This window comes from Arthrobacter monumenti, from assembly GCF_054511255.1.
The window spans coordinates 285,663-343,068 of sequence record NZ_JBTNCY010000001.1 but is presented as its reverse complement, the minus strand read 5'-3'; the positions used below and the strand labels follow the sequence as shown (position 1 = coordinate 343,068).

General features: G+C 57.5%; 54 protein-coding genes and 1 pseudogene (2 of these 55 only partly in view). 31 read left to right on the top strand and 24 right to left on the bottom strand.

Features of this window, described 5'->3' with window-relative positions; all coding sequences use genetic code 11:
- Positions 1-3,967, top strand: partial view of a peroxidase family protein gene (locus tag ACX80B_RS01635; protein WP_459292355.1) — the 3' portion only. Its footprint begins 1,238 nt before the window's first position; 3,967 of the gene's 5,205 nt are visible here — the last part of the coding sequence; the start codon falls outside the window, past its left edge; its stop codon occupies positions 3,965-3,967.
- A gap of 312 nt (positions 3,968-4,279) precedes the next feature.
- On the opposite strand, the gene ACX80B_RS01630 is transcribed toward ACX80B_RS01635, so the two are convergent.
- Positions 4,280-5,020 (bottom strand): hypothetical protein, encoded by a 741-nt coding sequence (locus ACX80B_RS01630; protein ID WP_459292353.1) that lies wholly within the window; start codon positions 5,018-5,020, stop codon positions 4,280-4,282.
- A 276-nt stretch (positions 5,021-5,296) separates the two neighbouring features.
- Here ACX80B_RS01630 and ACX80B_RS01625 point away from each other — a divergent pair, with 276 nt between their 5' ends.
- The 3 genes from ACX80B_RS01625 to ACX80B_RS01615 all read left to right on the top strand — a co-directional run bounded on the left by ACX80B_RS01625 (position 5,297) and on the right by ACX80B_RS01615 (position 7,693).
- A complete protein-coding gene (locus ACX80B_RS01625) occupies positions 5,297-5,845 on the top strand; it encodes a hypothetical protein (protein ID WP_459292351.1) in 549 nt (182 codons plus the stop codon).
- 50 nt (positions 5,846-5,895) lie between these two features.
- On the top strand, positions 5,896-6,876 hold the full coding sequence (locus ACX80B_RS01620; RefSeq protein ID WP_459292349.1) for a GlxA family transcriptional regulator: 981 nt from the start codon (positions 5,896-5,898) through the stop codon (positions 6,874-6,876).
- Between the two features lie 178 nt (positions 6,877-7,054).
- Positions 7,055-7,693 (top strand): HD domain-containing protein, encoded by a 639-nt coding sequence (locus ACX80B_RS01615; RefSeq protein ID WP_459292347.1) that lies wholly within the window; start codon positions 7,055-7,057, stop codon positions 7,691-7,693.
- A gap of 79 nt (positions 7,694-7,772) precedes the next feature.
- On the opposite strand, the gene ACX80B_RS01610 is transcribed toward ACX80B_RS01615, so the two are convergent.
- The 4 genes from ACX80B_RS01610 to ACX80B_RS01595 all read right to left on the bottom strand — a co-directional run bounded on the left by ACX80B_RS01610 (position 7,773) and on the right by ACX80B_RS01595 (position 11,015).
- Complete coding sequence (locus ACX80B_RS01610; RefSeq protein WP_459292345.1) at positions 7,773-8,486, bottom strand: HNH endonuclease signature motif containing protein; 714 nt, start codon at positions 8,484-8,486, stop codon at positions 7,773-7,775.
- On the bottom strand, positions 8,455-9,363 hold the full coding sequence (locus tag ACX80B_RS01605) for a DUF222 domain-containing protein (protein ID WP_459292343.1): 909 nt from the start codon (positions 9,361-9,363) through the stop codon (positions 8,455-8,457). The genes ACX80B_RS01610 and ACX80B_RS01605 overlap by 32 nt, the downstream gene beginning before the upstream one ends.
- Before the next feature lie 139 nt (positions 9,364-9,502).
- Positions 9,503-10,810, bottom strand: a complete 1,308-nt coding sequence (locus tag ACX80B_RS01600) for a HipA domain-containing protein (RefSeq protein WP_459292341.1) — start codon at positions 10,808-10,810, stop codon at positions 9,503-9,505.
- On the bottom strand, positions 10,803-11,015 hold the full coding sequence (locus tag ACX80B_RS01595) for a helix-turn-helix domain-containing protein (RefSeq protein ID WP_459292339.1): 213 nt from the start codon (positions 11,013-11,015) through the stop codon (positions 10,803-10,805). The genes ACX80B_RS01600 and ACX80B_RS01595 overlap by 8 nt, the downstream gene beginning before the upstream one ends.
- A gap of 268 nt (positions 11,016-11,283) precedes the next feature.
- Here ACX80B_RS01595 and ACX80B_RS01590 point away from each other — a divergent pair, with 268 nt between their 5' ends.
- The 3 genes from ACX80B_RS01590 to ACX80B_RS01580 all read left to right on the top strand — a co-directional run bounded on the left by ACX80B_RS01590 (position 11,284) and on the right by ACX80B_RS01580 (position 14,131).
- Positions 11,284-12,345, top strand: coding sequence for a lipid II:glycine glycyltransferase FemX (locus tag ACX80B_RS01590; RefSeq protein ID WP_459292337.1), 1,062 nt, complete (start codon positions 11,284-11,286; stop codon positions 12,343-12,345).
- A gap of 205 nt (positions 12,346-12,550) precedes the next feature.
- Positions 12,551-12,973: a hypothetical protein gene (locus ACX80B_RS01585; protein ID WP_459292335.1), complete on the top strand. Its 423-nt coding sequence runs from the start codon at positions 12,551-12,553 to the stop codon at positions 12,971-12,973.
- A gap of 12 nt (positions 12,974-12,985) precedes the next feature.
- The gene (locus ACX80B_RS01580) at positions 12,986-14,131 is read left to right on the top strand and encodes an SRPBCC family protein (RefSeq protein ID WP_459292333.1); all 1,146 of its coding nucleotides are present in this window, start codon (positions 12,986-12,988) and stop codon (positions 14,129-14,131) included.
- Positions 14,132-14,135: 4 nt separating this feature from the next.
- Here the strand turns inward: ACX80B_RS01580 and ACX80B_RS01575 are convergent, their stop codons facing one another.
- Positions 14,136-14,762 carry a cyclodeaminase/cyclohydrolase family protein gene (locus ACX80B_RS01575; RefSeq protein ID WP_459292331.1) on the bottom strand — a complete coding sequence of 209 codons (627 nt, stop codon included), beginning with the start codon at positions 14,760-14,762 and terminating at the stop codon, positions 14,136-14,138.
- 149 nt (positions 14,763-14,911) lie between these two features.
- Between ACX80B_RS01575 and ACX80B_RS01570 the strand changes: the two genes are divergently transcribed.
- The 6 genes from ACX80B_RS01570 to ACX80B_RS01545 all read left to right on the top strand — a co-directional run bounded on the left by ACX80B_RS01570 (position 14,912) and on the right by ACX80B_RS01545 (position 20,031).
- A complete protein-coding gene (locus tag ACX80B_RS01570; RefSeq protein ID WP_459292329.1) occupies positions 14,912-15,490 on the top strand; it encodes a hypothetical protein in 579 nt (192 codons plus the stop codon).
- Positions 15,491-15,568: 78 nt separating this feature from the next.
- A complete protein-coding gene (locus ACX80B_RS01565; protein WP_459292327.1) occupies positions 15,569-16,231 on the top strand; it encodes an Lsr2 family DNA-binding protein in 663 nt (220 codons plus the stop codon).
- 136 nt (positions 16,232-16,367) lie between these two features.
- Positions 16,368-17,012, top strand: coding sequence for an ABC transporter permease (locus ACX80B_RS01560; protein ID WP_459292325.1), 645 nt, complete (start codon positions 16,368-16,370; stop codon positions 17,010-17,012).
- On the top strand, positions 17,009-18,223 hold the full coding sequence (locus ACX80B_RS01555; protein WP_459292323.1) for a betaine/proline/choline family ABC transporter ATP-binding protein: 1,215 nt from the start codon (positions 17,009-17,011) through the stop codon (positions 18,221-18,223). Before ACX80B_RS01560 ends, ACX80B_RS01555 begins: the two co-directional genes overlap by 4 nt.
- 10 nt (positions 18,224-18,233) lie before the next feature.
- Positions 18,234-19,028 (top strand): ABC transporter permease, encoded by a 795-nt coding sequence (locus tag ACX80B_RS01550; protein ID WP_459292321.1) that lies wholly within the window; start codon positions 18,234-18,236, stop codon positions 19,026-19,028.
- Positions 19,029-19,083: 55 nt separating this feature from the next.
- A complete protein-coding gene (locus ACX80B_RS01545) occupies positions 19,084-20,031 on the top strand; it encodes a glycine betaine ABC transporter substrate-binding protein (RefSeq protein WP_459292319.1) in 948 nt (315 codons plus the stop codon).
- A gap of 59 nt (positions 20,032-20,090) precedes the next feature.
- Here the strand turns inward: ACX80B_RS01545 and ACX80B_RS01540 are convergent, their stop codons facing one another.
- The 7 genes from ACX80B_RS01540 to ACX80B_RS01510 all read right to left on the bottom strand — a co-directional run bounded on the left by ACX80B_RS01540 (position 20,091) and on the right by ACX80B_RS01510 (position 24,829).
- The gene (locus ACX80B_RS01540) at positions 20,091-20,495 is read right to left on the bottom strand and encodes a type II toxin-antitoxin system VapC family toxin (RefSeq protein ID WP_459292317.1); all 405 of its coding nucleotides are present in this window, start codon (positions 20,493-20,495) and stop codon (positions 20,091-20,093) included.
- Complete coding sequence (locus tag ACX80B_RS01535) at positions 20,492-20,770, bottom strand: FitA-like ribbon-helix-helix domain-containing protein (protein ID WP_459292315.1); 279 nt, start codon at positions 20,768-20,770, stop codon at positions 20,492-20,494. The genes ACX80B_RS01540 and ACX80B_RS01535 overlap by 4 nt, the downstream gene beginning before the upstream one ends.
- A gap of 77 nt (positions 20,771-20,847) precedes the next feature.
- Positions 20,848-21,333, bottom strand: coding sequence for a DUF3618 domain-containing protein (locus tag ACX80B_RS01530; RefSeq protein WP_459292313.1), 486 nt, complete (start codon positions 21,331-21,333; stop codon positions 20,848-20,850).
- Complete coding sequence (locus ACX80B_RS01525) at positions 21,330-21,752, bottom strand: phage holin family protein (RefSeq protein ID WP_459292311.1); 423 nt, start codon at positions 21,750-21,752, stop codon at positions 21,330-21,332. Before ACX80B_RS01525 ends, ACX80B_RS01530 begins: the two co-directional genes overlap by 4 nt.
- A 17-nt stretch (positions 21,753-21,769) precedes the next feature.
- Complete coding sequence (locus ACX80B_RS01520; protein ID WP_459292309.1) at positions 21,770-22,846, bottom strand: YihY/virulence factor BrkB family protein; 1,077 nt, start codon at positions 22,844-22,846, stop codon at positions 21,770-21,772.
- Positions 22,847-22,871: 25 nt separating this feature from the next.
- Positions 22,872-23,171 carry a YtxH domain-containing protein gene (locus ACX80B_RS01515; protein WP_459292307.1) on the bottom strand — a complete coding sequence of 100 codons (300 nt, stop codon included), beginning with the start codon at positions 23,169-23,171 and terminating at the stop codon, positions 22,872-22,874.
- Between the two features lie 137 nt (positions 23,172-23,308).
- The gene (locus tag ACX80B_RS01510) at positions 23,309-24,829 is read right to left on the bottom strand and encodes an asparagine synthase-related protein (RefSeq protein WP_459292305.1); all 1,521 of its coding nucleotides are present in this window, start codon (positions 24,827-24,829) and stop codon (positions 23,309-23,311) included.
- Between the two features lie 160 nt (positions 24,830-24,989).
- Between ACX80B_RS01510 and ACX80B_RS01505 the strand changes: the two genes are divergently transcribed.
- Complete coding sequence (locus ACX80B_RS01505) at positions 24,990-25,538, top strand: glycosyltransferase family 2 protein (RefSeq protein WP_459292303.1); 549 nt, start codon at positions 24,990-24,992, stop codon at positions 25,536-25,538.
- On the opposite strand, the gene ACX80B_RS01500 is transcribed toward ACX80B_RS01505, so the two are convergent.
- Genes ACX80B_RS01500 through ACX80B_RS01490 form a run of 3 tightly spaced genes read right to left on the bottom strand, consistent with a single transcriptional unit; the run spans position 25,535 to position 27,035 of the window.
- Entirely contained in the window at positions 25,535-26,296 is a 762-nt protein-coding gene (locus tag ACX80B_RS01500; protein WP_459292301.1) for an SGNH/GDSL hydrolase family protein, read from the bottom strand. The two genes, ACX80B_RS01505 and ACX80B_RS01500, sit on opposite strands and share 4 nt — an antisense overlap.
- 2 nt (positions 26,297-26,298) lie before the next feature.
- Positions 26,299-26,787: a DUF3515 domain-containing protein gene (locus ACX80B_RS01495; RefSeq protein WP_459292300.1), complete on the bottom strand. Its 489-nt coding sequence runs from the start codon at positions 26,785-26,787 to the stop codon at positions 26,299-26,301.
- Between the two features lie 38 nt (positions 26,788-26,825).
- Positions 26,826-27,035, bottom strand: coding sequence for a helix-turn-helix domain-containing protein (locus ACX80B_RS01490; RefSeq protein WP_459292298.1), 210 nt, complete (start codon positions 27,033-27,035; stop codon positions 26,826-26,828).
- Between the two features lie 967 nt (positions 27,036-28,002).
- On the opposite strand from ACX80B_RS01490, the gene ACX80B_RS01485 reads away from it, so the two are divergent.
- Entirely contained in the window at positions 28,003-28,179 is a 177-nt protein-coding gene (locus ACX80B_RS01485; protein WP_459292296.1) for a hypothetical protein, read from the top strand.
- Positions 28,180-28,297: 118 nt separating this feature from the next.
- Here the strand turns inward: ACX80B_RS01485 and ACX80B_RS01480 are convergent, their stop codons facing one another.
- Entirely contained in the window at positions 28,298-28,573 is a 276-nt protein-coding gene (locus ACX80B_RS01480; RefSeq protein ID WP_459292851.1) for a DDE-type integrase/transposase/recombinase, read from the bottom strand.
- 187 nt (positions 28,574-28,760) lie between these two features.
- Positions 28,761-28,934 carry a DapH/DapD/GlmU-related protein gene (locus ACX80B_RS01475; RefSeq protein ID WP_459292849.1) on the bottom strand — a complete coding sequence of 58 codons (174 nt, stop codon included), beginning with the start codon at positions 28,932-28,934 and terminating at the stop codon, positions 28,761-28,763.
- A gap of 54 nt (positions 28,935-28,988) precedes the next feature.
- On the opposite strand from ACX80B_RS01475, the gene ACX80B_RS01470 reads away from it, so the two are divergent.
- Positions 28,989-29,300 (top strand): hypothetical protein, encoded by a 312-nt coding sequence (locus tag ACX80B_RS01470; RefSeq protein ID WP_459292873.1) that lies wholly within the window; start codon positions 28,989-28,991, stop codon positions 29,298-29,300.
- Between the two features lie 66 nt (positions 29,301-29,366).
- Here the strand turns inward: ACX80B_RS01470 and ACX80B_RS01465 are convergent, their stop codons facing one another.
- Entirely contained in the window at positions 29,367-29,540 is a 174-nt protein-coding gene (locus ACX80B_RS01465; RefSeq protein ID WP_459292294.1) for a hypothetical protein, read from the bottom strand.
- A gap of 713 nt (positions 29,541-30,253) precedes the next feature.
- On the opposite strand from ACX80B_RS01465, the gene ACX80B_RS01460 reads away from it, so the two are divergent.
- Entirely contained in the window at positions 30,254-31,288 is a 1,035-nt protein-coding gene (locus ACX80B_RS01460; RefSeq protein WP_459292292.1) for a hypothetical protein, read from the top strand.
- A 150-nt stretch (positions 31,289-31,438) separates the two neighbouring features.
- On the opposite strand, the pseudogene ACX80B_RS01455 reads toward ACX80B_RS01460, so the two are convergent.
- Together ACX80B_RS01455 and ACX80B_RS01450 are read right to left on the bottom strand one after the other, a co-directional pair.
- Positions 31,439-32,609: pseudogene (locus ACX80B_RS01455) on the bottom strand (IS3 family transposase); the annotation flags it as partial.
- 249 nt (positions 32,610-32,858) lie between these two features.
- The gene (locus tag ACX80B_RS01450) at positions 32,859-33,473 is read right to left on the bottom strand and encodes a polysaccharide pyruvyl transferase family protein (protein ID WP_459292847.1); all 615 of its coding nucleotides are present in this window, start codon (positions 33,471-33,473) and stop codon (positions 32,859-32,861) included.
- 340 nt (positions 33,474-33,813) lie between these two features.
- Here ACX80B_RS01450 and ACX80B_RS01445 point away from each other — a divergent pair, with 340 nt between their 5' ends.
- From ACX80B_RS01445 to ACX80B_RS01425, 5 genes are all read left to right on the top strand, one after another.
- Positions 33,814-34,986, top strand: coding sequence for a glycosyltransferase (locus ACX80B_RS01445; RefSeq protein WP_459292290.1), 1,173 nt, complete (start codon positions 33,814-33,816; stop codon positions 34,984-34,986).
- Between the two features lie 25 nt (positions 34,987-35,011).
- The gene (locus ACX80B_RS01440) at positions 35,012-36,094 is read left to right on the top strand and encodes a GSCFA domain-containing protein (protein ID WP_459292288.1); all 1,083 of its coding nucleotides are present in this window, start codon (positions 35,012-35,014) and stop codon (positions 36,092-36,094) included.
- A gap of 77 nt (positions 36,095-36,171) precedes the next feature.
- Positions 36,172-36,903 carry a hypothetical protein gene (locus ACX80B_RS01435; protein WP_459292286.1) on the top strand — a complete coding sequence of 244 codons (732 nt, stop codon included), beginning with the start codon at positions 36,172-36,174 and terminating at the stop codon, positions 36,901-36,903.
- Positions 36,890-37,312: a hypothetical protein gene (locus ACX80B_RS01430; RefSeq protein ID WP_459292284.1), complete on the top strand. Its 423-nt coding sequence runs from the start codon at positions 36,890-36,892 to the stop codon at positions 37,310-37,312. Before ACX80B_RS01435 ends, ACX80B_RS01430 begins: the two co-directional genes overlap by 14 nt.
- Positions 37,309-39,441 carry a glycosyltransferase family 2 protein gene (locus ACX80B_RS01425; RefSeq protein WP_459292282.1) on the top strand — a complete coding sequence of 711 codons (2,133 nt, stop codon included), beginning with the start codon at positions 37,309-37,311 and terminating at the stop codon, positions 39,439-39,441. The genes ACX80B_RS01430 and ACX80B_RS01425 overlap by 4 nt, the downstream gene beginning before the upstream one ends.
- A gap of 1,063 nt (positions 39,442-40,504) precedes the next feature.
- On the opposite strand, the gene ACX80B_RS01420 is transcribed toward ACX80B_RS01425, so the two are convergent.
- Entirely contained in the window at positions 40,505-40,705 is a 201-nt protein-coding gene (locus ACX80B_RS01420) for a hypothetical protein (protein WP_459292280.1), read from the bottom strand.
- A gap of 516 nt (positions 40,706-41,221) precedes the next feature.
- On the opposite strand from ACX80B_RS01420, the gene ACX80B_RS01415 reads away from it, so the two are divergent.
- From ACX80B_RS01415 to ACX80B_RS01375, 9 genes are all read left to right on the top strand, one after another.
- Positions 41,222-42,172: a right-handed parallel beta-helix repeat-containing protein gene (locus ACX80B_RS01415; protein WP_459292278.1), complete on the top strand. Its 951-nt coding sequence runs from the start codon at positions 41,222-41,224 to the stop codon at positions 42,170-42,172.
- Positions 42,173-42,561: 389 nt separating this feature from the next.
- Positions 42,562-43,533 carry an LCP family protein gene (locus ACX80B_RS01410; RefSeq protein ID WP_459292276.1) on the top strand — a complete coding sequence of 324 codons (972 nt, stop codon included), beginning with the start codon at positions 42,562-42,564 and terminating at the stop codon, positions 43,531-43,533.
- A 208-nt stretch (positions 43,534-43,741) separates the two neighbouring features.
- Complete coding sequence (locus tag ACX80B_RS01405; protein WP_459292845.1) at positions 43,742-44,947, top strand: glycosyltransferase family 4 protein; 1,206 nt, start codon at positions 43,742-43,744, stop codon at positions 44,945-44,947.
- A 119-nt stretch (positions 44,948-45,066) separates the two neighbouring features.
- Entirely contained in the window at positions 45,067-46,689 is a 1,623-nt protein-coding gene (locus ACX80B_RS01400; RefSeq protein WP_459292274.1) for a glycosyltransferase family 4 protein, read from the top strand.
- On the top strand, positions 46,689-47,579 hold the full coding sequence (locus ACX80B_RS01395; protein ID WP_459292271.1) for an ABC transporter permease: 891 nt from the start codon (positions 46,689-46,691) through the stop codon (positions 47,577-47,579). The genes ACX80B_RS01400 and ACX80B_RS01395 overlap by 1 nt, the downstream gene beginning before the upstream one ends.
- Complete coding sequence (locus ACX80B_RS01390; RefSeq protein WP_459292269.1) at positions 47,563-48,456, top strand: ABC transporter ATP-binding protein; 894 nt, start codon at positions 47,563-47,565, stop codon at positions 48,454-48,456. Before ACX80B_RS01395 ends, ACX80B_RS01390 begins: the two co-directional genes overlap by 17 nt.
- Positions 48,457-48,641: 185 nt before the next feature.
- Positions 48,642-50,366 (top strand): glycosyltransferase family protein, encoded by a 1,725-nt coding sequence (locus tag ACX80B_RS01385; protein WP_459292267.1) that lies wholly within the window; start codon positions 48,642-48,644, stop codon positions 50,364-50,366.
- 56 nt (positions 50,367-50,422) lie between these two features.
- Positions 50,423-54,913 carry a glycosyltransferase gene (locus tag ACX80B_RS01380; RefSeq protein ID WP_459292265.1) on the top strand — a complete coding sequence of 1,497 codons (4,491 nt, stop codon included), beginning with the start codon at positions 50,423-50,425 and terminating at the stop codon, positions 54,911-54,913.
- Between the two features lie 46 nt (positions 54,914-54,959).
- Positions 54,960-55,727 carry a hypothetical protein gene (locus ACX80B_RS01375; RefSeq protein ID WP_459292263.1) on the top strand — a complete coding sequence of 256 codons (768 nt, stop codon included), beginning with the start codon at positions 54,960-54,962 and terminating at the stop codon, positions 55,725-55,727.
- A 70-nt stretch (positions 55,728-55,797) separates the two neighbouring features.
- On the opposite strand, the gene ACX80B_RS01370 is transcribed toward ACX80B_RS01375, so the two are convergent.
- Together ACX80B_RS01370 and ACX80B_RS01365 are read right to left on the bottom strand one after the other, a co-directional pair.
- The gene (locus tag ACX80B_RS01370) at positions 55,798-56,670 is read right to left on the bottom strand and encodes a hypothetical protein (RefSeq protein WP_459292262.1); all 873 of its coding nucleotides are present in this window, start codon (positions 56,668-56,670) and stop codon (positions 55,798-55,800) included.
- Positions 56,671-56,723: 53 nt separating this feature from the next.
- A protein-coding gene (locus tag ACX80B_RS01365; RefSeq protein WP_459292260.1) for a heparinase II/III domain-containing protein crosses the window boundary here: on the bottom strand, positions 56,724-57,406 show its final stretch. It continues 1,957 nt past the right edge of the window; the window shows 683 of its 2,640 coding nt (coding positions 1,958-2,640); the start codon falls outside the window, past its right edge; it ends in the stop codon at positions 56,724-56,726.

The following is a 57,406-nucleotide window of genomic DNA, read 5'->3' as shown; positions in this document are numbered from 1 at the left end:
GGACGTTCCGATGATTGCCTCGGACGCGTACGGCAAATTCATCCCTGGCCCACTGCGTGGTCTTCCGCAGTACGTGACGGCCACCGGCCTGGTCGAGGGCAACACTGCTTCGCCCGTTCCCGTACCAGCCAACGCCACCCACTTTGAAACACCGTTTTTGACCGATATCGCCAACAACGCGGTACCGAAGCCGGGATTCACCGCGGATCCGGACAACGTGGTCACACCCTCATTGACGCCGTGTGCGCAGCCAGGTTTCCCTGTGGGCTGTGTCAACCAGTACGACAACGAGATCCTGAACATGCATTTCATCGCCGGTGACGGGAGGGTCAATGAAAACATTGGCCTGACCGCGATTCACCAGGTGTTCCACTCCGAACATGACCGGCTTGTCACCGATATCAAGAACACCCTCACCCGGGACACATCAGCGGCCGGACTCAAGGCACTCGCCCAGTGGAAGTCCAGCCAGGGCGCCGGCGGGTGGAACGGTGAGCGGCTGTTCCAGGCTGCCCGCTTCGTCACTGAAATGGAATACCAGCACCTGGTCTTCGAGGAATTCGCACGCAAGATCCAGCCGGGCATCAACCCCTTTGAGCCGTTCGCCTTCACCCAGACCGAGGTAGATCCGGCCGTCACAGCGGAATTCGCCCATGCGGTGTACCGTTTCGGGCACTCCATGCTGACGGAGACAATTTCCCGAAGGAACGAGGACCGGCCCGGAACGGACGGACAGTTCGGTACATCCGACGATATTCCCGGCAGCCAGAACGACATTTCCCTGCTCGATGGCTTCCTGAACCCGCCTGCATACACCGACGGCGGCGAGGCCGGTACGCTGACCTCCAAGGAAGCGGCCGGAAGCATCGTCATGGGAATGTCGGACCAGGTCGGCAATGAGCTCGATGAGTTCGTCACCGATACGCTGCGCAACAACCTGCTGGGCCTGCCCCTGGACCTCGCAACGATCAACATCACCCGCGCCCGTTCCGAAGGCATCCCGCGGCTGAACGTACTGCGCCGAGAGCTGCATGGCGCCACCAACGACGGGCAATTGAAGCCGTACACCAACTGGATCGACTTTGGCGAGAGTATTAAGCACCCTGAATCTCTCGTCAACTTCGTTGCAGCTTACGGACAGCACCCCTCGATCAGGAACGCGGCCACTGTTGAAGGCAAGCGATCTGCAGCGCGGGCCATCGTCAATCCCGATGCCGCAAAAGGAGATGTACCTCCCTCGGACGCAGCGGATTTCATGAACAGCACGGGTGCGTGGGCCAACAACGGCACGGCATCGATCACCGGACTGGACAACGTCGATCTGTGGATCGGGGGACTGGCGGAACAGACAAACGTGTTCGGCGGCCTGCTGGGCAGTACTTTCAACTACGTTTTCGAAAGTCAGTTGACTGATCTGCAAAACGGTGACCGGTTGTACTACCTTGCCCGCACACCAGGGATGAACCTGCGCACCGAGCTCGAGGGCAACTCCTTCGCCGAAATGATCATGCGCAATACCAACGCCAAGGGCCTCAAGGCTGACCCGTTCGCCACCTCGGATTGCAAGTTCGAACTGAAGAACCTGGCCGGAACTCCAGCCGGATTCACTCAATCGGGCAATACAGTCGCCGACGATCCCGGAAGCGAATGTGAAGAGCCCGCACTGCTGATCCGGATGCCCGATGGAACCATCAAATACCGCTCCAGGAACACGGTGGACCCGGCCGGAATTAACGGTCAAAGCGTCTACAACGGCACTGCCGGCGTCGACAGGATCTACGGCGGCAACGACAGCGATACCTTCTGGGGCAACCGGGGTAATGACGTCGTCGAAGGCGGCGACGGTGCCGACGTCGCTATTGCCGGCGAGGGCAATGACATAGTCACCGACCTTGCCGGTGATGATGTGCTCAAGGGCGGCCCGGGGCACGACGCGATCGATTCTGGCCCCGGACTCGATCTCATCATGGGAGCGGACGGCAACGACTTCACCAACGGCGGAGCCAACGCGAACACAACCTTCGGCGGTGGCGGAAACGACTTCATGATCCTTGGCGAAGGCATCGATGCCGGAATCGGTGACGGCGGCGACGACTGGATCGAAGGTGGCGACCAGCCTGATGGTCTGATCGGCGACAGCTCCAACTTGTTCTTCACCGATGACAACAAACCCGGCCATGACATTCTGATCGGCCAGGGCGGTGACGACGACTATGACATGGAAGGCGGCGATGACATCGGTGTCGCCGGACCCGGGATTGAAAAGAACGTTGGCGCTGCCGGCTTCGACTGGTCCATTGGCCAGGCGGATCCCCAGCCGATGGACGCCGACCTTGACTTGCCCGTTCCTCCGCTGGACGTCCTGACCGTGGGTGTCAGGGACAGGTTCAACGAAGTCGAGGCACTCTCCGGATGGAATCTCAATGACACGATTCGAGGAGATAATCTGATCCCCAGCGAGGTTGGCGGAGCGGGCTTTATCGGCTGCGACGTTCTCGACCAGTCGGGTGTGAACCGCATCAAGGGCTTGAGTGCTTTGGTCCCGTCCACGGCGCTTACCACTCCGCTTGCCGACGTCGCCGCAAGATCGGTTGTTGGTCCGGGCGAATGTGCCGAACTCAGCGGCCCCGTGTGGGGCGCTGGAAACATCCTGCTCGGCGGAGGCGGCAGCGACCTGCTGGAGGGACGCGGCGCCAATGACATTATCGACGGCGACGCCCAGCTCAGCGTCCAGCTCAGCGTCCGCACAAATCCGGCGGATCCGGGCACCGAGATCGGGACGACCAGTCTAATGGAGGAGCCCTACCAGGCCGGTAACCCGAACACTCTGCAACAGGACGTGTTTGCCGGCAAAATCAACCCGGGGAACATCGTTCCCGTCAGGGAGATCCGCACTCCAGCCAATGGCGCGTCCATTGATACCGCTGAGTTCTCCGACCTCAAGGCAAACTACGATGTCACCACCGTCGGTGGTACCGGCGAACCGGGTTCGCCTGGCGCCGTCACAACCATAGTCCACGCCCGTGGCACTCAGGCTGATGGCACCGACACACTACGGAACGTTGAGCGCCTCACATTCTCCGACTCGGCCATACCCGGGGCCCCAGTTATCGGGCCGGCAACCGCCCGTAACGCTTCGGCCACCGTGCGCTGGACAGCACCATCCGCTGCCGTCAATGCGTATTCAGTGCGGGTTATCAACGACGCCGGTGCCCAGGTTGGTGCCCTCCGTCCCGCTGCGGGAGGAGCCGTGAGCCTAACGGTAAACGGGCTGACCAACGGTCAGGTATACCGGTTCCAGGTACGGGCAACCAACACTAAGGGAACGGGTCCATTCTCAGCGCAGTCGAACACTGTGACACCGAACGTGGCACCAACGGCCCCGGGAAGCGTTCGCGGTGTCCGCGGCGATGCCAGAGTGAACCTGTCCTGGACGGCTCCGGCAGCCAATGGCGGAACAGCCCTCACTGGATACCAGGTACAGGTACGGACAGGAACCACTATCGTGCGGACAGACACCTTCACCGGTACGGCAACAAAACGGACGGTGACCGGGCTGAAAAATGGAACGGCGTACACCTTCCGTGTCCGCGCAGTCAACGCTGCTGGAGCAGGACAGTTGTCTTTGGCCTCCAATACAGTGACACCGGCCAAGCGCCCAGGAGTGCCTGGGATTCTCGCCCCGGCACGGGGACCCATTGGCGGCACCCTAACAGCGACAGCCAATTGGACGGCCCCGACGTCCAACGGCGGGTCTCCCATCACCGGCTACCGCGTCACCGCACGGAAGATGGCAGCCGACGGTGTGACACAAACCGGCCAGCCCATTACGAGAACAGTCGGGCCGACGATTCGCTCAAGAACATTCACGCTTGCAGCCGGCAGATACCGGTTTGACGTGGCAGCCACCAACGATGTCGGAACCGGGGCAGCATCGGCTCGAACCAGAATTGTCCAGCCACGTTGACAACATCGCTCCACATGTGCGCATAAGAGGTTCCGCCCGTGTAGCCGTCCAACATCCCCGCCGCTCCTCCTGGTGGCGGGGATGTTGGCTGACATACCCCCGGATGTTTCAGCTCGCCAGTGAATCAGGTCCCTTGCCCGGCTCGGCTGGGTTCGTGCTGACGAGGCCGGCGTGCTCGACGGCGTAGCGCTTTGCGTTATGTGCCTGGCGAATTATGAATGGCAGGACGGCGCAGTTTCATCAAGGATCACGCCTTCGGTCGATAACGATGCCTCCTTGTCGAAAGTCGTATCGGAATCCAGTGCAGCGTGGTTACCCTTTGGCCAGTGCGTCGTTGACGAGCTGAACGAGTTCGGACTCTGTCCCGGCCGGTAAATCTGTTCCGATCTTCACGGCTGTCGCGGCCAGGACGCCTTCGGTTCCTGCAACGGACATCAAGGTCTGGGACTTGCCGTTGGGAAGAGTCTGGGTGACGACCGAACCGAAGGAGTTCTCGCCGTCGGTCTGCACGTCCATGGGTTCGATTGTGCTTTTGATCGTTTGCCCGTCGACCTTGGTTGTGAAGCTCGAACACTGGTCCACAGCCTGTTCAGATTGCTGCAGTTCCTCCGCTAGAACTTGCGGGTCCTGAACAGCAATCAGGGTAATGGTGGTGAGGGTTTTCTGCTGCGCCGATTGGCTGGCTCCAGCCGCGTAGGAGCTTCCCGCCGGCACCTGCGTGCTTTCCGTGGCGAAGACGCTGCATGCTTCAGGGGTGATCGTTGCTTTCGCCAGCAGGTTCTCCGTCACGGCAAGAGCCTGATCCAGCTGGTCGGCGGGGACAACAGTGAGATCCTGACCCTGGACATCTTTCATCGTCGAGATCAGCTTCCTGAGCTCGGCGTTGGTGTAGTCCTTGGCTCCCGCTGTGTCCGCAGGCGAGGCCGACGACGACGGCGACCCGGCTTCCGTCGTTGGCTCGGTGGACGTTCCTGGCGTGGATCCGCCTCCACATCCGGCCAGAAATGCCCCGAGGGTCAGCAACATCGCGCAGGTACCGGTATTGCGTCTCATGTGGATCAGTCCCGTCTTTTAAACCGCTGTTCCAGCCGCAAAGAGGCGCCGGTGTGATGAGGAAAACGCTACAGTCATACACGGCGACTTTCCAGAGTCCAGCGGAAACCTCCACCTCCCAGCGTCTACAGTTGCGGCGGCCGTCATGGGAGACTCTGTGGCATGGGTCTGAACCAGCCGGATGGGTATGCCGGGAACCCGCCGTCGGACTCATCGTTGACCCGAGGCCAACGCCTCCTGCTCTACTTCAACAGTCCGCGGCGAAAGACAGTTGCAGTGCTTGCAGCTGTGGCGGGCTGGTTCGCCGTCATTTTCTTCGCGTCTAGAGCGGGCGAAGGACTCTTTCTCAGCAACCTGCCCAACATATATCTCTATACGGCTACTTTTGCGCTGTGGTTTCTTTTTACTCAAGGTGCAATGCGAAGACGTCCCGTTCGTTTGCCGGTCGACGTCATGCGCAAGACTGCAACCCAACGCTTTTCGCAGGAGAAAACTTGGGAATCGGCGAAGACCAGGCAGGAGGCTCTCGACACTTTGCTCACCCAGTTCAATGGCAAAGGAGTGTCCGCGAGATCGGTCAACGACACTGTGTGGGTGGAAATGGGCAAGGAGTGGACGGCAGCAGACTGGCGGCGAAAGGAAGCTGTCGAACACATAAAGATACCTCCATCGGCGCACTTCTTCGTCGAGGAGGCGGAACCCGGAAGCCGCATTACCGCCTTCAGCCACGACAAGAGACTGGCTGGTATGTGGGATGTCATGAAACTTTCCGATGAGATGGCAGACACCGCCGTGAGATTGGCTAGAGAAGCGACGACGAGATGAGTTGGTACACATCGACCGCTGACCGCTCAGGCTCATGATGGAATGGCCACATGGCAAAGGCACGTCAGAGCAACCTTGTCCGTGTGGGTGTCCTGGTCTTCGATGGCGTGAAGCTGCTCGATATTGCCGGCCCGGCGGAAGCTTTCGCAGAGGCGAATCTGCTCGGCGCCGACTACCAACTCGTTTTCCTATCTCCGGAGGGGAACGACGTCGTATCTTCAGTGGGTATGAAGGTGGCGGTTGACGCCGCAGCCAACGAAGCAACGGACTTTCACACCATCCTGGTGGCCGGCGGAGACACCCTGGCCAGATCGCCGGTTCCCGATGACCTGGTCGCTGCGGCCACTTATCTGGCCGGGAGCACTGAACGGATGACCTCGATCTGCACGGGCGCCTTCGTGCTGGCCGCCGCGGGATTGCTCGACGGCCGTCGAGCCACGACACATTGGAAACACACCCAGGAATTGGCTCGACGTTACCCGGCGACGCAGGTGGAACCGGACGCCATCTTTGTCAGTGACGGTCGGATTCACACCTCGGCCGGCGTCACCGCGGGAATCGACCTTGCCCTGGCGCTGATTGAAGACGACCACGGCCCTGAGCTGGCACGTGCTGTTGCACGCTCGCTGGTGGTGTACATGCAAAGGTCCGGCGGTCAGTCCCAATTTTCGGCCCCGCTGCAAGGCGACCCGCCCAGGTCCTCGCCATTGCGCCCCGTGCTCGACGCCATACGGGCCGATCCAGCAGCGGTTCATTCCGTTCCGGTTCTTGCCCGCAACGCCAACCTGAGCGTCCGGCACCTGACGCGGCTCTTCCGGGAGGAACTGCTGACCACGCCCTCCAAATATGTGGAACTCGTCCGCTTCGACACTGCCAAGGCCCTGCTGGATTCCGGCTACAGCGTCACGGCGGCGGCCGAACGGTCCGGGTTCGGTAACTCCGAAGCCCTCCGGCGGACGTTCATCGCAAGGATCGGCGTGCCGCCGTCGAAATACCAGCAACGTTTCCGGTCCACTGCGAGAAGCGGTTGAATCCACCCATTGTCCCGGCCGAATCCGAGGTCACGGCTCCACCCGAGGTCACGGCTCCACCCGGTGCCACGGCCGAATCCGAGGGAAAGCCGTCCTTGGCGAGGGGGCAGACCCCGTGCGCTCTGGGACAGGATGGGAAGAAGGTACATTCCCGTGCCTCCAACACAAGGAGATGTTCATGGCCGAAGTTATTGCAGGCATTACGGTTCCGGACACCCAACTCGTCCGAAACGCCACGGATTTGGTGCGTGAAACCACCGACGACCTATTGTTCGACCATTCCCGGCGGGTGTTCCTCTTCGGTGCGCTTCAGGGCCGGCGCCTCGGACTCAAAGTCGACGACGAGCTGCTCTATGTGGGCGCGCTCTTCCATGACCTGGGCCTGACGGACAGGTACAGCACGGACAAATTGCGCTTCGAGGTTGACGGCGCCAACGCGGCCAAATCGTTCCTCCTGGATCAGGGCCGTTCGGAAGCTGACGCCGCCAAGGTATGGACCGCCATCGCACTTCACACCACTCCAGGCGTACCCGAATTCATGGATCCGGAAATCGCGCTGGTCACTGCCGGCGTAGAGACCGACGTGCTGGGGCTGGGCTATCAGGAACTCGACGAGTCCAACATCGAAGCCGTCACCGCGGCGCACCCGCGGCCCAACTTCAAGGAGCGGATCCTGGAAGCTTTCACGGAGGGCAACAAGCACCGCCCGGAGACCACCTTCGGCAACGTGAATGCCGACGTGCTCGCACACTTTAGTCCCGGTTTCCAACGCACGGATTTCGTGGAGATCATTCAGAACTCCGCCTGGCCTGAATAGCGTTTCCATACAGTCCCTGCCTGGATAATCGGTCCGGCAGGGCGGCTTTTCTGCCGCTGGCGATGTATAGGGCGGCGCTTCAGAATGGCGGCGGTTCTTCTTGTTCGTTCGGGTTGCTGGTTTGGGTTGTTTCCTCTTTTACTGCTGGTGGGTCCCAGGGGTCGAAGTGGTGGCCCTGACTGGTGTTCTTGTAGCGGCCGGCGTCGTCGCGGCTGGTGAGGACGGGTCCTTCGGGTTCGGATCTATAGGTCAGTCCTGCCGGTGAGGTCCATTCGATGACGCCGTCGGGTTTTTGTTTGTCGTCCCATCCGCAGGCGGTTTTGAGCAGGTGGCAGCGTTTGCAGTAGCCCTTGAGGCTGTCGTAGTCGGTGGTGCCGCCTTCGGCCCAAGGCTTGGTGTGGTCGAGTTCGGTGAACCGGGCGGACCGGTTACAACCGGGGGCGCGGCAACATCGGTCGCGGATATTGATCATCCGTTTCAAATCCGCGGGGACCTTATAGGTGGTTCGGCCGAAGGAGATCATCGCCCCGGTTTCGGGATGGGTAAGGATCCGCTTGAATGAGGACGCCCCCGCGCATAGTTTTCGAGCGGTTTCATCGTCCATGGGACCGTAACCTTCCACCTCAGCCGGCTCATCGGACAGTCCCAGCAGAGTCATCACGGGCACGGTGACGAACACCTCGGCCTTAATGTGTTCGAAGTGCGGCATCGGCCGCTCCGGCACTGCGCCGCCGTCCGGGGTCACGCCGGCACCGTCGGCTTCACTGCCGTGAGCGCCGGAACCGGCGTTCATGGTGCCGTTGGGATTGTCGGTGTCGGGGATGAAGCCTGCAGCGAGGAGCAGGTGCGCAGTGACGTCGGCGCGGAGCTGGGTGAGGGGTGCGGGCCTCGTCGGGGCCCTGCAGTGCCCTGGCGGCGGCAGTGACCCGGTTGTACGCGGCGACGGCGGCTTCGGCGGGCAGGTACGCGCCGAACCAGGCCATGCCGTCCTCGGCGGGCTGGAAGTAGGCCCGCCGGTCGGCGACTGCTTTCTGCCGACGGCGCTTACCTGATTCCGGGTGCATCCGTTCCCGCAAACGGCGGGCCCGGCCGTTCAGCTTCGGCCCCGGCAACTGACTCCGGCCGGCCGCCTCGAGCAGCTCCGCTTCGAAGGCTTTACGCCCGTGCTCGGGCACGGATTGGCCCTGGCCGATGATCGCTGCGGCCTGCTGCCGATTCAGCGCCCCGGCCTCGAGCCGGGCCAGCGTCGCGGGAAATTCCTCCACCAGTTGGGTGCTGGCGCCGATCAGCCGTTGTGCCTCGGAGTCGGCGACGGTCAGCGCCCCGCTGATCTCCTCCTCTGCGCACATCTGGGCAAGGCCTTCCTCGCTCCGGTTCGGCCCGGCCGGATCCTGCGCCGGCACCACCGACGGGGCAGTGTTCGAGAGCCGGACAGTGACCTTCGCGGTGAAGGCCTCCAGCCATGAGGCGAGTTGTCCGGCCGCGTGCAGCACCCGGGCCGCCTCCCCGAACGACAACGCGTCCACCTCGACGTCACCGAGCGGGCCGGCCAACGCTGGCAGTGCCGGAGCAGCATAACCCGGCGCGCCGCCATCGGGCCCATCACGGTATGGGCCGTCACCGTGCGAAGCGTTAGCGCCGCCGGGTCCCGAAGCTCCTTCAAATGCCATACCTTCAGTAGACCAGCCGCCACTGACATTTTTCGAACAGGACGACGAGGATAGATAACGAAAGCATAACGAACGTTTAGAGCGTGTGTAGGGCCGAAGAAGCGGCATGAGCGGGTCGGGCGCCCAGCCTCTGACCGAGTTACCTCGACGGCATACACTGTGGCGGCTCGATTGCCGCGATGCTGACCGGGCCGGTACTGCTGACAGCTGCCCGTTGTCCATCGAGCAGATTCTGCGCTTGTGCTGCGATGTAGAGTCCGACCCGCTCACCGGCCGCACCGGGTTCGGTGTCCTCGACTGCATACCGGAGTCGTTCGAGAGTTTCATTGATGACTTTCTTCGAGCGCCCCGTGGGCAACCCCCACATTCCGGCCTCCGCGATGAGGTTATCGCGGGTGATGTCCGGCTGATACACGTTCCCGTTCACCCGCATGGACATGTTCTGGTTGCCGCCCGGCATCATCGCGTGTGTCGAAATATCGTAGAGCGGAGCTAACTCCACCTGCCCATCCTCGTGATGAAGAGTGGAAAAGTTCTTTGCGTGCGCGTCAGTATTACCTACCGCCACATTGAAGGTGGTATAGGCGAGCAGTCCTTCACGGTCGTCCCGGCCGCTATCGAAGACTGTTTTTCGTGCCGGAAGGAGCCGCGCCACGTTACGCAGTTTTGCCCGGCCGTCCACGGCCTCAAATTTCGCGTCAGTGTCCCAGGGCAATCCAAGTGCCTGGGCGGCGTCTTCCTGATGGATTCGGCGTACGGTTCCATCCCGCAGGATCGTCCGGTCGTAGCGCTCGATGACTAGAACCGGACGGCCGCTGAACAATTCAATCCTGCTGTCGAATTCACTTAGATTAAGCTTCCGGGAAAGGGTAAGTGTATATGCCTCCGTGTGAAGGGTTTGTTCCGAACCCGGTGCTATCGGTTTGAGAATGTGTGTCGATGGTGCACCATTGATTCCGGCGTGCCACCTCCCGTTTCGCCATGCCAGGGTGGTTTTGGGCTGGTATCCAGCCAGGGACCCTCCTCCGCCCACCGAGCCCAGGGCGTAATCGTTGACCCTATCCAGCCGTTGGGCGATTTCCTCCTCGCCGAGTTCGTCGTATTCTTCGTTGGCGATCTCATCACCGGCCCCGACCTGGACAGCCCCCGCCACATCGCGGCCGGCATATTCGATGAGGCTGAATACGTCGTACCGGTGGCATCCAGCCTGTTTGGCGAGATTAGTCAACCGGCGGCCCTCGGGAAACAGCCCACCAAAAAAAGCTGTGGCTGCCTGCTGACCAGAGCGGCGTACGCTCAATGGCAGCGAAGCCGAGAGGATGGGTGATGCCAGACCAAACCGCCTAATCGCCGTGTCGTCCGACGCGAAATCCACGGTGTCCGCACCGGCGCGATGCAGATAGCCGACGACGGCGCCGTACAGGTGGACTTCCAACGGATCACTCATCAGCAGTCTCCCGAAAGGACAGCACAATGCCCAGGTCCCGGAGAACATCGAAGAACTTTTCGTTGAGAACCTTCGGTTTGCCGGTTTCCAACTCCGATAAGTATCTTTGGCTTACTCCCAAACGCGCCGCGAGATCGGCCTGGCTGAGACCATGCCTAACGCGGATGGCATGAATAAGGAGTCCAAGATCGGCGCTGCTGCGCATTATGCCGTGTATGGTGCCCTCCTTTGATTACGTGTTCGTAGTAATAGTATAACCATTACGTATTCGTAATAGCCCACGCTTCATTACCTTAACGTAGTAAGGGGGGGGGGTGCTCAGTAGAGTAGGACGAAACAGCCCTAATCTGGATGCGCGGTGCCCAATCCATGGTCTGATTTGTGTCGAGTGGTAACGTGTGCTATGGCCATCGCTGTTTGCGCAGCAAGGGCTCAGAAGGGTGAAGCTTTCGGAAGACCCGGGGGATTAGACCATGTCCTTGTTCAATGAGTACGACGTCGAACCGTTGCCGCCGTTGATAGCTAACCTGAGCATTGACGGTACCGTCGGGCCTCAATCCGTCCTTCAGGGCAATCACTGGCAAACATTTCAACGAGCACTGGGCCGGTCAACATACCGATTCGCAGGCGAAGGTTGGTCCGGACTCGTCGTCGAAACCCCCAGCAGGTTTGGCCCACATTGGTATTTACCGTACGGGCCGCTGGTCGAGGATGCGGCGCAGCTCGATACAGCGATATCGACTCTGGTAGGGGCCGCACGCCGGGAGCGCATCAAGTGGCTCCGCATGGAACCGATCGTCGCCGCCGCCCGGACCTCCGCGACAGGAGGACAGACTCCTGCATGCCTCCCAGGCATCGGCTCAAGCGTGCACCGGAACCGTATCGTTGAAGCTCCGTGCGACATCCAACCACGCCGCAGCCGGTGGATCGACACCCGCCTGAGCCAAGACGACATACTCGCGGGCATGACAGGGACCGATAGGACTTTATGGCGCCAGCACGGGAAGAAGGGCCTGGAAATATCGGCCACCCGGCGCCCGGAAGATATCGAAACGCTCATTGACCTCAACGGTGCCTCCGCCGTGAGAAGCGGATTCACGCCACACGACGCCGATTACTTGCGCCAGGCCGCACAAGTCCTGATGCCAGCAGGCGCCGCCACACTCTATATGGCCCATCATGAGCGGCAGCCGGTTTGCGCCGCTCTGGTCTACGATTCCCCGACAACCCGCATTTTCGCTCATGCGGGAATGAAGGACGGCGTTCGCAAACTCAGACCGAATCAACCGATGATTGTGCAGGCAATTCTCGATGCCTCCCGTCGTGGACAACAAGTCGCCGATTTGTTCGGCATCGCACCCACGGATTCACCCGTGCATCCCTGGGCCGGCTTCACCGCTTTCAAGCGGTCATTCGGCGGCTACGACGTCGACCTCAGCGGCACTTGGGACGTGCCAGTCCGGCATGGACACTACCGGGCCTATCGAGTTCTGCGTTACCTCCGCGACACCCTGAAGACACGCGACCTCCAGTAAATAGTGGGAGGCGGGTACGGCGCCGCCTGCAATGAGCCGCCTTCTGAAAAATGCCATTCAAAGCCAGAAAGGCTGTACCGCCGGCCCGTCACAAACGGAGATTCGCATTTGATGTTATTTTTCTGTGACACGATAATGCTAAGCATGCTTGGTGTGAGTCCGAAGAGGAGGGTTCACATGTGCGGATGGATCGGAGAGGAACTGTATGGATGAGAAAGCAAAACTGACAGCAATCCTGTTTGGTGGGTACCTGCTGGGCCGTACGAAAAAGGCAAAGTTGGCGCTCACCGTCGCTGGCCTTATTGGCGGAAAGCAACTCAGCAGTAGCAAGGGCGGTCTGATGAGCCAGATGAACGAACTGGCCAAGTCATCCCCCGAGGTGAGGAAGCTGAGGGAACAGATCACCGGCAAGCTCGCCGATGCTGCCAAGGGTGCTGCCATGGCCGGCGCAACAAAGGGCATCGAATCCGTCAATGCCAATTTGCAGAACCGCACCCAGCAGTTGAACTCGTCACAGGAGTCTTCGGACCACGACGACGACGGTCAGCAGGCCGTCGATGAGAGTCCCGAGGATGCCGAAATGGCCACGTCCGGCAAAACCACCAACGGCAAGTCGTCGTCCAACTAAGGAGCAGATGTCATGTATAAAGCCAGTTCCGACTCACTCGCGGATAAACTTCCGCTCGACAGTCTCAAAGACACAGCAGCCGACTACGGCAAAACGTTAATCAGCAGCACATTGGGCAAGGCCTCCGGCAAGGTAGATGACCTGACCGGCAAGATGACGGACTACGCCAACGGCAAATCCTCGGATGACGAAGAGGAGGCCTCTGACGAGGACGTCGACGCCGCGGACGCCGATGAGAATGAGGACGAGAATTCCGACAATGACTCTGGTGGTGGGTTCTTCTCCGGTCTCAAGGACAAGGTGAAGGACGCCTTTACCGGTGGCGGCGGCAGCGGCAGCAAGAGCCAGAAGCTCGTCAATATCGTTGAATGGATCGACGTCGGCGTGCCGGTCACCGTCGCCTATAACCAGTGGACTCAGTTTGAAGACTGGTCGGACTTCATGAAGAAGGTCGAGAACGTCGAACATGCCGAGGATGAAGGCAAGGTCACGTTCAAGGGCCAGGTCTTCCTCTCGCACCGCACCTGGGAGTCCACCATCAAGGAGATGGTTCCGGACGACCGCATCATCTGGACATCCACTGGCCAGAAAGGACACCTCGACGGCGGCGTCACCTTCCATGAGTACGGTCCCCGGCTGACGAAGATCTGCATCGTCGTCGAGTACTACCCGCAGGGCCTGTTCGAGAAGACAGCCCAGATCTGGCGGGCCGTCGGTCGCCGGGTGCGGGTGGAGATGAAGCGCTATGTCCGCCACGTGATGACGACGACGATCCTCGACCCGGATGCAGCCGAAGGCTGGCGCGGAGAAATCCGTGATGAGGAGATTGTCCGCACGCACGAGGAGGTCGTCGAAGAAGAGGAAGCCCAGGCCGCCGAAGACGAGGACCAGGAGTACGAGGACGACGGCGAGGGCGAAGAGTACGAGGAAGAAGAACCGGGCGCCGCCGCCGAAGACGAGGCTGACGAGTACGAAGAGGACGCCGACGCCGACGCCGAGACTGCTGAAGAACCGGCCGCTGAAGAAGAGTACGAGGAAACCGAAGACACCGCTGAGCCGGCTGAAGAACCGGCTGAGGAAGTGGAAGAACCGGCTGATGAAGCAGAAGAAGAAGTAGAAGAAGAAGGAGAACCCGAAAAGCCCGCAAGGGAAGACTGACGAGTCAGGAAGTGATCTCCGCGCGGATCCGTTCGGTGAGGTCGTCGCAGAAATCGATGACCTCACCGGCGTCGCGGATATGATCCTCGATGCTCCGGCGTGCCGGGTCGTCCTTGATGCTGACCAGGTTGATCTCCAGCGTGGCCTGGGCGATCGTGGCCGCGGCACGGGCGGCAGCTGCGGCGGCCGCGATATCGCTGAGGATGTTCGGGTTGGCGCAACCGAGCAGCATTTCTCCAAGGCGGGAGATGGTCCGGGCCAGCCCAATCAGCTGCTTCGGAGGCTCGGTGGCCGCCACCAGCGACTCCTGGATTGCCCGCGTCCGTTGGTGCTTCTCCGATTCGGAGATGTGGGGCATGCCGTAAGAGTCGGCGACCTTCGCGAAGGCTGCGGCATCGGCGTCAGCCACTTTCAGGGATTCGGTGATCAGAGGCTTGGTTTCGGCGAGCACCCGCTGGACCAGCGGGGCGTATTGGTCGAATTTGGCGCCCGTAGTAAACCGGGCGGACATGCAGGTCAGCGCCGCAGCCTGGGCCAGCTGAAGTGCGGCGGTGGCACCGCCGCCGGGCGCCGGTGAATCTGAGGCCGTATGGTCCAGATACTCACTGATTCTTTGCTCGCCGATCATCATTCCTCCGGTTCACCTCGTGCGGATGTCGTGCCGATGTTGTAGAGAAATACTGCCATGAACCACAAATTGCAGGAACAAGCGGGACCGAATATACCCGAAAATCAACAGCAGGCTTACTATGGTGCTACCACTACCGAAAGAGACAGACCATGGCAATTGAGAATAGAACCACCGCCGCCGTCCTGGCTGGGTACCTGTTGGGGCGTACTGAAGATTTCGACCTCGCGGTCACCGCTGGCGACGTGATCTCCGTACTCTACGGAGCGGCGGGCCCCAGCGATCTGGGCGAAGGACTGCAGGAGTTCGTTGCAGCCAGCGAGAGGCTGTCCGAACTCTCCGATGATGCCCGGGAACAGTTGTTTGAGGCGGTCAATAACGAAGACGTGCAGGCCATCGTCGAACGTTTCGCAGCGGAGGAGGATTACGAAGACGAGGAGTCAGAGGGGGAGGGCGAAACCGAAGACGAGGAAGAGCCCGCCGACGAAGAGTCCGGCGAGGACGAGGAAGAACCCGAGGACGAAGAGTCCGATGAGGGCGAGGAAGAGGGCGAAGCCGAGGAGGAGCCTGCCGACGACGAATCCGGCGAAGGGGAAGAAGAAGGCGAAGCCGAGGGCGTACCTGAAGACGAGGAAGAGTCCGCCGACGACGAAGAGTCCGGCGACGACGAAGAGCAGACTGAGGAAGAAGCGCCTCGTCGCAAGAAGTCCGCGAGGACGGCGAAGAAGTAGAGATAGTTGCGCAATTCGATGTGAGTGGTACCCCGCAAGATGCAAGACCGCAGTACATAGGGAAAGTAGGGAGACAGCATGGCGATACGGCGTCTGTACACCCGTCAGGACGGCAAGTGGGCGTGGGAGTTGGTGGTCGACGGCAAAGTCGTTGCTACCGACGGCGGCGAAGGCTACGCCGACGAGGCCGAAGCCCGCGAGATCGTAAACCGCATCATCAGGGGCGAATTCTCCGACGCTGAGAAGAGAATTCGCCGTGTGCCGGCTACTGCCCAAAAGGCGCCGCAGGACTCAGCGAATGAGTCAGCGGCGGACAAGACCCAGGAGAAGCAGCCTGCGGCCAAGAAGACACCTGACAAGAAGGCACCTGCCAAGAAAACCGCTGCGAAGAAACCTACCCAAAAGCCCGGTTCGCCGGCGTCCACCTCCGGCCAGTACCAGCCTAAGCGCGGTGGCAGCGAGGTCACCGTCCCCAAGGGGCATCGGCTCCCTCCTGGCCCCCGTAAGGGCGAGAAGTGGGTGAATGTCGATCCGTCGAAGAACAAGTCCGGCAAGAAGGCAGCCGCGAGGAAGGAGACGTCCTCCTCCCGGAACAGCGCGACTTCCACCAGGGCCATCCGCGGAGCGTTTACTACCGCTGATGTGCGCGCGTGGGCGAAGCGCAACGGTTACGTCGTATCGGATCGCGGGAGGGTTCCAAAACACATTTCGGGTGCGTACCGCGCCGCTCACAGGTCCTAATCCAATTTTTGCAATCGGTAGCACATAATTCCCCGGAATCGCCGAATATAACGGTTTGGCGATTCCTTCCGAATACCGGCAATGTAGAAGGCTTGCTCATTTATAGTGACGTTAACGACTCGGAGGGGGAGTGGGCTTGAACTTTTTCGAATTCCTCGTCGCGCGCAGAGAGGACATGCTCGAGCTCGGGCTCGAACACGCCGCCATCGTCGGTGCCTCGGTGCTAACGGCCACTGTGATCGGCGTCCTGTTGGGAATTGCCACCTACCGCAAAGAGAAACCTCGTGAGGCGATCCTCGCCATCACCGGTTCGTTCCTCACGATTCCTTCCTTCGCCCTGTTTATCCTGCTCATTGGTCCCCTCGGTCTGGGTTGGAAGCCCGTGCTGGTGGCGCTGACCATGTACGGGCTGCTGCCGGTTGTGCGGAACACGATAACCGGCCTGCGCGAAGTCGATCCGGCCATCGTCGAATCCGCACTCGGAATGGGCATGAGCCGCAGGCAGCGGCTGCTGCGGATCGAACTGCCAATGGCTTGGCCGGTGATCATCACCGGCGTTCGCGTGACCACCCTGGTGTTGCTCGGCATCGCCGCGATCGGTTCGATTGTCCTCGGCCCCGGCTATGGCGAACTGATCTTCACAGGCCTGGCCAGAGTCGGCACCCCCGTAGCCGTCAACATGGTCCTCGCCGGCGCCCTCGGCGTAATGATCCTCGCCGTTCTTTTCGACATTGCCTTCTACCTGCTGCGCAAGATCTCGACCTCCCAAGGAATCCGATGACCAGTGCCACTAATGCGAACCCCCGAAACAACTCAGGTGGCCGGGTGATGATCCGGCTCGAAGAGCTGTCCAAGAAGTTCCCCGGGCAGAAGAAGAACGCTGTCGACAGCCTGACCCTGGACATCCCGGAAGGCAATATCGTCGTCTTGGTCGGACCTTCCGGCTGCGGCAAAACCACCACCATGAAGATGATCAACCGCATCATCGAGCCCACCTCGGGACGGATTATTCTCGACGGCGAAGACGTCACCTCGAGCGACCCGGACAAGCTCCGCCGTCGTATTGGCTACGTCATCCAGCAGGTCGGCCTCTTCCCGCATCAAACCATCGGCGAGAACGTCGGGACGGTGCCGAAGCTGCTCGGCTGGGACCAGAAAAAGATCTCGTCCCGCGTGGATGAGTTGCTGGAGATGGTGAACATGGAACCCTCGCAGTTCCGCAATCGGTACCCCAAGCAGCTCTCCGGCGGGCAGAAACAGCGCGTCGGCGTCGCCCGTGCTCTGGGTGCGGATCCGGCGGTAATGCTGATGGATGAGCCGTTCGGTGCCATCGACCCGATCACCCGCGACCGGCTGCAGAACGAATTCCTCCGTCTGCAGTCCGAGGTCCGTAAGACCATTGTGTTCGTCACGCACGACATCGACGAGGCCATCAAGATGGGGGACAAGATTGCGATCCTGCAAGACGCCTCCCATATCGCCCAGTACGACACCCCGGAGCAGATCCTGACTGCCCCGGCCAACGACTTCGTCGCAGACTTTATCGGCCGCGGCGCCTCACTGAAGCGGCTCAACCTCAGCCGGGTTGCCGACATCGAACTGAAGCAGTGGCCCACCGTACAGTTGTGGGCCAGCCACGAAGAAGTGCTGGCGGCACTGCGGCAGTCGGAACTCAGTGCAGTGTTGGTGCTCGACGGCGAAGGCAAGCCCCGCCGCTGGGTCGGCGCCGAAGACCTGCAGCGCGGAGAGGGCCGCCCGCTGGATGAGATCGGCATGGCCCCGGAAGCCACCGTGGAGGCCCGCGCCACCCTCAGCGACGCGCTCAACGAGCTGATCGCCGCCCGGTACAGCGTCACCGTCGTCGTGGATTCGCACGGCGTGTACCAGGGGATCGTGGATATCGACCAGATCAACGACGCCGTCCGCACCATGCGCAGCTCCGCCGTCGCCAAAGCCCGCGAGAGTCTCGCCAACGATTCGATGGCGGAGTAGGGAGCCCGCGATGACTGCTGCCACCCAAGACCACAAACACGACCGGGACCTCGTTGTCCAGACACCGGCGCGGACCACGCACCGTACGCTGACCGGTTACCTGGCCATGCCGGTTATCCTGGCGCTCGTGTGCCTGGGCCTGTACCTCTACGCCTCCTCGATCGAGCTGGACAGCATCGAGCAACGTTCCCTCAACGCCGCGTCACTGACGAAGGCCACTTGGGAACACATCCAGCTCACGGCCGTCTCCACCGTGATCACCCTGCTCATCGCGATACCCGCAGGCATCCTCCTCACCCGCCCGTTCACGCAACGCGTACGCCCTTACCTACTGAGCATCCTCAATCTCGGCCAGGCCGTGCCGACCATCGCCATCCTGGTGCTGCTGGCGGTGGCATGGTTCTTCCTGGGGTTCCAGGCGGCCATCGTCGGTCTGGTGCTGTACGCCATCGTTCCCGTCCTGCTGAACACCATGGTGGGCCTCGAGCAGGTGGACGACTCCGTCCTGGAGGCAGCCCGCGGCATGGGGTACTCCAAGTTCGGCGCCCTGCGCAAGATCGAGCTGCCGCTGTCCGTGCCGATCATCTTGGCCGGGGTGCGCACGGCGCTGGTGATCAACGTGGGTACCGCGACCCTCGCCGCTTACATAAACTCCGGTGGCCTGGGTGAGATTATCGTGGCCGGGCTCTCCACCAACCGCCTGTCGGTCCAGATTATCGGTGCGGCGCTGACGGCGGTTTTGGCGCTGACCATTGACTACATTGCCGGCCTGGCTGAAGACCGGCTCCGTCCCAAAGGATTGTGAGCCAACCACCCCAAGGCCCGACGACGACGGCGGGCCCGGACCCGAAAGAGGAACAGTGAAAACTACTCACCGTAGAGCAAAAACGATTACCACCCTGGGCGCAGTCCTGGCCCTCGCCCTCACCGGCTGCGGCGGCGGCTCGGGCGACGACGGCGGCGGGGGAGGCGGCGAAGGCGAGCTTTCCGGCGCTTCGCTGGCGGTGGGCTCGAAGGAGTTTACCGAATCCATCCTGCTGGCCAATATCACCATGGTCGCGCTGGAAGACGCCGGCGCCGAGGTGACGGACAGGACCGGCATCTCCGGCAGCGCCACAGTACGCGAGGCGCTCGAAGCCGGCGAAATCGACATGTACTGGGACTACACCGGCACCGGCTGGGTCAACATTCTCGGCAACACCACCGAGGACGTCCCAGAGGACCTGTACACGGCCGTCAAGGAGGCCGACGCGAAGAACAACATCGTCTGGCTGGAGCCGGCTCCGTTCGAGAACACCTACCGCATAGCCGTCCCCGAGGCGTTCGGCGAGGAGAACGGCCTGACCAACATGACGGAGGCTGCCGCCTACATCAACGAGAACCCGGACCAGGGTGCGGTCTGCGCAGCCAGTGAGTTCATTAACCGCGACGACGGCCTGCCCGGCCTTGAAGAGTTCTACGGGTTCGAGTTCTCCGAGGTAGTCGAGCTGGACCTGAACCTGATCTATACGCAGGTCGGCGAGGAGTGCAATTTCGGTGAGGTTTTCTCCACCGATGCCCGGGTCGTTGCCAATGAGCTGCGCGTGCTCGAAGACGACAAGGGCTTCTTTGTCGAGTACCAGGGCGCGCTGACCCTGCGTCAGGAAACACTCGACAAGAACCCGGCCATCGCCGACATTATGGCGCCCATCAGCGCGGCACTCACCGACGAAGTGATCACCGAGCTCAACGGCAAGGTGGACCTGGAAGGTCAGCAGCCGAGGGACGTCGCCGAGGAGTGGCTCGAAGAAGAAGGCTTGCTCGAGTAGGCACTGGTCCGTACAAGAAAAAGCCGGCCGGTCTGCATCAGCAGGCCGGTCGGCTTTTTTCAGGCGCGCGGTACGGCCAGACGGACCTCACATCGGAGACCACCGGTGTGGGCGAGTCGGGCATCGGCGGTGACCAAGGGGCAGCCATAAGTTTCGGCGGCGGCAACGTAGGCTGCGTCGTAGCCAGTAACGTTGTCGCGGAGCTGCCACATTCGGGGCAGCAGGGGAGTGACGGAGAGCAGCTCAATTGTCGAGGTAGCCAGCGCGTCCAGGGCATCCAGTGCGCGCTGTCTGCTGATCTTGTTTCCGAGGTGTCGGCCCCGCACCGCGGAGAACGTCTCGACCACGAGGTGCTCAGGAGCGGACCAGTGTGCATCTCTGGCCAGTTCGGCCCGGCTCACTTGGCCGACTGGGCCGTCGTCGGTAAATGCATTGGCCAACGTGGACGCGTCGAGAATGATCAAGCCAGATCTTCTCCCGGCGCGGCCCGCGTCTCAAACCGGGAGTTTCGGTCGGCGCGCGCACGGTCTAATACGTCTGTTGCCTCGGCGGGCGACAGACGGGATCCGTCCTCCCGGCCGCCGAAGCGATCCAGTAGCGCCAGGTTGGTTGAGCGTCGGGCCTCATCCTCCACCAGGGACAACAGGAAGGCTTGAAGTGACTGCCCGCGGGCGCGGGCACGCTCGGCCAGCGTCTGGCGCACATCATCAGGGACATCGCGAATCTGTAAAGCAACCATGCATGCATTCTACATGCAAGGGGTTTGGGTTTGACCGGAAATAAGCCAGCTGCTGACGCGCCCCACGGATACAAAGGCTAGCGCCGTGCGATACCGCATCTTCCACTCGGGGCGAGTGCGGTTTTCCGCGCCCGGCGCAGTTGTTTGGCCAAGTCGCGACCCGATGGAAGTGAAGTCTTGTGCGCGCTGGCGCGGAGGCGCCATACCAGCACTCCGGTGATGAGAGCACAGACAAGGAGCCCAGCCGATCCGAGAGTGATGCCGCCAAGCCGGCGGTCCGCTCCTGGGTCTGCCTCCCCGCTGTGGGTCAGCTCCCGTGCTTTTTCTCCTGTCGCCGTCACTACACCGAGGACCTGCTCCCGGGTTGAGTCCGCTGCATCCGCTGCGCGGGCCTTATATGCGTCGGCCTTCCGTTTTGCCTGTGCCTTCACATCGAGTCGTTCGGAGAGTTGTTCAACGGTCTGGCCGAGTTCGGTACGTGTGGTGTCAATGTCAGCCTGAATGTCGCTGATATTGGCATCTTTGCCTGGTTCTGGGGAATGCGGGGTTGTGTTTGTGCTCATCGGTGACCGTGCTCCTTTACTTCGTTGACATCACGTTTGACGCTATCCACGGCTGTCTCCGGCGCGGGCGGCACGGCTTTCTTGATCTGCTTTTTGCCCACGAGGGCTGCGATACCGGCGATGATGAACAGTGCCACGGTGACGATCAGGGCACTGAGCCAAGCCGGCAACAGCAGGGCCAGCGCCAGGATGATGGTGGTGATCAGTGTGGCGCCGCCGAAAAAGGCGACCAGCCCCGCACCACCGAACAGTCCCGCCCCGGTACCGGCGTGCTTCCCCTTCTCTTTCAGCTCGGCTTGTGCAAGCCGCATTTCGTCGCGCACCAAACGTGATGTTTGCTCTGACAATTGCGTTACCAACTCCGATACCGTTGGCTCTGGGGCGTTCGACGGTTCGGGATGGCGCTCAGCGTGACTCATAATTGCTCCTTCGACTGTCAGCATTTGTCATCGAATGTGCCGTTCGGGCCGTGATCTTCACGCAGTTCGCGTCCCTGCCGGACCTCCTCGTTTTCCTTGTCCCTCAGCTTTTTGCTCTGGCGCGTGTCACGCGGCGGCAACTGGATGGTTTCTTCTGCCGCGAAACCAGCCTGCAATTGACGCCCGCGCTCCATCTCCGCATCGAGCTCCGCGCCGAAGAGCAGAGACAGGTTCGCCAGCCAAAACCACAGCAGGGCAACGATCACGCCGCCGATGGCGCCGTAGGTAGCGTTATAGCTGCCGAAGTTGCTGACGTAGAGGTAGAAGCCCAACGACGCGACTGCCAGCACAACCAACGCGAACAATGCGCCAAGGCTCATCCACTTGAATTTGGGTTGCTTCACGTTCGGGGTGGCGTAGTACAGGATGGCGACCATCAGGACCGCAAAGAAGAGCAGCACCGGCCATTTGGCGATGCTCCAGATCAGTACCGCCACGGAGCCGAGCCCGACGGCGCCACCGATTGTTTCGGCGATGGGTCCGGATACGACCAAAAGAGTGGCGACCAAAACGACCATCAGTAAAAGCACCAGTGTGATCAACAGCATCACCGGCTTGAGCTTCCAGAAGGGCCGGCCTTCATCGATCTCATACACTTTGTTCATTGCCCGGCCGAATGCGCCGACGTATCCGGAAGCCGACCAGATGGCCGCAGCGAGACCGATAATCAAAGTCAGTCCAGCGGCCTGGGAGCTGACGAGGTTTGTAATCACCGGTTCCACGCTGTCGGTGGTGCCCGGGGCCACCCCTTCAACGAGCGAGAGCATAGCGTCAGTCGTCGTTTGCGCCTGCCCAACGACGCCCAGCAACGAGACCAGCGCGAGCAATGCCGGGAAAATCGATAGCACCGCGTAATAGGTCAAAGCCGCGGCGAGGTCGGTGCACTGATCGGCGGTGAACTCCCGGATGGTCTTCTTCAGAATGTACTTCCGGGCGGGCTTGCTGATCTTGGCGGGGCTGTCAGGTTTTCGGTCATCCTCCGGATGCGGGGCCGACCCGGCCTTGCCTGCGGCATCTCCATGACTGGTTGACATGTTCACTTCCTCAGGACGACGACTTCTAGGGACTCCGGAAACCGGTTACCGGGTCAACTGTTGCCGACTCTCCGTCGCCTGAGGATCTCACAGCGTCGGATACCTTGTCCGTGGCTTTATGCGCGGCTTCAGCACTTTTTTCTTTGAGTAACGGAGCTTTCTCTTTCGCGGTGTCGCCTGCCTGGCTCACGGTTCGCTGTACCTTGGGATTGCTCCAAAGGCGCTCCGCCTGTGCGCGGATCTGCTCGTACCGCTCACGTCCGGCCCTCGCACCGAGCACATAGCCCACACCCATTGCCCCGAACGTTACTATTTTTCCCATCATCGCTTACTCCATTCAGTAGGTCGGTCCATCAACTTTGGACGGACCGCGAACTAACACCTCCTCATGCTAAGCCTACTTAGTTATATTTGTATACTTCATGTTCGTGCCCGAAAAACCCGAGCGCCAGTGGCCAGCGCTCAGGCCTCGACGAACCGTCCCACATTCGTCTGCGCATTCACACCCGGCAGCGCCTCCGTGAACATCCGGTAGTAGGCCAGCTCCTCACGCGTGCGCAGCGGCGGATCGAGGACATCCTGTTCAAGCTCGAGGTCCTCCGCACTGACCGTTTCGCCGAAGTGCGCCCGCAACACATCATTCATGCCGGTGCCCTGGCCGAACTGCTCTTTCGGACGCCACAGCACCTCGTCCGGCAGCCAGCCGTCGAAGGCGCGGCGCAGCAGATACTTGGCAATCCGCTCGTCGCTGATCAGCTTCCACGACGGCGGCAGTGCCAGCGCGAGTTCGACCAGTTCGAGGTCCAGGAACGGCAGTCGCGGTTCCAACCCGTGCGCGGCGGTCACCCGGTCCACGCGCTGCAGCCCGCCAATGTGCAGCCCTTCGATTGTCCCGATCAGATCCTCATGGAGCGCCTCGCCGGTCTCGTGCTGTCCGTAGTGCGAGTAGCCGGCAAACAGTTCGTCGGCGCCTTCGCCCACCAGGACTATCTTCACTTGCGTGCTCGCGAGCTTTGCCACCATGTAGTTCGGTACCGCGCTGTGTACGAGCGTCGGGTCGAATGACTCCAGGGACGCGATAACTTCCGGCACGAGCTCTATGGCGTCCTCGGGCGTGTATATTAGTTCCCGGTGCTCGCTGCCAACGTGTTCGGCCACCAACCGCGCCGCCGCCAGGTCGGCGCTGCCTTCCAGACCCGCCGCGAAGGTTTTCAGCCTCGTTCCCCGCTCTTTCGCCACCTTTGCGGCGATAGCGGTGACAACACTTGAGTCCACACCGCCGGAGAGCAGAATTCCGGCCGGAACATCGGCCTCCATCGCCCCCTCGACGGCACGCACAAGCGTTTCCCGAATGGCGTCGAACACCCATCGCGGCGGTTCCTCGTCCGGATGGCGGCTCTGCAGCAGCACGGGCGCTGCCGCGGGGAAAGCCGGCCCTGGTTTCAGTCCCTCATCGGACGTCCACACCTGCCCGGGCGGAAACGGCAAGACGTCGGCACGCCAGTCAGCGTCGAAAGCTTTCAGTTCCGAAGCAAACACCACGGTGCCATCGCGGCGTGCCCAGTAGAGGGGAACGATACCGAGCGGATCCCGCACAGCGGCGAAGCGGCCGTCCTCGCCGGCAATTACCAGGGCGAAGGTGCCCCACAGCTCCTCGAAAGCAGTGACGCCGTCTTGCTCGAACAGCAGCAACGCGGCCTCGAGGTCCGAGCGCGTTGAGAACAGGTCTGCTCCCAGGTGGTTCCGGATCCGTTCGTGGTTGTAGACCTCGCCGTCACCGACCAGCCACATGCTCTCGCTGCCGTTGCCCAAAGGCTGCGCGCTGCGTCCCGGTCCAACAATCTCCAGGTGCCGGCTGCCCAGCCAGGAATCCCCAATTGCGCGGGTGCCCTCTCCATCCGGGCCCCGATGCGAAAGCCGCTGAAGCATCCGCTCACCCATGGTCGGATCGAACGATCCGTGTGCCGCAACTATCCCTGACATCAGCTACTCCTACTTGGTCGGATTTCCAGTCTAAGCCGAACGAGGTGACGACGCCGACGGGCACAAGGTTGGCACAAGATCACCTTGCTACATTGGTGTTAGACGGCGGGGGATCACAGCCGTTCGGTAGCAGATTTCTTGGGGAAGAGGTGCTTCTGCTATGTTTGGCCATCAAATTTCTGACAGACTCCAGATTGTGTCCAGCAGCCTTGGGACGAACGATCGAACCGTTCACTTGGCCGGCCACCGAAATTGGTTCAGGAACACCCACAGACAGAAGGCAAAAGCCGGAACCGGTGCTTTACCAGAAGCTGCCCATCCGGTCCGGCGTCCCACCGTTTCAGTACTGATTCCTACAGCCAGACCCGGACGCCTGGAGCATATTTACCAGACCGTAGCGAGGCAGCAGGATGTCCAGGTCCAGTTGGTGATTCTCACCCGTGGATTCTGCCCGGCAGATGCGTACTGGCGGCGCCTGGCTCATGACCATGGAATAGACGACGTCGTCTATTTGTACCTGCCGGAAGATGTGCCATTGGGGGAGTGCTACAACTACTGTGTCCGATCTGCTGATGGCGACGTTGTGGTCATGATTGATGACGAAGATTACTGTGGGCCGCACTTTCTCAGCGACCAGCTCCATAGCCTGGAGCATCCGGGCGCGGATCTCGTCGGCCTGCGGAACATTACTTGTATCTCGAGGAGCTAGCCGAAGCCCTTGGCTACGAGGGCATCGACGGTCTCCTCGGCCAGCACCTCGTGCCCGGCGTCGTTCGGGTGGAGGCCATCCTCCGCGATCAGTTCCGGGCGGCCCTCCAACGGTTGCCCAATGTCGACGTAGGTTCCCCCTGCTGCCTTGACTGCTGACTTTACCGTCGCCCCGAACATTGGGGCGCCAAATGGTTTGTCGTTAGCCGCCCAGACAGGATTGGTGGCGACGATCTTAGCCTCCGGCAGTTCTTTGCGGAGATTCATGTACAGGTCATTGATCTTGGCTTCGAGGACGAAACCGGCGGTTCCGGTGTCATTCCTGCCGCCGGAGACGAAAACGATGTCCGGCTCCGCTTCAGCCACCTTGTCCACCATCTCGGAATAGCTGGGGCAGTAGTCCAGGCCGCACGCCAATTCGGCGTTGTCCGTGACGGCCGAAACATAACCGCTTCCACCCCGGGCGAAGTTCATTTCAACCCAGCCCAGCTGTTCGCTTAGCAGAGTGGTCCAGCGGTTCTCCTCAGCGCTTGCACCCTGCCCCTCGGCATAGGAATCGCCGATGAAAGCAACCACCGGAGGGGTTTTCCCGGACAGGGTCGGACTGGGGGAGTCAGCGGGGGTGCCTGAGCGCTCCTCAGGGGATGCGGCAGGCGATGGACGGTTCACTAAACCCACGACGACGGCGATTGTCGCGACCGCCAACAGAGCCATCCCGATGTACAGCAATGTCTTGCTAAGACCATTACGTTTACTCACGGCTAACCGCCCTCAGGCAGATTCACATCACCGGCATTGACGCATTCCTCGTCCTGCGGAATCTGGGAGACGGCGGCGCCTAGATCAACGAGTACGGTGCTCGACGCAACCTTGTCGGGATCGATCAGAATTTCGGTCGCCGGCTCCCGCCCGTAGGTGGTCATCGTCCAGGCGCCCTTGCCTTCCTCGATTACCCAATCGACGCCGTTGACGCCGACGCACTTATCCGTTGTCGGTCCCGGCTCGGGGACACCACAGCGGAGGACCACGAGCGACGGATCCCCCCACGCGGAGGTCGCCTGACTATTCGTTTCGCGCTGTTCCTCGCCGGCGACAAGGTCCGGAAGTGCCACCATGATTTCTGCGCACTCGGGATTGGCGGCATTAGCCGCAGGTTCAACATCGACAACGGGAGAGCATCCGGTAAGCGCCAGTCCACCGGCCAAAAGACTGATGACGACGGCGGTATGGCGGTCGCGCGGGAAAAGCATTGCTCCAGCCTATCGGGGCAAAGCTTCGCTCCGCATATTCATGCGTTCTCGCCGGACTCCGATGGATCCGCTAAAGGGCGGAGGTAGGCTTCGATGGCCCTGGCGGGAATGCGAAACGAGCGGCCGAAGTGCAGGGATGGCAGCTCACCCGCGTGGACTTTCCGGTACACGGTCATTTTGGATACGCGCAACGTTGCAGCAACCTCGTCGACCGTGAGCAACTCAATATCCTGAAATTGTCCGTCCATCATCGGACCCCAGGTCGTATTAGACGTTCGGTTCTAGCTCGATACCCCACGTGGCACCTCATGTAAGAGACCTCCGCCACGGGCACTTCTTACCCGGCGGACTTGCCTATATCTTATTCACGCATCCACGGTCGTGGGACTGTCCGGCGGTCACATTCAGAGAACGAATGCAACGACTCCCACCTCAGGGTTTACGCAAGGTATCCAGACCACAATCGCGGCATGGCACTACTCGATAAGCGTCTGACGGATAGAGGTAACACCATGGACGACAGTGACATCAGCCCCATGCTTCGTGATCTCCCGGTTGGATCCTATTTGGAAACCGACGAGATGACATTTGTCGTGGGGCCAAAGAGCATAACCGTTATTCCCGAGGACCCATACAGTGAGCGGTACGAGGTTAGTCGCCGTTAGGGCGTGTCGAGCGGCGTTGTCTGTTCCAACCGATGCGGCTCCCGTCGCTGCGTGGCATAAGTACTGCGCGTGGTAGAGGAAGCAGTGTATTTTTTAGGGTAATTCCAGCGACTGGCTGCGGGGCGTTGCCGCCTGTCGGCTTACCTCGGCGACTCATCGTGTCTCGAATAAGTCGCGTCGCGCGCTCATTACATTCGTTGTCGTCTTCGGTACACTTTCCGCTGTGGCTGTCCGTGCCGTCAATGCCGGCCAGGCAGTCTACGGATTGACTGCCAGCACAAGCGTCTCGCCTACTCTGAGCGAGCAGCGGGCGAAGCTGCGGGAAAAATCGAGTCATCCAAGCAGCAATACGTCGACGCCGGGACCTACATCTCGGAGTTGCCAAGGGCGGAAGGGCTGATTATTAGGAAAGCCATAGCCAGCGGCATCCAGTCCCTCGGCTAGGTCTCGAGCAAGGTTACGGCCGCTTATACTCTGACAGCTATGACCGCATTCGACACACATGGTTGGCACAAAGAATCAGCCGGCCTAGGGCAAGGCGCCAACTTCAATGAGCTCTCCGTCCTCAGCAACAGTGGATATGCTTCGCGCTCTGCCCGGGCCCGGCACGTCGTCTGCTCAAGGTCCGCTAAGCACAGCAGCATCGCTGTCCCCGCGGGCGCAGCGCGACGACGTCGCTCTCCAGGTCGATACTCTTGTGGAGGCAACCTTCTCGACGAGGTACTGACTGAGTTGCTGCGGTCATTTCGGACAGCAGAACTTGTAGAAGCCTTCGATATAGCTCATGACGTTCCGTTTCGCTCTGGTTTTCGGGGCATAGATGGTGCTGCGGACGCCCTCGCTTTTCAGGGCTGAGAGGAAGCTTTCGGCCATGCTGTTATCTCAGCAGACACCGGTCCGGTCCTACCCATCGATGAGCGCGTGCCCAGGTCGGCAACAAGGGTCCGGAATCCGACGAAGGTGTATCGACTTCCGCGGTCGGAGTGCCAGATCGCGCTCTCAGCGATGCGAGTGGTCGCTGCGGCGTTCTTCAAAGCAGTAGCACAGAGCTCAGTGCACAGATGATCAGCGATGGATGAACCAACGGGACCTCCTCGATAGCAGTCAGTACCCGTGTCCAGCTAGACGAACCCCTCAGGTGTGAAAGGCAATATCGGCCACGGACTTGGTTCCAGGCGGTTTCGCAGTGAAGTCCCGGAGCGGGTCTGGTGGACGCGGCACCGCGTCGACCTCAACGGGCGGGCCTGGCAAGGGATGAGGCCCTCATTGCGCATAGTCGGCTGGACTAGCTCCGGCTATGGATGGCCCCTACACGCTGGTCTGACGCAGATCACGCATAAACTGTGCCGGGACCCCACCGACCAGCGTGTCATTCGGCACGTCCTTGGTGACCACGGAGCCGGCGGCAATGACGCTTCCTCGACCGATGGTCACACCGCCGAGTATAGTTACTGATGCACCAACCCAGGTTCCATCGCCGATAAGTATCGGTTGGATTTGATTTGCCCCCGCCCTTTTGTCTGGCCCGGAAAGTGTATGACTATCCGTGATGAGCCGAGCGAATGGGCCGATGAATACATTGTTGCCTATGGTAGTCTCGGCCCGGATATAACCGTCTCGGTTAATGAGGCACCCCCCGCCTATGGTGACGGGGCCGTTGATCTCAGTGTTCCGGTAAATACTCGTTCGGTCGCCTATTATGATGCGCTTATCTTCACGGCAAAGGAGAGTGACGCCGCCTGCGATCCTAACTTCTTCACCCAGGGTCGCATGCGGAGGTATCCAGGCATTCTCGCGGGGTTGCAGGGCTTTCACGGCAGCAGTCAATTCGAGCACTTGGCGTCGTAAATCTGCTAGTTGGCTTTCCGTGGACGACATAGGAAGCCACGTTACCTTAGGGCAGCGTGAAACGAGTTATGTTCTGCTGATGCCCGCCTCGGACAGGTTCGCATCATCGCCGTTGACGCATTCCTTGTCCTGCGGTAAATGCGACAGCGCACCGCCACGGTCAACGAGTACCGTGTTTGAGCCGACCTTGTCGGGACCGATCAGGATCGCGGTAGCCGGCTCCCACCCGTACGTCGTCATCGTCAGGCATCCCTACCTTCTTGCAGCATCCAATCGGCACCGTATACGCCAATACACTTGCCCGTGGTCGGGCCGGGCTCGGGGACTCGGCATCGCAGCATTACGAGCGATGGGTCGCCCAAGGCGGAGGCTGCCTGCTGTAAGTTTCGCGCTTTGAGCACCTTCCACCAGGTCCGGCAATGCCACCAAGATTCCGCGCAGTGAGGATTGGCCGCTTTCACAGCTCCTTCAACATCTACAACGGGTGAGCCTGCGGCTTATGCCAGCCCACCGAGGTCGTTCATTGAAACTGACGAGGCAATCCTCGTCGTGGGGCCACTAATCCATAGCCGTCGTACCAGAGGGCCCATATAGCGAGCAAGACGAGGTCAAGCGCTGCTAGTCAAGACTTCTGGCGGTTCCAAGCCTGACGGAAATGGCCACCCTGCCCAGATTTTCTCGCTAGGTACGAGAAAGCCTCATACACATGATCACTTCGTTCTTGGCCGGATCATCCACGGTGCTACGCCGTTACCGTGAGGAGAGAAGCGCGGGAAGTCCACTTCGCCCACTCTTCCGGTGAATGCGCCATAGATCTAAACGAAGCAGGACACTAGAAGCTCTACACGTTGGCGCGCTGATCCCTACGTATCTTTCATCCTTAACCGCGTGAACGAATGCTATCTTTGTGTCGACGATGACACGCAACAACGATTTTCTAGAGGATGCCTGCCATGCAAAAAATTAACCACGGCTATTTACATATAGGGACAGAAAAAACGGGAACCACGACGGTTCAAGCATTTTTTGCCAAGAACAGAAACCGTTTGTCGGAAAGGCGCACACTTTACTCCCGGTCTTTAGCGCGCCCCTGGAATACAAATCACATACGGTTGGCAACTTACGCCGGTGGTGATGATCGTATTAAGGACCTTAGAAAACCATTGGGTTTGCTGGACGCAGAAGCGATTTCTGCTCACCGACGGGAAGTTGAAACTGATCTCAAGGATGAATTACTGTCCCTTCCGGAAACGGAAGCGTTAGTGTTAAGTAACGAACACTGCCATAGTCAGTTGGTGCATCATGAGGAAGTTCGACGTGTGCATGATTTATTGAAGATGTTCTGTCAAAATGTAACTGTTATAGTTTATATACGTCCACAACACGAGCTTGCCTTGAGCAAGTATAGTACACACATCAAACTTGGTGGCCAAAATAGACAACCTTTTCCTGATGTAAATTCCAACGCCACGTATTATAATTACGATCATCTAATAAGGCGATGGGAGGAGGTGTTCGGGCGAAAAAATATGGTTGTTCGGGTCTTTGAGAAAGAAGCAATGGTCGAGGGAGATATTGTACACGATTTTGCAGTTCAGCTAGGTTTAGATATCCGCTCATGTTCTCTGCCGGAGCGAAAAAATCAGTCCTTAAACCCGACTGGAATCGAATTTTTACGTAGAATGAACCCTCACTTCCCCCGCTTCATCAACAATGCGCACAATCCCTCCCGCAGTGAGCTCGTAAGCCTTGTGGAGAGAACGTTTCCTGGTCACGGTCCCCAAGTTTCACAACAGAAGGCGCTCGATTTCTATAGCAAATTTGCGGAATCGAATGAGGCAGTTAGGCGTCGGTATTTTCCTGACCGAAGCACCTTATTCACTCCGAATTTCGACAGCATCGACGATGCTGGTGCAAAGGTCCCCACTACAGAAGCCGAGTGGTTCAAACTATTCGCTGACTTCTGGCGTCAAGGACGAACTCGTTAGTCCCGACCAGGAGTGCGTTCTGACAACCATGAGCCGGAGCACTCTAGATGAGTCATTCCTATAGCCGTGGGTCGCACGTCTGTTTTTAAAGTTAGGCAGAGAGTGAGTTGCTGCGGAGATTTCGGCCAGCGGTTTTAATGGTTTTTCATACGCTGCCATGGCTGGCTGTTGGTAACTGTAGTGGACTTCGGTTTGGCCGGCGGTAATCGAGCCCGGAGTTCCGGCGGCGGCTGTTTTAGAAGCCTTCGATATAGTCCATGACGTCCCGTTTTGGCCTAGTTATTGTGGCATAGATGGTGCGGTGGACGTGTTCGTTTTTCAGGGCTGAGAAGAAGCTTTCGGCCATGCTGTTATCCCAGGAGACACCGGTCCTGCCCATCGGTGAGCGCATCCCCAGTTCAGCAACAGCGACCTGATTTCGGCGTAGGTGTATTGGCTGCCGCGGTCCGAGGCCAGATCGCATCCGGTGCAATGTAAGTGGTGGTGTCGACGTTTCGCAACGCGGTGGCGACCAGCTCGGTGCGCATGCGATCGGCGATGGAGAAACCGAGGACTTTCTTTGAGTAGCAGTCAATGACCGTGGCCAGGTAGACGAACCCTTCCCAGGTATGGATATAGGTGATGTCACCGACGAACTTGGTTCCCGGCGCCGCCGCGGTGAAATCCCGGTTGAGCAGGTCCGGGATGGCAGCGGTAGCCTACGCGTCGGCCTCCGTTGTGATTCTGAACGGTCGCGGCTGGCACGGCACGAGGTCCTCGTCGCGCATGATCTGCCGGACCAACTCCCGAGAGCATTCGGTGCCCTCGGCGTTCAGGTCGGCGTGGATCCTCCACTACCCGTAGGTGCGTCGGAGTCGTCGAAAAATTCCGGATACGGACCGCGAGGGCCGGGCGGCGGTGGCGGACTGGTGCCGGGACAGCCAGTTATAGAAACCGGACGTTGACACGGCCAGCCACAGACACATTTTCCAGACCGGGTTAGTCTCTACGGGATCGTTTTTCGGGGAGTCGATGTACTCGTATTTGCTCACTACCGCTGCTCCCTCGCGAAGTAAGCGCTGGCCTTTTTAGGAACGCCGTCTCAGCCCGCAGCTCCTGATTCTCCCGTTCCAACTCCTTCAACCGGGCCCGCTCCCGGCAGACTCAACTCCTCCTGCCCGCCGCCGTTGTCCTCCCGGTATTTGATGAACCAGCGGCGCAGACTCTCGGCTCCGACGCCATAAGACTTGGCAACCTCCGCGATGGGCCTCGGTGTATCGATAACTTCCCGGCACAACGCGTCCTTAAAATCCTGGCTGAACCGGCGACGTGCTGCAGACATACCTCAGATCGCACTTTCAGTAGCAACCTCAGTTTAAGAGGCCCACTGTCCGAAATCTCTAGGCTCGTCATTAATCATTTAGGGCCACCGCGTAGTCAACCTTAGTTCCGTGTCATCGCATAACAGAAGCGCAAGCCGCAAATTTGTTCTAGCTTCCGGGTGTGGCTTTTGTACAGAAGCTAGCGTTGCGTACAGTCCTCAGAGAGTTCAGTCTGGGGCAGGGCACCGCCGTCCTTTTATTCGTGCATCTCAACCATGGCTGTCCAAGTGGGGGAGCGGTTTCCATAACTCTTCGGGGAAGGTATCTAGGACGGTTGCGATATCGAGCTGCGGGATATCCATTCCTCCCATCCGGATAGCATCTTTGTTGGAAGGAGCAATCAAAGCCCCGCTGCGTCCTGTGCCCAATAAGTAGTCGCGATATTTGAAGGTTGGCTCCGCTTGCGACTCAACCAAGCGCGCAGGTATGCCCAACGACTCTGCCACGACAATGGCATGAAGGGAAGAACCAACAACGAGATCACTTGATGCTATAATCCGAAGGCAATGCTGGAGCGGGGAGGTTGGATCGACAACCAGGGGATCTCCGGTCCACGCTCTAAAGTCGTTAAAGTTTGGAAATACGGAAACACTCCGCCGCAGCTGATTGCATTCCAACATTCGCCGAGGCCACAGCGTCCCTAGCAGCAGGCCTGGATCGCCGTACCTTGGCGGCACGTCGAATCCACGTTTTATAAGGTGGTTTCTCGTTAGCGGTCCCCGAACACCTCGGATGTCCAAACGCCGAGCCGAGATTCGCTTTCCAAGGGCTTTACCGTTGACGCCCGTCCCCCACACGACGTCGCCGTCGGACGCATAGTGCATTACCGATCCGACCGACAGGAGGCGAACTGGTCCAGTTTTCGACTCCTCGGAAAGACCTCTTTGTTGCAATATCCTTCGTACGATTAGGGGACCCAACAAGTCGCCGAAGTTGTTAACCCGTCGGCCCGGCAGGTAAAGTCCAGGACTGGAGGGTACGGGCGGACGCTGGGGATTCCACTGGAACAGTTCAACTTCCGGCATAGTGGCCACCCGAGTCCCTCGTCGTCATGCAAGCATTATTGCGCAACGTTACAGTGGTTGCAGTCCCTTTATTGCGCCGGTTGAGTTGGCTGGCCCCTTCGCAACGCTACAAGGCCGCAACTGTTTTTAGGAGAGTCGTTTGAAGCTTACGCTCAAGGGTTTTCGGCACGGCAAGGAGTCTCCGGTTGCAGAGGCAAGGGCCGCACTAGAAATGGTGGGATCGTCTACGATCGGAAAACCTATTCTCGTTGGATATACACCGGTTGGCCGCACAAACCCCTATCAAGCGTTGCTCTACAAGCAATTTGCACCCGCCGGCCTTGCGGCTTCTCCCGTGATCAAGAGTTGGGACTTTCTTCGCCTTCTAGAAGCGCGTGAAAATGCCCGCGCTGTAGTGTTACACATACATTGGACATCTTTTGTCTTAAATGAAATCAAATCGTACGTCACTGCTAAGAAAAAAGTGTCAGATTTCAGACACGAATTGGACGCCTTCATTAAAGGCGGCGGAAAGGTCGTTTGGACGCTTCATAACGTTATTCCGCATGACTCATTGTACCCAGCACTCGAAATGCAGATCCAACAGTATCTGGCTGACAGGGCCGACGTTATTCATATTCTCTCGCAAGCGTCCGCGGATATCATGCGAGAGCACATAAGTTTTGAAAATTCAAAGCTACTTCTGTCCCCGCATGCGAACTACAGGGGTACTTACGAAGACTTTATTCCAAAAGAAGAAGCGCGCTTGTCACTCGGCATCAGGCCGGATGAGCGCGTATACGTCCTACTAGGAGCGCTCAAAGCTTACAAAGGGCTCAAGAACTTGTATGAGTCCTTCGAGGAATTCTGCCGGGGTAGTTCGCAACCACGGAGGCTGCTTGTCGGCGGCATGCCCGACGAAAGCGTCGAAGTCGCGGAATTTGTCAAACTCTGCGAGCGAAGCCCAAATGTGTTAATTGAGGCCAAAAAGATTCCAGCCAATTTCGTTCAGTACTACATGCGTGCGGCGGATATAGGTCTCGCACCTTACGCTCGGATGTTGAATAGTGGCGCCATTCTCCTATATCAAACGTTTGACCTGCCGGTAATAACGTCTGATGTTAAGGCAGTGTGGGAAAACCTGACTCATGATATTGCTGAGAAAGTAGACAGTCCGGGCGACAGGGAGAAACTCGTCGACTCATTCAGGCGTGCTGAACGATTTTTTGATGACGATGTGTCTTGGAGGATCCGATCCTTTACCAACAATTACGAGGCAGATGCCTTGTCGCGAGCATTCGCGAGTGACTTGCGCTCTCGGCTGATGTCTTGATCCAAAAACCGTCCTCGGGAGTGACATGAATATTGAAAATGTGAGTAGTGATAGCTCGAATAAAGCACGGTCACCTTATCGTGGCAATGAAGCCAGGTCTTTTTGGAGGCGTGCTGTTTCAGGCCTCGAAGTCATCGACCTTGAGGGTCTGTACCGGAAGAAGTACGACATCAAGCCGGATGATGCAATTGCTACTGCTGGCAGTTGCTTCGCACAGCATATCGCTCAGCACCTTCGGGTTAATGGCTTCAGGGTTATGGACACCGAGCCAGCACCTGCCGACCTGAATGAGGAAACCGCCAAAAAATATGGGTTCAGAACTTACTCTGCACGATATGGCAACATTTATTATGTGCGGCAGTTGCTTCAGCTCGCACAAGAGTCCTTGGGTCGCTGGACACCCTCAGACGCTGTTTGGGCGAAGGGCGACAGGTACTTTGACGCACTCCGGCCTTCTGTTGAACCAAACGGCCATAGGACGGCGCGCATGGTGATGCTCCACAGGGAGCAGCATCTGAGGCGCGTACGGAAGCTGCTTACGGAGGCGGATGTGATCGTATACACTCTGGGTCTGACTGAAGGTTGGCGACACAAGCGAAGTGGAACCGTTTTCCCTACCGCGCCTGGGACTATAGCAGGGGACTACGATCCAGATAAATATGAATTCATAAACTTTAAATACCATGAGTTATATGAGGACTTTGAAGAATTTAGATCGCTCGTTCATACCGTGAATCCGAATGCGCGCTTCATTTTAACTGTGAGCCCTGTTCCACTAGCCGCTACGGCGTCTGGAGAACATGTATTGAGCGCGACGACTTATTCGAAATCGGTTTTGCGGGCTGTTGCTGGAGATTTGTCCGAAGGACGTGAAGATACAGATTACTTTCCCTCGTATGAAATTATTACGGGGGGCCCTGCGCGAGGAATGTTCTTTGACGAGACCCTTCGCAATGTGACACCGCAAGGAGTCCAAACGGTTATGTCGCACTTTTTTCGTGAACACGGAACTGTTGCAGATGACAGCAACAGCGTGCAGTTGCCAGTTCAAGGTGAGGAAAGTGACGTCTTGTGTGAAGAAGTCCTATTGGAGGCGTTCGGGCGATGAAGATATGCTTTGTCGGTGACTCACACTTGGGGCACGTCAAGTCGGCGTGGGAGCTAATTCGAACGGATTATCCGAACGTGTCAGCTGGCTTCAAGGTCGAGAGAACATACGGAGATCTACCGCTGACAATCAAAGGGGTGAAGCAACAACCTGTCGTCCACAATGATATTGGGCTCACACATTCACCAGATATCGATGTGAACGAGTGGGATATGTTTGTCGTTTTAGGCATGCACTATTCATTCTCGACGTTAGCAAAAAGCTATACTAAGTTTCGTAGAGACGACCATGGGTGGGATCGTAGCGTCTACATGGTATCCCCGGACGTATACGATGAGTCCGTCCTGGATATGTTTCGGAAAACCAAAGCAGCACGGGTTATGGAATCTCTTCGTGCATTTACAAGCAAGCCCATTATCTATTCTCAACAACCTCGACCGCTCGAATGGGTGACTCATCGGGACGAACCCGAGTTTCGGCACTTCCGCGCTATACAAAAAGGTGGCGACATTAGTTCTCTTGCCGAAACGTACGAGAAACTTATGCATGATCTTGTAGATCGTAGTTTCCATGTCTCATATCAACCATCTCAGACCATTTCAAATGACGTTTTTTCGAAAACCGAGTTCGGCCTGGCGAATCCCGATGACTTATCTTCGGATTCGCTCTATACTAGAGGCGATTTTTATCATATGAATGAGAAGTATGGCGTTCTGGCACTTAGGGAACTGCTCGAGAATAATGTCCCGAGCGTCGTACACGATTCTGTAACGGATTCGAATGGGGGGGCGTCTGATGCCACCGAGTAAGTCAGTTGGGTTCGAGTTTAAATTCGATTTTGTTCACGAGCAAACTACTATCGATTTCTTAGTTCATACTGAGGTGTCCATTGCTCACAAGGAGTTTGTTTTCTTGGTTGCTGGTGTGGATGATATTGACGCTAAAGACAAGGTCGTAAATTGGGGGTTTTCGGCTTCGCTTGACAGCCACTATCTGTATAACCCTCCTGTCAGCGGAGGAGGATCTGTGCGCTTAGTTCCCTTATCCATTAAGCCCGGCTTTCGGCGCTTGCAGCTTCGAGTCTTATGCTGGGGCGGAACCGATACCGAACGTTTGAAGTCATTAGGGGAAATTTGGGCCTCATCACCGGTGTTCGGCTATGCCGAAAGAGGTACTGAAGGCTCACAACTTGTCCTTGGCGAAAGGACGGTACTATGAGCGGCGTGCCAGCCGAATCTATGATTGTGATAATTGGAGTGGAGGCTGACTCCGAACCGGAAGAAGTGAATAGGTCCTTGAGGTCTATCGGCGCCGCCTCCGCGAATACACAGGCACATGTGCGTGTATCAGTGGCTGTTCCTGACAGCTTCCTAACGGAGCAGCTGGAGAGTACTTATGAAGCGGCACCGGTCGAATTAGTTAAATATGGTGCGGACGGCGGAGGCTTAGCCCAGTGTGTGAATGGGGCGTTCAGGCAGTCCAGCGAAGACGTAGTGATTGTCCTGGTACCGGGAGTAATGATCGGGGTCGCGACCCTGTCATCGATCTTGGCTGAACTGCACTCAACCGATTCGGGAGTCCTCCGATTTGGTATGGCTGAGATCAGGTCTACCGAAAGGCCAACCCAGGACGAACTCAATGATGTGGCTGTTTATGGCGTCAAGCACCGAGCAAACGTCGCAGGCTTGCCTAGAGGCGAGTCAACCGGTTTTATCGCGGCCCGTCGCCAGGCATTCCACATACTCCGCGGGTTTGACGAAGAGCTTGTTTCCATCGACTCTGCCGTGCGGGACTTTGCTTGCAGGGCCCAGCGACTCGGAGTTCATGAGAAGTGGATTAACGATCGAAATTGCGTCGTTTTCAGGTGCGCAGTGAGGATGAACTCCCGGCGGGGAACGCGACCCAGCGTGTCGCCCGAGCGCCACGCGCCAGCGAGAGCGCCAATCTTTAGAAATCTGAATTCTTGGGGCGCCTCTTCACCTCCTGACGGACCGCTTGTCAGTATTGTGATTTCTACATTCAACCGTGCGGAGTATCTCCCAGATTGCATAAATTCCATTCTGGGCCAGACGTTTGAAGATTTTGAGGTCATTATAGTTGATGACGGTTCCACGGATAACACCCAGGAAGTCGTAGAATCTTTTGCTGAACCGCGGATCAAATATTTCAGACGGGCAAACAGCGGCATTTCTGCGTCAAGGAACTTCGGAACTCAAGTTGCTCGTGGGTACTTTATCGCCGTCCACGATGACGACGACATTATGCTGCCATGGCGCTTGGAGTTTCAACTGACTTCCTTCGCCGCTGGCGACCATGGAAGCTTCGGCGTCTCGATTCATTTCGACAACGACTCCGGTGAAATGCATCGTCTGACACATCGTCGATTTAATATGCAGACGGCCCTTCGCTATGGTCAGAACCCCACACATCCCACCTGGCTAGTGCGAAGGGATGTCATGGCGAGTTTTGAATACGATGAGACGTTGAAAAGCGGTGTCGACAACAACCTTGCTCTGCGTATGGTGCGTTCGGGCATTGTATTTAGACATTGCGGTGAGAGTCTAATATTGCGGCGGGTGCACGGGGGTCAAATAACGCGAACGGCCGGAGAGATTCAGAATTCATCCGCTAAAATGTCACGTCAACTGTTGAATTTTACAAACGGTCTGGCGGAAAATCCATACACAAAGAGCACGGAAGGGGAGTGGCTACCAAGCACGACCACCGAGAAGCCGTACGAACAATCGGTGATTCCCTATCTTCCGGACCATCTGGTAACCCGCCGTGTAGCGATCGAGTCGTTCGATTCTGAAGTGGATATTGGAGACGTGGCGTCCAGCATCGGGGAATGTGATTCTCTGTTTACTGTCGATGACCGGTCAGGGTGGCCGTCCAACAAGGTAGCCGAGGTTTTTGACGTATCGCTGTCGGGACTAGCCCGGTTGCGACTCCTCGGACTGGACTTTCGAGTGTCTGCGACTAGCAAAACGGCTGTGCATTCGAAGTTGGAACCAGCGGAATCGTTGTTTGAATGGATCTACTCCAATTACGTTCCCCTTCAACCTGATCAATTCCGAGTTGTAGCCGTGGCCACTGGCAAGGATCAAAACGGGTTGGCTGAAGTCGCCAAAACGGTACAAGGTGCTTTCTGCACAGCGAGAAACGGTGAGTGGTCCGGAGCGGCATTCATCTCTGGGCACTTGACGGCTGAAGCCGCCGTGGAACTGCAAAGAAATCTTTCGAACACTAAAGAAAGCCTTACGAACGTGTTCATGTTGGCGGCCGGGCCAGAACCTTTCTCCCCGCAGTTAGTAGCTGCTTTGGATAAGGAAGAGAGGACTCTATGAAATTCAAATGGGAACCGAACTCCTTCGGCCGCTCCGGCATATTAGCTACAGTTGAGGAAGGCGACACCTACCCTGTCGCCTCAGAGTTTTGGTTGGATCTCAACCTGTCAAAGTATCATGACGATCGATTTGCTGCTGCGTCGGCTCTGTTATTTGGCCACGTAACTGGCGCGAGACTAGCATTCACCGGTCGTGTTTCCATCAGCGTCGCACGATCCATCGAAGCAATCTTCCCGGAGACCGTCAGGGTCGACCCAGTACTTTACTCCGATCGTGAGATGCCCCGAGGGGAGTCAACACTTATAGTTTGCAACGGTCGTAAGGGGGTCGCTCCAGATAACGGGCTACACAAGCAGAGGGAATTTGTGTTGGAAATAGTACGTTCAGACGTCTATTCCGGTGGCTTGTTGGAGATGGACGCACTCACCTTATCTAGCAATGCTTGGTTGCATTCTGAGACACAGTCAGGGAAGTTGGGGCGTTGGTATCCGTTTCTAGCCGCGGGTATATTGTTGGCCGAGGAGACATCGGCATCGGCCATTTTTATCGACGCGCCAGACATTATCGAGGAGCCCGACTTTCCGTTACTATCCGATCTATGTTCGTCGGTCGGTCTAAATCTCTTGACTGGCGGACCGGTAACACGATAGAGATGACTGGTCACATCCGTGTCTTAGCGCTGGCGCGAATCGGTATATCCAGGCCATATGGGCGCAACGTGGTGAGTAACTGTTGCTGAGTTTTGTAAGGCGTGACAGGCGGACCCTGTAAATGTTTCCCGCAGCGTGGCGGCGTACGACGTAGCCGTTCTTCTGCTTGACGTGGCATTGTCGTTGGAGTGGTAGTGTGCCGACGTCGGGATAATCCGAGTCGATACCGATGATCGGGATTGGGAACACGGCCGTAACCTGTTCGAGGGCTTCGAAGACCCATTTGGCGGCCTTAATTCTTTACCGACCGCCAGAGATAACCAGTTCCCCGTCGCGCCGCAGCAGTGGCACCAGGATCGGCAGCATCGGCGCCAACAGTTTGCCGGCCGGCGCCCGCAGGACCGCCCAACACGTCACCAGCGGGCCCAGCAGATCCGGCCCATAGACCGGCGCCTGGCCGGGCCTGGCCCGACAATTTTCAGGACCAGGGCCTCCCACAGGGCCGTGCGGGCATAATCACGGTGCCAACCAGTCAATTCGACCAGCTCGTCCAGGATCCGGGACTTCCCTGCACGATCGGCGCTTCTATAAGCGAGGGCTTTCTTCTTCGTCACAGCTTGCCCCTGGGCCATCGTTAGCTCCATAGAAACGGCATAACCGGCAACCGGCGCCCGCAACATCAACCACGCCGCTACGCGAACGTTTTCAAATGAGGCAACGTATCCGGCTACGCGGAGGTTTTCTATGAGTCAACGCGGTGGGTGGACTTTGTCGAGGGATGCACCTATTCTTGTAACGGTTACGTTGGGGGGACCACATTGAAGAATTGGCTTTTTTCGGCACAAGTTACTGCCGTTTGTTCTCTAGTCGCTTGTTTCTCATTAGGTGTTGTTGCTCCCGCACATGCGACAGAAAGTCCTGGTATTCCAGATTCTGGAGTAGCGTATATCGGAATCCAGACGCCTGAGCTAAGCACGCCGGCGCCCGGCGGGCGGACAATTTTTGTGGATGACGACGGTACAGACATCATACCTGTCCACCAATCGTGGGGTTATGTGGAATATGACCGCACGACATGCCTTGAGAAGGGCGTATGGTCGACTCATCTTCCTGATTGCCCCGAACCCGACATGGATAATCCTCTTGCAACGATCCAAGCAGGCGTACTCATCGCAAAACCCGGTGACGTCATCGTGGTTCGCGGTGGGGTATATGACGAAAAAGTGGGTTGGGGGGCGCGGCCAGGCACGCCTGAGGCGCCGATATACTTGCAGGCATACCCGGGAGAACGGGTTCAGCTAAATGGATATCTTTCATTAAGGGACGCCGACTACTGGACGGTCCAAGGCATACGGTTCGGATTCAGTGAGACGAATACGACAGGTGAATCGATTGTGTACTTCTTCGGCGGTACCGGTTGGTCCTTCATCAACAACGAAGTAGCTGGCACACGGGGCGTCTCTAATGTTCTGATTCGAGAAAGCGTAGCAACCTCCAACTCGGATGCCGATAGAGTCGCGGCAGCGCCGCATGACTACCTGGTCGGTGGGAACTGCATCAAAAACGCGTCGCGTACAGGTACGCATGGCGAGATGCATAATATCTACCTTATGCCGTCGATTTATTCGAGTGGAGGAGTTATCGAGAGGAATATCGTTGCGGGGAGTCCTCTTGGCGCCAACATCAAGGCTTCTGGGAGTCGGGACCCAGTCGGTAGCCCACGGCACGTCTCGATTAGGAAGAACACGTTATTGTATGCATCCACTGGTATCTCGATAGGTCAACTCGCAGAGCGGATCAACACGCAAGGGAACCTGATTGCAAAAAGCTCTAATTCAGGTGAGTACGACGGCGGAGTGAAAACGTACGACTTAGTAGCACCCGACAGGAACGCTGTTAAAGATTCGCTCATCAGTAGTTATAGTCCTCCAATTAGGGAGGAGTGGGGAGCGACACATGAGCTGTTCAAGGCGCGAAACATAACTCCAAGAGATGTTGCGTTGACGGGGTCTGTAGAAAATTGCACCGTAAAAGCGGACTCATCGTCGATTCGAAGTTCGTATGGGCACCTATCACGATGACTGCTCGCCCCTTGTCGCCAATCATGGCGGCCCCCGGCGGTCGTAAACGAGCACCTACTCGACAGAGGACGATTCGCCCAGCCGAAAGACGAAACTGAATACACCCACTAACCTGGAGTTGGGTGCCGGTTCCTGCGGTCTCCGTTTCATCATCAGTCTTGCTTTGGCCTAGTATCCGGACGGCCTGCGCGGCACTTAGAAGACAGCTTTGAGGCGGGTCACGCCCCAACGGCATGTCCGTGGGTGGTCCGCTGCTAGGAAAGGCGACGATGTGCTGTAGAATCGGGCGTTGTCTCAAACCATAGGAGCATTCCTCAGTGAGTCATATGTTTGACGAGCCTCGGCATCACGAAGATGAACGACCCCGCAATCGGCATACAGTCCGCAATGTGCTGTTCGTATTCCTTGGCCTTTTCCTGGTCGCCGCAGTCGTGGCCGGCGGGTACCTCTACAACCTTGCCAATACTTTCAACAACAGCACTCAGAAGATCGAATCGGCGTTTCCTGAGGAATCGACACGCCCCTCCAAGGAAGGAGGGAACCCAGGGCCTGAAGCAATCAATATCCTGATAATGGGCAGTGACACCAGGAACAACATGGGGAATTTGGAATCTTCCACGCCCACGGGCCAACGCTCCGACACTATGATGCTGATGCATATTCCGCCTGACAGGGACGATATCTACGTAATGTCAATCATGCGCGATCTCTGGACTGAGATTCCAGGGCAGGGGATGCACAAAATCAATGCCGCGCTCTCAATGGGCGGGATTCCACTGACTGTTCAAACCATCGAGGGAATGTTCGACGACCGTATTGATCACGTCGCTGTCATTGACTTCGCAGGGTTCAAAGCATTGACTAACGCTCTGGGTGGCGTGACAGTAGACGTTCCCTACTCTTTCAAATCGTCGGGATCGATGGGGGAGGCCTTTACTGCGGGGCCGATGACCCTAGACGGTGAATCCGCTTTAAAGTTCGTCAGAGAACGCTCGGCGTTCTCTGACGGAGATTACCAGCGGGTGGCCAACCAGCAGATATTCGTGAAAGCAGTAATGTCGGAATTCTTGAACGCCGACACGCTAACCAACCCAGGTAAGATCAGCGATGTAGTCAGCAAATTTGCGCCTTTTGTGAGCGTCGACGATGGACTCGACGCCGGCAAAGTCGGAAATTTGGCCTTCTCCCTTCGCTCAGTGCGGAGTAACGACGTCCACATGTTCACATTGCCGACTAACGGGACGGGAACGTCCGCGGACGGTCAATCCATCGTTGTGAAGGACGAGGCTGCGATTGAGGCTATTTCCGAAGCCATGGACAATGGCACACTGGGGCAATTTCTAGAGTCAAACGGGCTCTGACGGCGAGGGACCGCGGGAATCAGGATCTGAGGGGAACGGATGGAGGCTTTAGCCGCCGTTTTCACGGGCTTGGTTAGCCCCAGGGGCACATTTGTGTTCGACTGGAGCCGAGCGGACCGTCCGAGCTGGACAATCGCAGCTAGACTGGGTTGCGGCAACCATAGGCACGGGAACTATCACGGGGGTGTTTGATGTGCGAATTTTACTTATGACGCACTCTTACAACCCGGAAAACAGTCCTCCTCAGCGGCGTTGGAATGCATTCATCAAACACTTTCGATCGTCGGAGTGGGACGTCGATGTGGTAACTCCGGTAGCGCATTTTCCATTCGGTCGCAGACAGCTTTCCAGCGAAGATGCCGGGCGGCCACTCCGACGCCAATACGGTGAGCATGGTGAACGAATATTCCGAGTGCCTTACCTCCGCCACGGCACGTCGCGTATTGGCCGCTTGGCCGATCAGTTAGTGTCCGCGGCCTTTTCCATTCCGGCTGCCCTAGCCGCGCCGAAGCCTGACGTTGTCATAGCCACAGCACCCAGTTTGGCCTCCCTCGGCGCAGGGTACGTTGTGGCAAAGGTCCGAAGGGTCCCGTTCGTAGTAGAGATGCGTGATGCTTGGCCCGATTTGGCTATCGATTCACGCGTAGTTGCGGGTGGAATCAAGGACGTAGTCAACCGCGTAATCCTTGCTATACAAGAACGCGCGCAATTGGTTGTCACCGTGACCGATGGATTTGCCGCGACGCTGCGACAGCGGGGCATCGAACGTGTACTCAATGTCAGTAATGGCGTGGATACAAAAAGCATCACCGAATTGGACCCGCCTTCCACTAACACTTCACGTCTCGAGGTTCTCTATTTAGGAAATCACGGCGAGAGTCAACGCCTAGAAACGATCATCCGCGCCAGCGCCATTGTTGGAGAGCGGATGCGACTGACGATGGTCGGACATGGAACCCGGCGTCCGGCTTTGATGGAGCTCGCTCTTGCACTGGATGCGCCGGTGGAATTCCACCAATCTGTTCCTGGACGTCAGGTGATGGAGTACTATCGCCGATCCGATAGTTGCGTTATCTCGCTGCGTGACGACTGGAAGTCGTTTGAGACAACGGTGCCGTCAAAGACATATGAAGTCCTAGCGACTGGTCGACACATTACCGGAATCGTGCGGGGCGAGGCCGCAGCCATGTTGTTGGCAGCACGATCTGGGGATGTGGTTGCGGCCGACCCTCAAGAAATAGCAAAGCTTTGGACAGAGCTGGCCGTTGATCGAGAACGATTGAACACGAAGAGCAGCGGCCGGCAGTGGACTCAGCAGCATGCAGATTTGAACGTGCTTGCCGGTGAGTATCAAGTAGCGATTGTGAACTTACTAACGGGAAAAAGACCCGGATCTCAGGTTTGTACTAAGTGATTCAAGTGTTGCGGAACATTCGTCTGGCGATCTCGACCCTCATTGTGCATCTGGGCGACGACCCGGTAGTGCTGCTACTCCAGATTTCGCGACGACTGCCTAGCAGGGCGAGGCAACGTGTGGCTGACGTTCTGTTTGTGTTGACTCGCCGTCGTCGCGACTCGGTTTCTGGTGTTTTTGCCGCCTACATTTCTGGTCACGTCCAGGAGGTTACGGCACTTCTGAAGTCTGCTCTGGCTAACGGCGTGACCGGCCAAGGGGCGCGCCGACTGTCGGATCTCGCGCTGAGTGCCGGAGAGGCTCAGCTCGCCGGGGATCTGTTGGAACGGGTAGACGACAGCGTTCGGGGCCGTGCTACCACGGTTGCGCGCTGCAAATGGTATGCAGGTGACATGTCGGGTGCAGTTGCGGCGCTCGAGGACGAACGGGGTCCAGGTCGACGGCAACGGGGACGACTGGCGGCGGAAGTCAAAGTCTTTCAAGGAGGCTGGACGCCTAGGGTCCCTCCCGCACATATCGAACCCGTGAAGAACCGCGTACTGCATATCCTGACCAACTCCCTGCCGCATACTGGTAGCGGCTATGCACAACGCTCGCACTCCATACTCATCGCCCAAGAGGCAATAGGATGGGACGCCAGAGCCGTTACGCGCCTAGGCTATCCCGTTCAGATAGGGGCGCTTCTCGCTCGAAGCAGCGACGTTGTCGACGGCGTCGAGTATGAGCGTCTTATCCCCGGTAAGTTGGCGGACGGTTTGGATGGCAGATTGCAGCAGCAGACAGAGGCGTTGTCGAAAATCGTGAGGTCATACAGGCCTTCAGTTCTTCATACGACTACTCATTTTGTTAATGGGCTGGTGGTCAGGGAGGTTGCTAGGGCCCACGGAATTCCCTGGGTGTATGAAGTACGGGGGCAGTTAGCGGATACGTGGGCGTCGAGCAGGGGCGAGGGCGCGTATTACAGTGAGCGTTATAAACTGTTCCGAGCCCGGGAAGCGGAGTTGATGCGAAGCGCCGACCTCGTCATAACCCTGGGCGAAGCTATGCAGAGTGAAATTCAACGCGAAGGAGTTCTGATGGAGAACATCGTCATTGCTCCGAATGCCGTGGGGGAGCAGTATCTGGCAGATCCTCTTTCTTCCGCCGAGGCACGTGCGGACCTTGGCCTGCCGGGGTCCGGGGTATGGATCGGCACCGTAAGCAGCTTGGTCGATTATGAAGGGTTGGACGATCTCCTGTCAGCGGCGGCGGAACTTGCGCCTGCTTATCCGAGTCTCCGCGTCCTCATAGTTGGCGACGGCACTTCTGCACCGGCCTTGAGGCGCCAAGCGAATACCTTGGGGATAAGTGACAAGGTGGTATTTGCTGGTCGTGTGCCCCGGGCTCAGTCGGCCCTCTACCACCAAGCCGTCGACATATTTGTCGTACCCCGCAAAGACTCCGCTGTAACCCGTGCCGTGACCCCGTTGAAGCCTGTAGAAGCCATGGCTTGCGCTCGACCAGTGGTTGCCAGCAATTTGCCTGCTCTCGCAGAAGCCGTCCGTCACGGAGAAAATGGCTTACTGGTTAACCCCGAAAGTCCCGCGGAGCTGGCGGAGGCGCTAAAGGAACTTTTGATCGAGGAGCCGCTCCGCACGGCTTTTGGCCTGGCCGGACGTAGGTTCGTGCTAGCTGAGCGGACCTGGGCGAAAAACGCTGCCGCATATGACGAGGCTTATACCCGCATCGGGGTAACTTCCTGATGGTGCAGCAGGCAAGACCGTCCATAGTACAAAAGCCGAATCGACGCGTATCGATTGATATGCGCGATTTGAGGCGGGTCGGTGCTCGCCCCCCATTTCTGGATTACCTCGTTGCGCTATGGGACTATCGGCAGTTCATTGCTTATGACGCACGTGCCCGGGTTCAGAGCGGTCATCAAAATGATCGTCTCGGAAGCGCATGGTTGATCCTCACTCCGTTGTTCAACGGCGCTGTATTCTTCCTTATCTTTGGTCTGCTGCTGAACACTTCCAGGGGGATTGAGAACTTTATTGCCTATCTGGTAATCGGTGTGTTCCTGTTCCAAATAAGTTCCCGCTCCATCAATGGGGCCGCGAGGGCCATTCAGGGCAACCGCAATGTGATTCAGGCGTTCAAATTCCCACGGGCAACGTTGCCGGTTGCGGTCAATGTGCGGGAAGTGTTTGCCAACGTGCCGGTGATTCTCACCATGCTGTTGATAGTGATTGTAGTTCCACCGGTGGAAGTGATCTCATGGCGATGGTTGCTACTGATCCCTATCCTGGCCCTTCAATTCGTTTTCAATCTCGGAGTCGGATTGATCTTGGCCAGATTGTGCAACGACGTCCACGACGTCATAAACGTTATTCCATTTTTCATGCGGCTATGGCTCTACGCATCAGCTGTCTTCTTCTCCATTGACCGTTTCGTCGATCAGCCGGTCATTGTCGACATCATGAAGGCCAACCCTTTGTATCGAGTGCTTGATATGGCGAGGGATTGCCTTATCTACGATTCAGTTCCGTCCTGGGACTCTTGGATCATTCTGGCGCTTTGGGCCTTGGCAGCGGTGGCCTTTGGTTTTGTATATTTCTGGCGCGCGGAGGAGACATATGGTCGCGAGCAGTGAGCTTGAGTTCCATGAAGGCTCCCCGACGGTGGTCCTACGCGATATTAGCGTCCGATATCGAGTCCATTCGACGGAATCGTCCGCACAGGAAGAAACTCAAAAGGCAGGAAATCGCTTCAAGCGTGCACTGCAACGCACATCATTGGTTGAAGTTGCAGCCCTAAACCGCATGTCGCTTGTAGTAAACCATGGCGAATCTGTAGGTGTAGTAGGGAGGAACGGGTCGGGCAAGAGTACATTAATGCGCATCATTGCTGGGCAGGAGCCGCCAACAACTGGTACCGTATTCGCTTCCGGAACACCCGTACTACTGGGGGTGAACGCCGCGCTGGTGCCGGACCTGTCGGGCGACCAGAACATAGTACTTGGCTGTTTGGCGATGGGGATGTCGAACCGACAGGTCCGGGAAAAATATGATCAGATTGTTGAGCTTTCAGGGCTAGGCAAGCAGATTCACCTGCCAATGAAGTCTTTTTCATCCGGTATGGGGTCGAGATTGCGTTTCGCGATTGCTGCGGCCGTCGATCCGGAGATTCTGCTCATTGATGAAGCGTTGAACACGGGCGATGAACAATTCAAGGGAAGAACTAAAAAGCGTATGGACGCGTTGCGCGCCAACGCCGGTTCTGTTTTCCTTGTCAGCCATAGCAATGGGACGATCAGGCAAATGTGTGACCGAGTGATTTGGCTGGACGAAGGCGATCTGTTGATGGATGGATCCCCAGGCGTAGTGCTCAAGAGGTATCAAGCGTTTATGAAGGCACTGGCGTCGGATGATCGTCATGCACCCGCACAGATGCGGCGACGACTAGTGAAAGAGTACGGATCCGTCGAAATTGAAGAGCGGTCGGTCGGCCGGCGAAAGGCTACCTCCTAATGCTCAACGGACTTGAACATCTACGTCGAACTCTTTGGCACTTCAGGCGGGGTGGCCGGGATCAGGTTAGGGAGTGGCGGCGCAGGTCTGTTGCCATGCAGCCTAACGGGCATCGAACGGTCGAGAATGCCGTCGCACGAGTACGACGCAGGATCATCGGCTCCCGGAGGATCAGTTTTCCTCCGATGGAGGTGCCTGATTCAAAGCCGGTCCTCGACCACATTCGTGCCGGCGTCATACTGGATGACTTTTCCACTTTGGCGTTTCAATATGAATGGACACAGATGGCTCTATCTCCTGAGACTTGGGAGGGACAACTTGCCGAAAGATCGATCGACTTGCTTTTCGTCGAGTCGGCTTGGGCGGGTAACGGTGGTCTATGGCGCTACAAGTTGACGGGTTCGAGGGGACCAAGTCCTGAAGTGCGCGACTTGGTGAAATACTGTCGCGCACATGGGATACCGACTGTCTTTTGGAATAAGGAAGACCCTGTGCACTATGGCGATTTTCTTCAGACCGCGGCGTTATTTGACTGGGTTTGGACCACAGATTCTGATCGCATCCCGGCATATCGGCGGGATCTCGGTCACGATCAAATTGGGACACTGACCTTCGCAGCCCAGCCGGTTGTTCACAACCCGATTCGAGGCCGTCTCGCAGAGCCTCGACGGGATGTGGCATTCGCCGGTATGTTCTTCACGCACAAGTACCCCGAACGCCGGGCACAGATGGAAATCTTGCTCGGTGGGGCGATGGACGTCAGCCCCAAGATGCGGTATGGATTGGAAATATTCTCACGGCAGCTCGGCGGTGACGAGCGATACCAGTTCCCCGAGCCGTTCTCAGCGCGTGTAGTAGGAAAACTGGAATACCGCCAAATGCTCAACGCCTACAAGGCGTACAAAGCATTTCTCAACGTGAACTCAGTAGTTGAATCGCCGACCATGTGCGCACGTCGGGTATTCGAGATAACTGCAGCGGGATCCGCCGTCGTCTCCACTCCCAGCAAGGCACTTAGCAACACGTTCGACGACGACGAGATTCCGTTGGTTCACGACAGGGACGAAGCCGGACACGTCGTGCGGGCGCTGGTCCAAAGCACCGAACTACGGGATCGAATGGTTCACAAAGCGCAACGAAAAATCTGGACCCAGCACACTTACGCTCACCGGGTTGCGACCGTTTTATCCACCGTGTTACCTGAACACACGCAAGCCGCAGGCTCTCCGACGGTCTCCATGTGCGTCTCTTCAAATAGACCGGAACAGCTGCGTCACGTCTTCGCGACAGCTGCCCGCCAGGAAGGTGTCGACATTCAGCTGGTCTTATTGACTCATGGTTTCGAGATTGGTCCAGCTGAAATACGGAAGCTCCAATCGGAATTTGGAGTTATAGACGCGAAAGTTCTTTCAGCGAGTGCTGCGACACCGCTCGGCAACTGTCTCAACCTGTGCTTTGGTGCTGCCGAGGGACATCTTGCGGCGAAAATGGACGATGACGATTACTACGGTCCGAACTATTTGCTCGACCAGGCAAACAGCCTCATGTTTTCGGGCGCGGACTTAGTCGGAAAGCAGTGTCACTATATGTACTTTCGGTCAAACGAGGCCACCGTCATACGATTCCCGGAGAGGGAGCATACGTTCACCTCAATGGTGATGGGGCCTACCCTTGTTGCTCCCCGCCAGATGTTCATTGACTATCCATTCGAACCTGTCGCCCGCGGAGAAGATACAGGGTTCCTGCGGCGGCTGGTCAATGAAGGACGGGGAATTTACTCCACTGATCGCTTCAACTATTGGCAAATGCGATCAGGAGGAGCCCATACCTGGCAAGCAGCTGATCGTGAGCTCCTAGCCTCAGGAGAGGTACGGTTTTACGGGGATCCGACGGCTCATGTGCGGGTGTAACGGCTTGAACCGGCAGTACCGCGGACAACACACAACAGCGTAGGACAGGCGATACTTTGAGACACAATGACGAGCGGCGCGTTGGTTCGACACTGGAAGAGGCGCGACAGGACGAGCTTCTTTCGGACCCGACGTCCCTGGTCACCAGGTATCAGGGTATGGCTGTGCGGGACAAGACGCAGCAGGGGAGAATCTCCCAGCTTGAGGCGCAGTTACAGAAGGCCACTGCCGAACTATCGACGCTTCGCAACGCTGTCGAGCAAAAGGGTGAACAGAATGCCCGTCTTAAGCACGAGTTGGCTGAGGTCAGCCAAACGCTGTATAACCTGAGGCGGTCCTGGCGGGTCCGGGCGGGAAAGGCGCTAACAGAACCCATCCGGTTAGTGTGGACAGTGGTACGGCACTTGAGGGCAGTGAAGTCAAGGACTGGAAGCCGCAGATCGGCCATGGCTCCTGAACGGAATGACGTCGGGAACGGGCGTACAAGCACCGGTGGCGGTTTCACTGAGACTCAGGCGGATTCACCTGCAACTAAATACGCACGTCTACTGGAATCTGTATCCGTAGACACACGCGCGGCAAACGTCATAAGCCTTATCCAGCACAGCTACTTCACCATGGGCAACATCCGGGAACCCGCCGCGTTGGCAGAGCAGCACGAGGCTTTGCTTGAAGCTACGGACTCTAAGGTTGCCAACCTCATAGCTACTGTACGGGGCTTGGACAGCCTGTATGGGAAGGAACTTTATTTGCCTCCCCGACAGGCCAATGCTGGATATTTAGCGGAGCCTGGACGGGTCATGTATTGCGTGCATAGCACCGCTGCCTATAACAGTAATGGATACTCGACCAGAACCTCCGGGCTCAGTACGGCCATTGCGGAATTAGGGGAGGACCTCGTCGTTATGGCGCGTCCAGGATATCCATGGGATGTCCAGATCGATAGGGCTGCACCTCCGAGCAAACGGTTTGAGGCAGAGGCTAACGGCATCAGCTACATCTATACGCCAGGGCCATCATTACGTGATGACCGGATTGATCACTACATCGAACAGGCAGCTGACGCGTATGTCCGTGAGGCGATGAAGAATCGTGTCTCGGCTATCCATGCAGCCTCAAACTATCTGACAGCGTACCCGGCGCTTGTCGCGGCGCGTCGACTGGGAGTTCCGTTCATTTATGAGGTCAGAGGCCTCTGGGAGATAACTGAGGCTTCCGGGAAGCCAGGCTGGGAATCGACCGAGCGGTTCGCGTTTGCCGTCCAGATGGAAAATGCTGTCGTAGACAAGGCTGATGGCATATTGGCTATAACCGACCAGGTGGCAGGGGAATTGGTTGAGCGCGGCGCGATCAGGGATAAAATCCGCGTAGTTCCTAACGCTGTCGATCCAGAAATATTCGCCCCACTTCTTCCGCATCAAGCGACGCGTGAACGCCTCGGCATACCAGACGAGTCCATGGTGGTGGGGTATGCAGGAAGCCTGACGGCCTATGAAGGCATTGCCGACCTGCTCGACGCCATGTCGATCGTCCGCGAACACCAAGCAGATTTCCGGCTCGTGATTGTCGGGGACGGTCCCGTTCTAGCCGATCTGAAAAAGCGGTCAAGGGAATTGAACATTTCAGATCAAGTGATTTTCGCCGGTCGAGTGAAACCGCAGGAGGTTGCGAAATATATCAGTATTTTTGACATCATGCCCTGCCCGCGTAGATCAGTGCGGATAACCGAGCTGGTTCCGCCGCTCAAACCAATGGAAGCCATGGCGTGCAGTAAGGCCGTGATCCTCTCGAACTTGGCCCCGTTGCGTGATCTTGCCGGGCGAAACGAAGAAAAGGCGATCATCTTTGGAGCGGGAGACGTCGAAAGCCTGGCCGCGACGCTTGTCAGACTCGCGGAAGACTCGCAGTTGCGATCGGATCTGGGCCGACGAGCGCGTCGTTGGATACTCGAGGAGCGGACCTGGACCGCGGTAGGGCAGATAGTTCGAGAGGAGTACGCCCGGGTACTTAAGAGGGTGGAGACTAAAGCCTCGCCCGGCCGCCCGCTCAAAGACCTGAGGATTGCCCTTATTGCAGACGAGTTCACTACCGCAGGACTTCGTGCTGAAACGAACATCGTCGAACTAGCGCCCGATCAGTGGGAGGGTCAGTTGGCTGACGCCCCGATTGACGCCCTAATAGTCGAATCTGCTTGGGAAGGGAAATCAGGGGAGTGGCGCCGAAAAGTCGGCTACTACGATGAGCAGTCATTTGACACACTGCGTTCCATTCTGGAGAGATGCCAAAATGCAGGAATACCAACAATCTTTTGGAATAAAGAGGACCCTGTTCATTTTGAGCGCTTCGTGAAGTCATCAACTTTTTTTGAGCACATCTTCACTACTGACGCTAATTCGATTATCAATTATTTGAGGAACGCTGGCTCCATCCAAAAGACGGTGTCGTCGCTTCCTTTTTATGCACAACCGCACTTGCATAATCCCCTGCCCAGCAATCGGAAATACGAACACACTGTCGCGTATGCTGGCTCGTTTTATGGGGACCGCTATGCCCGACGATCGGAGCAGTTGGTGAGATTGCTAACTGCCGCTACTTCGAAGGGGCTTACGATCTATGATCGCCAACACCTCAATCCGCAAAGTCCTTACAAATTCCCGGACGACCTTGGTCGTTTTGTAGCTGGGGGACTTTCGTATGCAGAGGTGGTGCAGGCATACAAGGCGCACCCAGTACACATCAATGTCAATTCTGTAGAAGATTCGCCTACCATGTTTTCCCGAAGGGTTGTGGAGGCGGCCGCTAGTGGAACCATGGTCGTAAGCGGACCGGGCGCGGGTGTGGAGGACGTTTTTGACGGTCGCATTCCAGTTGTTTCAACATCCAGCGACGCTCAGATCCTAATCGACCGACTCATGACGCGTGAGGGAACTCGGAAGAACGATGCATGGTTAGGCATGCGTACGGTCTATCGCGCGCATACTGCAGGACATCGGCTAACATACATGCTTAGGACCGCAGGAGTGAGTGTGGACGCACCTACACTGCCCACATATGCCGTCGTGGTCGAGGATCTGACCGATTCGCTCTTGACAACACTTCAGAGGCAAAGTGTCCTTCCGTCAAGAATTTTATACTTCGGCTCCGATAGCACGTCGAAGCCCCCGACAATTGACGCACGACCATACTCCGCCAGGGAATTGGCGGCTCTGGAGAATAGCGGCATAGTTTGGGTCGGTCAGCTACCGGAATATCCCGTTGACAGAGTGTACTTCGAAGACCTGCTCGCAGGTACCCTATACGGATCATGGAGTGGCGTCACAAGAGATCGTGACGGGTGGGAACAGCGAGGCTATGGGCTTGCTCACCGCGCTACGATCGATTCGAATAGTCCGGGCCTGAAACAGGTCGGTATCCTCGCCACCACAGGAACGAACCTACTCGGCGTATGGCAAGGGCGTTCGCAAACCGAAGGGGAGGCTCTCCGCCTAATCTATAGGCAACCAGCTCCGGGGCAGAGGGAGGACGTCTCGATACCTTCTCCCAAACGGCGTAGGAAAAAGGTAGTAGTCGCCGGTCATGACCTCAAGTTTGCAACGAAAATCATCGAGGACCTTGAGGAGCGGGGTCATACGGTAGTGATTGATGAGTGGCAGAGCCATTCAGAGCACGATCCGAAGTTTAGCGGGGAGTGTCTCAGGGAGGCTGACGCCATTTTCTGTGAATGGGCATTGGGCGCTGCTGTCTGGTACTCACAGAATAAGGCTCGTGATCAGAGATTGACAGTGCGATTTCATTCGCAGGAGTTGTTCACAGTCTTTCCAGAACGAATAGAAGCGGACGCCGTGGATGAGTTCATATTTGTCGGACCTCACATACGCGACATGGCGATTAGGGACTCAGAATTTGATCCGGCAAAATGCCAAGTCATTCCGAATTACGTAGACAACGATTCCCTTCATAAGCCAAAAACTTCCTCTGCGAGATTTAATCTGGGAATGGTCGGTATCGTGCCACAAGGTAAGCGGCTGGACCGCGCCCTTGATGTACTGGAAAGGTTGCGAACCCAAGACAAGAGATTCAAGTTATACATCAAGGGAAAGACCCCTGACGATTATCCGTGGATGGCAAACCGCCCAAATGAACTTGCGTTCTATGAAGCTCAATACGACCGTATAGCGGATGAACCCTTGTTGAAGGGAGCCGTTACCTTCGACGGATTTTCCTCGGACATGGGATCTTGGTATCAAAAAATCGGTGTTGCACTATCTGTGAGTGATTTCGAGTCTTTCCATTTGACCTTAGCGGATGGAGCCGCGTCTGGGGCTTTGCCAGCAGCCTTGGCATGGTCTGGAGCCGACCGTATTTATCCTCTCTCTTGGTCCCGGAGTGACATTGCGGAATTGACTTCCTACATTGCTGATACCTGCCTGGTCGAGGAGGTGTGGCGGGAAGAGGCTGGCGCCTCACAGCAGTACGCGCAGCAATTGTTTTCCTCTAAAGACATCGTTGCTCAACTATCTGATGCCATTGAAGGGCACTCGTCATAGTCCTGGTCCGCTACTAGTTGTACCGTAAAATAACCGAAGTATCAGGATGAATATTGGAGATGTGCCGATGACATTTATAAAGCAATATGGACTGGAACGTAGTGGTACAAACGCCATTCGCGGTTTGGTCGAAGTAAATTTCGACCGTTGTACCGTGCTCTCCAACACTCTCGGACATAAGCATCTTGAGGCAAATTGGGAGACCATTCAAGAATCTTTACAAAAGTTGGAAAGGAATGACCTTCAGGACTTGGGATTGAATCTCAAAAACGTTGACTGTGCCGTTAGGACTAAGACGCTCGGTTTCATTTTTAGCATAAAGGATCCGGTCTCTTGGCTGTGGAGCTACTATAGATACGCCCGGGCGAAGGCGCTGCGAAGGGACAGGCATGCATCTTATGTCCTTACTGAAGACCTCGGTTCCCGCTTCCTGAATTCGTGGGGAAAGCGGATGAATTCTTGGTTGGAGTTCGTCAATGAGAACGAGGAGTCTACATTTACTGTCCAACATGAGGAGCTACTTCGTAGTCCGCTCCAAGTACTGGACAACCTGAAAGGTCAGCTAGACCTATCGTGGAGTGGTGGAACCCGTGAGCTCTTCCTCGACGGCTACGCTAAGCGCGGTATCGAGAGTGAGCGTGGTGCTGAGTTGATTGATAGTAGTAAGAAATTCGACCGTGACTATCATCTGAACGGACAGTGGATGGAAGAAATGCCGAAGAAGGCGTTTCTGCAGGCCGAAAACTACATGGACGAATTCTTTAGAAAAAATGACAAATTCGCCAAATACTTCGATTTAACTCATCTCGGCTGAGTGGAGTATCTTGCCTAAGGTATACCGCTCATCGAAACCGTGCGTGCCCCAACTACCGTTACCTACCGGATTATTTGTACCCTAGGTCTTTGCGTAGGCTTGACAGTCGGTTCCTCGCCAGTTGTGCATGGCTTTCGTCTATTGGAATTGTTTCTCCCGCGTACTTCTTGGTCGAATCGCCAGCTCTGGTGATGTGTTCTACCTGCTGAATGAGTGTATCCAAGCGAATACCCTCATTCTCGAGTAACTGGAATAAGACTTCCGCTGCGACTTGGGGCCTCGCCAAGACATCCTCGAATCGTAGGACGTGCGCGTACCGCTTTTGCAAGGCCGCCTCATAGAAGAGGATTGTCTGATTGATGTTGTGGTCCAAGTAGTCAAGATCATCGGCATTCGTGTTCCCCAAATAGTCGCGATACTCCTGTTTCCGGAAGGTTCGCGAGAGCACAAGATCGACGGGATCACGGATGATCAATAGTGAGCGGTGCTTGCGGGACCAGTCCACGTAGTTCTTGAGCGTCGCTACATGGGCAGTATTAATAATCACCGACCTGGAAAATAAATGTTCTGGGGAGGTTGTGTGAAGTAGGTTATAACCCTCTATGAAAAGGCGGCGTTCTCGAAGGCGAAGCTGCTTCACTTCTCCAACAATGCGCTTGGGGATATACAACTCGCCAACGGGATTAGCGGGAAGGCAGGCAGCAATGATTTGCTGTACCAAGTGGGAGCCCGATGAGCCAAAATTTGGAAGGTAGACTGTGCACTGCTCACCTGCGACGCGCCACTCCGCCGCCCCACTGACAAGCTGGGCCAAATCTTCATTCGACCAGCCAAAGTACTTCTTGATACGCTGCTTTCGTCGTTCAGTTTTCGTCAACTGTCGACTGTTCACGCCCCAATAGCGGGCAGGATCAAGAATAAAGCTGGAAAGTAGATCACTCATCTTTCTCCAATGTTTTGATCTGCATAAGTTGGCGGTCCGGGCACGAAGCCGCGCTAAACAGTTACTCGGTAGGTGGTAAAGGCTTCAGTGACATTCGCGGTAACGTTACGAAGAAACACCCGGACGCGGTATGTTCCTTTAGGCATTTGTTCAGAGATGAAATTCGTTTGGGGAGTATAACCCATTTCCTCTACAACTTCGCGCCCTTGGTATAGACGGTATGCGAGGTGAAGTTCACCAGTTGTGTAGATTTTCAGGTTGACTCGGTCTTTCGAATCCACAGCTAATGAGTATGGTGGAACCGTCCCGCCGCCCCCGTGTATCTGTTCGTTCAGATTTGCCCTGAGGAAGTTTCGGAACAATTCACTTCTCTCTTCATGGCCGAAGCCGGGCACGGTGGTGAGTGTGGGGACGGGATGGTGCTTCCAATCATCGTTGCGGAGATGCTCCAGCAAAGGCATCACGTGTTCGGGAAGAAAATGATCTGCCTCTCCTGCAACAATTGAGATCTTCGTTGATGGTGGCCGATCGGCAACTGCCTCCATGACGGCCCGGTCCATGTAATCTATGTCCTCCTGGGATGTTCCTCCCGCCATAAATTCGAGGACTTTAGGACGATGGAGGCCGACGAAGGATCCGATTTTCGTTTGCGGCGAACCCACCATGATGTTGCCTGCGGGAAGGGACGAACCATGAATTAGGGCCGCGGCTCCGCCCTCCTCTGAGCCGGCCATGG

Excerpts from the sequence above, each read along its gene's own strand:
- ACX80B_RS01375 (WP_459292263.1), top strand. The coding sequence starts at position 54,960 with ATGAATATTGGAGATGTGCCGATGACATTTATAAAGCAATATGGACTG.
- ACX80B_RS01570 (WP_459292329.1), top strand. The coding sequence starts at position 14,912 with ATGGCAATTGAGAATAGAACCACCGCCGCCGTCCTGGCTGGGTACCTG.
- ACX80B_RS01525 (WP_459292311.1), bottom strand. The coding sequence starts at position 21,752 with ATGAGTCACGCTGAGCGCCATCCCGAACCGTCGAACGCCCCAGAGCCA.
- ACX80B_RS01630 (WP_459292353.1), bottom strand. The coding sequence starts at position 5,020 with ATGAGACGCAATACCGGTACCTGCGCGATGTTGCTGACCCTCGGGGCA.
- ACX80B_RS01555 (WP_459292323.1), top strand. The coding sequence starts at position 17,009 with ATGACCAGTGCCACTAATGCGAACCCCCGAAACAACTCAGGTGGCCGG.
- ACX80B_RS01470 (WP_459292873.1), top strand. The coding sequence starts at position 28,989 with ATGACTATCCGTGATGAGCCGAGCGAATGGGCCGATGAATACATTGTT.
- ACX80B_RS01600 (WP_459292341.1), bottom strand. The coding sequence starts at position 10,810 with ATGAGTGATCCGTTGGAAGTCCACCTGTACGGCGCCGTCGTCGGCTAT.
- ACX80B_RS01580 (WP_459292333.1), top strand. The coding sequence starts at position 12,986 with ATGTATAAAGCCAGTTCCGACTCACTCGCGGATAAACTTCCGCTCGAC.
- ACX80B_RS01510 (WP_459292305.1), bottom strand. The coding sequence starts at position 24,829 with ATGTCAGGGATAGTTGCGGCACACGGATCGTTCGATCCGACCATGGGT.
- ACX80B_RS01430 (WP_459292284.1), top strand. The coding sequence starts at position 36,890 with ATGCCACCGAGTAAGTCAGTTGGGTTCGAGTTTAAATTCGATTTTGTT.
- ACX80B_RS01440 (WP_459292288.1), top strand. The coding sequence starts at position 35,012 with ATGAATATTGAAAATGTGAGTAGTGATAGCTCGAATAAAGCACGGTCA.
- ACX80B_RS01465 (WP_459292294.1), bottom strand. The coding sequence starts at position 29,540 with ATGACGACGTACGGGTGGGAGCCGGCTACCGCGATCCTGATCGGTCCC.
- ACX80B_RS01550 (WP_459292321.1), top strand. The coding sequence starts at position 18,234 with ATGACTGCTGCCACCCAAGACCACAAACACGACCGGGACCTCGTTGTC.
- ACX80B_RS01520 (WP_459292309.1), bottom strand. The coding sequence starts at position 22,846 with ATGTCAACCAGTCATGGAGATGCCGCAGGCAAGGCCGGGTCGGCCCCG.
- ACX80B_RS01385 (WP_459292267.1), top strand. The coding sequence starts at position 48,642 with ATGGAGGTGCCTGATTCAAAGCCGGTCCTCGACCACATTCGTGCCGGC.
- ACX80B_RS01535 (WP_459292315.1), bottom strand. The coding sequence starts at position 20,770 with ATGGTTGCTTTACAGATTCGCGATGTCCCTGATGATGTGCGCCAGACG.
- ACX80B_RS01390 (WP_459292269.1), top strand. The coding sequence starts at position 47,563 with ATGGTCGCGAGCAGTGAGCTTGAGTTCCATGAAGGCTCCCCGACGGTG.
- ACX80B_RS01515 (WP_459292307.1), bottom strand. The coding sequence starts at position 23,171 with ATGATGGGAAAAATAGTAACGTTCGGGGCAATGGGTGTGGGCTATGTG.
- ACX80B_RS01505 (WP_459292303.1), top strand. The coding sequence starts at position 24,990 with ATGTTTGGCCATCAAATTTCTGACAGACTCCAGATTGTGTCCAGCAGC.
- ACX80B_RS01450 (WP_459292847.1), bottom strand. The coding sequence starts at position 33,473 with ATGCACTATGCGTCCGACGGCGACGTCGTGTGGGGGACGGGCGTCAAC.
- ACX80B_RS01405 (WP_459292845.1), top strand. The coding sequence starts at position 43,742 with ATGACGCACTCTTACAACCCGGAAAACAGTCCTCCTCAGCGGCGTTGG.
- ACX80B_RS01595 (WP_459292339.1), bottom strand. The coding sequence starts at position 11,015 with ATGCGCAGCAGCGCCGATCTTGGACTCCTTATTCATGCCATCCGCGTT.
- ACX80B_RS01490 (WP_459292298.1), bottom strand. The coding sequence starts at position 27,035 with ATGGACGGACAATTTCAGGATATTGAGTTGCTCACGGTCGACGAGGTT.
- ACX80B_RS01620 (WP_459292349.1), top strand. The coding sequence starts at position 5,896 with ATGGCAAAGGCACGTCAGAGCAACCTTGTCCGTGTGGGTGTCCTGGTC.
- ACX80B_RS01575 (WP_459292331.1), bottom strand. The coding sequence starts at position 14,762 with ATGATGATCGGCGAGCAAAGAATCAGTGAGTATCTGGACCATACGGCC.
- ACX80B_RS01415 (WP_459292278.1), top strand. The coding sequence starts at position 41,222 with ATGGATAATCCTCTTGCAACGATCCAAGCAGGCGTACTCATCGCAAAA.
- ACX80B_RS01610 (WP_459292345.1), bottom strand. The coding sequence starts at position 8,486 with ATGAACGCCGGTTCCGGCGCTCACGGCAGTGAAGCCGACGGTGCCGGC.
- ACX80B_RS01565 (WP_459292327.1), top strand. The coding sequence starts at position 15,569 with ATGGCGATACGGCGTCTGTACACCCGTCAGGACGGCAAGTGGGCGTGG.
- ACX80B_RS01460 (WP_459292292.1), top strand. The coding sequence starts at position 30,254 with ATGCAAAAAATTAACCACGGCTATTTACATATAGGGACAGAAAAAACG.
- ACX80B_RS01495 (WP_459292300.1), bottom strand. The coding sequence starts at position 26,787 with ATGCTTTTCCCGCGCGACCGCCATACCGCCGTCGTCATCAGTCTTTTG.
- ACX80B_RS01395 (WP_459292271.1), top strand. The coding sequence starts at position 46,689 with ATGGTGCAGCAGGCAAGACCGTCCATAGTACAAAAGCCGAATCGACGC.
- ACX80B_RS01485 (WP_459292296.1), top strand. The coding sequence starts at position 28,003 with ATGAGCTCTCCGTCCTCAGCAACAGTGGATATGCTTCGCGCTCTGCCC.
- ACX80B_RS01585 (WP_459292335.1), top strand. The coding sequence starts at position 12,551 with ATGGATGAGAAAGCAAAACTGACAGCAATCCTGTTTGGTGGGTACCTG.
- ACX80B_RS01590 (WP_459292337.1), top strand. The coding sequence starts at position 11,284 with ATGTCCTTGTTCAATGAGTACGACGTCGAACCGTTGCCGCCGTTGATA.
- ACX80B_RS01370 (WP_459292262.1), bottom strand. The coding sequence starts at position 56,670 with ATGAGTGATCTACTTTCCAGCTTTATTCTTGATCCTGCCCGCTATTGG.
- ACX80B_RS01605 (WP_459292343.1), bottom strand. The coding sequence starts at position 9,363 with ATGGCATTTGAAGGAGCTTCGGGACCCGGCGGCGCTAACGCTTCGCAC.
- ACX80B_RS01425 (WP_459292282.1), top strand. The coding sequence starts at position 37,309 with ATGAGCGGCGTGCCAGCCGAATCTATGATTGTGATAATTGGAGTGGAG.
- ACX80B_RS01615 (WP_459292347.1), top strand. The coding sequence starts at position 7,055 with ATGGCCGAAGTTATTGCAGGCATTACGGTTCCGGACACCCAACTCGTC.
- ACX80B_RS01530 (WP_459292313.1), bottom strand. The coding sequence starts at position 21,333 with ATGAGCACAAACACAACCCCGCATTCCCCAGAACCAGGCAAAGATGCC.